The organism is Stutzerimonas sp. KH-1 (genome assembly GCF_054483855.1).
Map to the genome: position 1 here is coordinate 1,770,001 of NZ_CM137011.1, position 55,190 is coordinate 1,825,190.

The window sequence follows — 55,190 nt, forward strand, 5'->3', positions numbered from 1 at the left end:
GCGGTGACCAGGAAAGTGATCAAGGCCGCCTCGCGATCGGCTGGCACTGCCATTGCCGCGCTCAATGCCCCGCCTATGGCCGCTAACAGCGCCAGCCCGGCCAGGGCGGCGATCAAGGCGGCCGGGAATGCAGTGAAGATCGAGACCAGCGTCGCCCCGAAGATGCCCAGCAGCAGATAGAAGACACCGCCGGAAACACCCGCGACGTAACGCTTGGACGGATCTTCATGGGATTCCCGGCCGGTACAGATCGCCGCCGTGATCGCCGCGAGGTTCAATCCGTGACAGCCGAACGGCGCCAGCAGCAGCGAACCCAGTGCGCTGCTGCTGATCAGCGGACTGGCTGGCGTGCCATAGCCATCGTTGCGCAGTACCGCCATGCCAGGAACGAACTGTCCGGTCAGCGCCACCATCACCAGCGGAAAGGCGATATTGAGGATGACCTGCCAGCTGAACTCCGGGGTGATCCATACCGGCGTCGCCAGCCCGATGACCAGTGCGTCACTGCGCAACTCACCCGAGGCGATGGTGATCGTCACACCGACGACCAGCACTGCGAGCACCGCGTAACGGGGCAAGGCACGCTTGAACAGCAGATAGGTGCCGAACATCGCCAGCACCAGCCAGGGCTGTTCCTTGACCGAGACGAACAGCCCGGTACCAAAACGGAACAGGATGCCAGCCAGCATGCCCGCGGCGATGGCGGCCGGCAGACGATTGATGATCCGGTCGAACGCGCCGGACAGCCCTACCAGCAGCACCACCACACTGCTGACGATATAGGCGCCGACCGCCTCGTTAAGCGTGATATCCGGCAACATGCTTACCAGCAGCGCCGAGCCCGGTGCCGACCAGGCGATGATGATGGGAACCCGGTAGCGCACGCTGAGCAGAATGCCGAGCACGCCGCTACCGATGGAGATGGTCCAGACCCAGGACGAGAGCACGTCCTGCGGCAAATTCCCGGCTTTGGCGGCTTGGAAGATGATCACCAACGGACCGGCGTAGGAAATCACGGTCGCGATGAAACCGGCGACCACGGCGGAGAGCGAGAAGTCTTTCATCAGAGCTTTCATGTCGCCTCGCAAGACAGGCCTGGCGATCCGTGGTCGATACCCGGATCACTCTTGTTATGAATGAAGCTGCTGCATTACCGGTGCAGCACCGCGGTGCCCGGCTAATACCGGGCACCGCGGCAACCATCAGGCTTGCTGCAGCGCGCGCGGGCGCTTGCTGCGCTGCTCGGCTTGCGGGGCCGGGGCCTTCTGCAGCTGGAAGTCGAAATCCACTTCGGCGAAACGACCCTGCGCGCCCCGTGCACGTGCGGCTTCGGCATCGTCGATGAAGCGGATGTCGCCGACCAGACCATCGCGCGTGGCGTAGGCGAAGTCGTCCCAGAGGTACTTGTCGCCCGCCAGGTTGATCTGCGTGGTCAGGTGACGATGACCGGGCGCGGAGATGAAGAAATGAATGTGCGCCGGCCGCTGGCCGTGACGACCGAGCATGTCGAGCACCTCCTGGGTCGGCCCGTCGGGCGAGCAGCCATAGCCGGACGGCACGATGCTGCGCGCGCGGTAATAGCCGTTCTCGTCGGTGACGATCCGCCGGCGCAGGTTGTACTCGGACTGGCTCTTGTCGAAGTAGGAATAGTTGCCCTTGGTGTTGGCGTGCCAGAGATCGACCACCGCGCCGGCCAGCGGCTCGCCGGTCGGATCGAGGACACGGCCTTGCAGGAACATCACGGTGGCGACATCGTCTTCGCTACCGTCATCCATGCGCGCGATGCCCTGAGCGATTGGCGCGCCGGCAACGTACAGCGGACCTTCGATGGTGCGTGGGGTGCCGCCGACCAGGCCCTCCTGTTCGTCCTTGGCGTCCTGCAGCAGATCGAGGTAATGCTCCAGCCCGAGACCGGCGACCAGCAGGCCGGCCTCGTGACGACCGCCGAGGCGATTGAGGTAGTCCACCGCCTTCCAGAACTCGTCCTGGGTGATTTCCAGGTCTTCGATGATCTTCGCGGTGTCCACCAGGATGCGGTTGATCACCGTCTTCATGCGGCTGCTGCCTTCGTCATTGTTGAAGCCGCTGGCTTCCTTGAAGAACTGCTGCACGTCGCTGGTGTGGGAGATTTTCACAGTCATGGCTCAGGCCTCGTCTTGTAATTGTCGTTACGCGGGTTAACCAGCCGGGCGGGGCCGGCTTCGAACGGGATCAGCGGTCGTCGTCATGGATCGAGGACGGGTGGCGGCACAGCGCGTTGACCTCGATCTCCATGTAGGGGAACAGCGGCAGCTGCATCAGGGTGTCGTGCAGTTCCTGCACGCTGGCGACGTCGAACACGCTGTAGTTGGCGTACTGGCCGGCGATGCGCCAGAGGTGGCGCCACTTGCCTTCACGCATCAGGCTCTGCGCCAGCTCCTTCTCGTCTGCCTTGAGCCTCGCAGCCTTGGCCGGGTCCATGTCGACCGGCAGTTTCACGATCATCTTCACGTGGAAGAGCATCTCGGGTTCTCCTCTTACTTGCGGGCGAAGAACGCGAGGCGCTCTTCATCCAGGGTCAGGCCAAGACCGGGTGTGCGCGGCACTTCCAGCTGGAAGTCGCGATAGACCGGCGCCTCGGTGACGATTTCTTCGGTGAGCAGCAGCGGGCCGAACAGCTCGGTGGCCCAGGTCAGCTTGTTGAGGGTGACGAAGGCATGCGCCGAGGCCAGGGTGCCGACGGAACCTTCGAGCATGGTGCCGCCGTACAGTGCGATACCCGCCGCCTCCGCGATCTGCGCAGTGCGCAGTACGGCTCGTGGACCGCCGTTCTTGGCGATCTTCAGGGCGAAGATGCTGGCCGCGCCGTCGGCTGCCAGGCTGAACGCATCCTCGACGCTCTCGATGGACTCATCGGCCATGATCGGTGCCGGGCTGCGCTGATTCAGGCGCACCTGCCCGCCGCGGTTGATCCGCGAGATCGGCTGTTCGATCAGGTCGATGCCGTTGTCGCCGAGGATGCGGCAGGCGCGCAGCGCCACCGATTCGTCCCAGGCCTGATTGACGTCGACGCGCACGCTGGCACGCTTGCCGAGGGCCTGCTTGATAGCGATGACGTGCTTGAGGTCGGCATTCACCTCGCCGGCGCCGATCTTCAGCTTGAAGATGCGATGGCGGCGGATATCGAGCATGCGCTCGGCTTCCTCGATGTCTTTCGCGGTGTCGCCGCTGGCCAGGGTCCAGGCCACTTCCAGACTGTCTCGTACCCGGCCGCCGAGCAGCTCGCTGACGGGTAGACCGAGGCGTTTGCCCTGGGCATCGAGCAATGCGCTCTCGATGCCGGACTTGGCGAAGGTATTGCCCTTGGCCGCCTTGTCCAGGCGCAGCATGGCGGCGTTGATGTTGGCGACCTCCTGGCCCACCAGCAGCGGGCCGAGGTGGCTGTCGATGTTCTGCTTGATGCTTTCCGGGCTCTCGTTGCCGTAGGCCAGGCCGCCGATGGTGGTGGCCTCGCCGATGCCTTCGATGCCGTCGCTGCACTGCACACGGACGATCACCAGCGTCTGCTGCTGCATGGTGTGCATCGCCAGCTTGTGCGGGCGGATGGTCGGCAGGTCGACGATGATCGTCTGGATGCGTTCGATCAGGATGGGGCTCATGGCGTTATCCGTGTTGAAGTTTTGTGATCAGGCCTTGGCCGCTGCTGCCATCACCACCGGCGCAGGAGTGCCGCTGCGCTTGCTGGAAATGGCGAAGGCGGTCATGGCCAGGGCGGCGATGACGCCCGGGACGGCGAAGGCGATGAAGTTCAGTTGCAGCGGCAGGTTGATGCCCAGCAACGCACCGCCGAGCAGCGGGCCGACGATGGCGCCGTTGCGGCCGATGCCCGAGGCCCAGCCGAGACCGGTGGAGCGGATCGACAGGCCGTAGAACTGCGCGGCGGTCGCATACAGCAGAATCTGCGTGCCGATCACGGTGGCACCGGCGATGAAGATCAGTGTGTAGAGGACCGGCATCGGCGTCTTGAAGCCCAGCAGGCTGATGGAGGCCACCGACACGGCGAAGAACACCACCACCACTTTCGACAGGTTGAAGCGATCACCCAGCCAGCCGCCGAGGATGGCGCCGGCCATACCGCCGAAGTTCAGCGCGAGCAGGAACGACAGGCTCGAACCCAGGCTGTAGCCGGCGTTGGCCATCAGCTTCGGCAACCAGGAGCCCAGCGCGTAGACCATCAGCAGACAGCAGAAGAATGCCAGCCACAGGGAGAAGGTGCGCACGCCACGGCCTTCGCGGAACAGCTCCAGCACCGAGGCACTCTTGCCCTTCACGTCGGTCATCACCAGCTCGTCGGCCGCGCTCAGCTGGCGGCTCGGGTCGACCTTGTTCAGCAGCCCCCGGGCCTGCTCGCCCCGGCCCTGGCGAACCAGGAAGCCAACCGATTCCGGCAGGTACCAGAGAATCACCGGCAACAACAGCAGCGGTACGGCGGCGGCGAAGAACATCGCTTCCCAGCCGAAGCGCGGCAGCATGTAGATCCCCAGTCCGGCCGACAGCATGCCGCCCAGCGAATAGCCGCTGAACATGATGGCTACCAGCGTGCTGCGCAGCCGCTTGGGCGCGTACTCGTTCATCAGCGCCACCACATTGGGCATCAACCCGCCGCAGCCGAGGCCGGCGAGAAAGCGAAAGATGCCGAACTCGGTGGGCGTGCTGGCGAAGCCGTTGAGCACCGTGGCGCCGCTGAACAGCACGAAGCAGATGGCGATGCCCTTCTTGCGGCCGATGCGGTCGGCCAGGGTGCCGAACACCAGCGCGCCGAACATCATGCCGAACAGCGCGTAGCTGCCCAGCGCACCGGCCTCCAGCGGGGTGAGCCCCCACTCCTTCATGATTACCGGCAGCACTACGCCGTAGATGAACAGGTCGTAGCCGTCGAAGATCAGCAGCAGTGCGCAGAGGCACACGACCAGCCAGTGAAAGCGGTTGAAGCGCGCGTTATCGATGATTTCGTGAACATCTACTTGTCGCATGGCAAGACTCTCTATTGTTTTTGTTAGTCGCGGATCGGCTGCAGCGATGGGTCACCGCGCCGCCGATGTGCCCTGGCGCTGACCGGTCGAGCCGGCCCGGGTACTGCTCAACCGAGATCGCCACCACCCACCGGCAGGGTCACGCCGGTGATGTAGGAGGCCTCGTCGGACGCGAGGAAAAGAATCGCGCCGGCCTGCTCGTCGATGGTTCCGTAGCGCTTCATCAATGAGGAATCGACGGTCTGATCGACGATCTGCTGGTACCAGGTCTTTTCCTGCTCGCTCTGCTCGGCAGCATTGCGCGGAATGCGCCGCGGCGGCGCCTCGGTGCCGCCGGGTGCGGTGGCGTTGACGCGGATGCCACGCTGGGCGTTCTCGAAGGCCAGGCACGCGGTCAGCGCATTGACGCCGCCCTTGGCCGCGCCGTAGGGCACGCGGTTGAGGCTGCGCGTGGCGATCGAGGAGACATTGACGATGGAGCCACCACCCTGCTCCAGCATGTGCGGCAAGGCCGCGTGGCAGCACCACAGGGTGGGGAACAGCGAGCGACGCACCTCGGCCTCGATCTCGTGCTCCAGGTAATGCTCGAAGGGCTTGGCCCAGATTGTCCCGCCGACGTTGTTGACGAGGATGTCGAGACGGCCGAAACGCTCTTTCGCGGCATCCATCACCCGATGGCAATCGGCGAACTGCTCCAGGTCGGCGGTCAGGGTCAAGACTTCGGCGTCCTGCCCCAGTTGATCGGCCAGTTCATGGACCAGTTCGGAACGGTCCACGGCCACCAGCCGGCCGCCTTCCTCGACGAATCGCTCGGCGACACGGCGACCGATGCCCTGGGCCGCGCCGGTGATCACCGCGACCTTGTTGTGAAATCGTGTGTTCATCTACCCAACCTCTGGAATGGCGAGGATTCGGTGGGCAATGCGGCGCAGTTGACCACCCTACGACCGGTGGATCAGGCGCTGGCGGCGAACTTCTCGTAATAGAAGTTGGCCGGTTGCAGGCCCTGCTCACGTATGAACTGGTTGACCGACTCGACCATGGGCGGCGGGCCGCACAGGTAGATGTCCACCTCGCCATCGTTGAGGTGTTTGGGTTCGATGTGCTGGGTAACGTAGCCCTTGTGCGGGTACTGGCTGTCGGAGCTGGACACGCAGGCGCTGTAGGTGAAGTTCGGAATGCGCGCGGCGAAGTCTTCGAGCCGGTCAATCTCCACCAGATCGAAATCGTTGGAGACGCCGTAGATCAGGTGCAGCGGATGCTCACTGCCCTGCTCGGCGATCTTCTCCAGCATCGCTGTGAACGGCGCCAAGCCCGTGCCGCCGGCCAGCAAAAGCAGCGGCCGCTTGATCTCGCGCAGGTAAAAGCTGCCCAGCGGGCCGGCCAGGGTGAGGCTGTCGCCGGCCTTGGCCATGCCGCTCAAGAAACTGCTCATCAGCCCGCCCGGCACGTTGCGGATCAGGAAGCTGACCTCACCGCCCTTCTGCAGCGAGCTGAACGAGTAGGCGCGGGTCTGATCGGTGCCCGGCACCTGCAGGTTGACGTACTGCCCGGGCAGGAAGGCCAGCTGGCTCAGCGACTCGCCCTTGATCGACAGCGCAATGGTGCTCTGCGACAGCTGACGCACATTGCTGATGGTCGCCTGGTAGCTGGCCTGCGTGGTCTTGCAGACATCCGAGGAGGCCGGCACGCGAATCACGCAGTCGCTTTCGGCGCGCATCTGGCAGGTCAGCACGAAGCCTTGGGCGGCTTCGTCCTCGCTCAGCGCATCCTCGATGTACTCCTCGCCGAGGTCGTAGCTGCCAGCTTCGGCGAAGCACTTGCAGGCCCCGCAGGCACCGTCGCGGCAGTCCAGCGGGATGTTGATGCCCTGGCGGTAGGCCGCGTCGGCGACGGTTTCGCCGAGGTTGGCTTCGATGAAGCGGGTCACCCCGTCTTCGAAATTCAATGCGATCTGGTGAGTCATGGCCTTGCCCTCACAGGTGGTAAACGTCGATCAACTGGCGGATGTAGTCGTTCTTCAGCACGACCTTCTTGTGCTTGATCAGCGGGCTCTCGCCGCGGGTGTCGAGCGTGTAGAAGCTGGTGCCGTAGAAGTGGTCGACGGTCTTGTAGCGGAAGCTCATCGTGTGCCAGTTGAAGCGCAGCTTGCAGAAGCCCTCGCCCTGCTCGATCAGCTCCAGGTTGCTGATGTTGTGCGAAGTGCGGGTATCCGGAATGGTGGCGCTGGAGCGCTCGGTGCGGATGCGGAACACCCGGTCTTCCAGGCCGCTGCGGTTGCCGTACCAGATCAGCGAGATTTCCTTTTGCGGGTCTTCGGTGAGCTTGTCCTCGTCGTCCCAAGCCGGCATCCAGAACGTCGCGTCGGCGGCATACAACTCCAGCCAGCTGTCCCAGTCCTTGTCGTCGAGGTAGCGTGCTTCGCGGTAGAGAAAGTCACGCGCGGTTTCATAGGCGATGCTCATTTACGCGCCCTCCACGTGGATCAGCTGGTCCTGCTCGGCCTTCACTGCCTTGATCATCTGCTGCTGCCAGTAGTGGTGCTGCAGCACGAAAAGGCCCTCGTCCTCGGTGCGCGCGCCGCTCATAAGCGGTTGCAGGTCGATCTCCTGCGCACCTTCGTCGGCGCCGTCGATCCAGTGCTTGGCGCCGCGGGACATGTCGTTCCACTCCATGGCGCGACCGGCAAAGCCTTGCTGGCAGGCGCGGAACTCTTCGAGGTCATCCGGGGTGGCCATGCCGCTGACATTGAAGAAGTCTTCGTACTGACGAATGCGGCGCGCGCGCGCTTCGGCACTCTCGCCCTTGGGCGCGATGCAGTAGATGGTGACTTCGGTCTTGTCCACCGACAGCGGCTTGGCGATGCGCAGCTGCGAGCCGAACTGATCCATCAGGTACAGGTTCGGATAGAGGCAGAGGTTGCGCGAGTTCTCGATCATCCAGTCGGTACGGGCCTGGCCGAACTCGGCGATCATCTCGTCGCGGCGGGCGTACAACGGACGGTCTTCCGGGTTGTCCCAGCGGGTCCAGAGCAGCAGGTGGCCATTCTCGAAGGAGTAGAAGCCACCGCCTTTCTTGCCCCAGCCGCCGGCGCTCATGGCGCGGATGTCGTCGCCGGCTTCCTTGAGCTTGCGCTGCTGCTGGGTGGCGGCGTAGTTCCAGTGCACGGCGGTGACGTGGTAGCCATCGGCGCCATTCTCGGCCTGCAGTTTCCAGTTGCCTTCATAGACATAGGTGGACGAGCCGCGCAGAACTTCGATGCCTTCCGGAGACTGGTCGACCACCATGTCGATGATCTTCTTCGACTCGCCGAGAAACTCCTCCAGCGGCGCGACATCCTCGCGCAGGCTGCCGAAGAGGAAGCCGCGATAGGACTCGAAGCGCGCGACCTTCTTCAGGTCATGCGAGCCGTCGCAGTTGAAGCTGTCGGGGTAGCCGGCTTCCTTGGGGTCCTTGACCTTGAGCAGCTTGCCCGAGTTGTTGAAGGTCCAGCCATGGAACGGACAGGTGTAGGTCGCCTTGTTGCCGCTCTTGAAGCGGCACAGCATGGCACCGCGATGGCTGCAGGCATTGATGAAGGCGTTGAGTTCACCATCCTTGTTGCGCGCGATGAAGATCGGCTGGCGCCCCATCTGGGTGGTGTAGTAGTCGTTCTTCTCGGGGATCTGGCTCTCGTGGGCGAGGTAAATCCAGTTGCCCTCGAAGATGTGCTTCATCTCCAGATCGAACAACCGAGGGTCGGTGAACATCTCGCGCTTGCAGCGAAAGATGCCCTTCTCTTTGTCTTCTTCGAGCAGCGAATCAAGGTAGTCGATTCCCAGGGACATGGCCGGGGCCTCCATTGTTATTGTTTCCACGTGATGAAGGCTAAGGCGCGGGCGGCGACATCAATATCCGTTTTCTGCAGGACCTCTATCCGTTTTCTGCAGAATGCAAGGCGACCGTTTGCCGCACAGACGCGCAGCCGACGACCGCCCGTTCGAGCACGGGAACCTGTGCAGATAAGGATGGGTTGGAAAAGGAGCCGCTGCCGTCGGACGGGCAGCGACTCAAGGGGACTCAGTGATGGCGGCGCAGGGTGTCCGAGGGCAGCTCGCCGAAGGTGCTCTTGTAGCTTTCCGAGAAACGCCCCAGGTGCATGAAGCCGTAGTCCATGGCGATCTCGGTGATGTTACGCACCCTGGCCGAAGGGTCGCTCAGCCGGCCGTGGATCTGCTCCAGCTTGCGCTGACGAATGTAGGACTTCGGCGTGGTGCCGACCTTGCGCTCGAACAGCAGGTACAGCGAGCGCAGGCTCATGTTGGCCAGTTCGGCCAGCTGCTCGACGGAGATATCCTTCTTCAGATGCTCGTCGATGTAGTCGGTCAGCCGACCGAACGAGGGACAGCTGTCACCGAAGGGGTCGCGCTGGATATTGCTGGCCAGGCTGCAGAGCAATTTGCTGGCGATGATCCGGCTGTACTGCTCCTGAATCTGCGGGATGCTCTGCTCGGAGCCCGCCTCACGGCAGACCAGCCCGAGCAGGCTGTCGAAGCCATCCAGCTCGCCAAGGGCATGGCGATTGGCGCTGAAGCGGATACCGGCGGACGGAGCGCGCCACTGGTTCTCGCGGCAGGCCTGTTCGAGGAAGGAGGCCGGCAACTTGACGATCAACTTCTCGCAATCGTCCGAGTAGGTCAGATCAACCGGATCGTCCGGGTTGATCAGCAGCAGCTCGCCGGGGGTGAAGTAGTGTTCCTGCCCCCGTCCGCGCCACAGGCAGTGCCCGCGCTGCAGCAGCTGTAGGTGATAGATGGTTTCCAGGGCTGGTGAGGTGACATGGACGCTGCCACCGTAGCTGATCTGGCAGAGATCGAGCTTGCCGAACTTGCAATGGCTGAGGCTGGCCTGCGGTGTGCCGGTGCGGGGCAGACGAATGCAGTGTGCGCCTACGTGCTGATTGACGTAGTCCGACACGGCATGCGGATCGGCATGCTCGAAGATCCTGCTTTTTTCATTCAGCAGTCTGTCCATCACAAGGCACTCTCATAATTTTTATAGTGGAGCTGACCAGCACGAGGCTCGGGAGCCCGCCGCAGCAAATCGAGGCAGGGCGAGAATATCGACTAATCGAACTGTATGTGATTCGACCAAGGGCAGCACCTCTGTCGGCCGGTAACCGAACGGTTTTTGTATTTCGATTGATGACGGCGACAGCGGCGGCGTCGCGCAACATCTGGCGTGTCCACTGTCTACTGCAGACGGTGCCTAAGCAGCCGCGACAGACTGACGTGACAACGGCACCGCACTACCGATAGCCAACCCAAGCGGACGTGCCCATGTGCCTGCCTGACGTGAGCGAACGAGACCTGTTGCTGATCATTGACGTGCAGAACGACTTCTGCGACGGCGGTGCCCTGGCGGTACCCGACGCCGACGCTGTAGTGCCGGTCATCAACCAGCTGTGCGAACACTTTGGCCATATTGCGGTAACCCTGGACTGGCATCCGGCTAATCATCTCAGCTTCGCCAGCAGCCATCCGGGACGCCGTCCTTTCGAGCAAATCAACGTGCCCTACGGCCTGCAGACGCTATGGCCAGAGCATTGCGTGCAAGGCACCGTCGGCGCAGAACTGCACCCACGCCTGATGGCGCAACGGGCCGAACTAGTACTGCGCAAGGGTTATCGTGCGGCGATCGATTCCTACTCGGCGTTCTACGAGAATGACCGGGCCACCCCCACCGGGCTGGGAGGCTACCTGCGCGAACGCGGCTTCGAACGGTTGTTCCTGTGCGGCCTGGCACTGGATTTCTGCGTGCTCTATAGCGCGCTGGACGCCCGCCGTGAGGGTTTTGCGGTAACGGTGCTGACCGACGCCTGTCGCGGCCTGGACGTTCAGGGTTCGCTGAGCGAGGCGCTGGCTCGAATGGGCGCTGCGGGCGTAGAGATTCGCTGGAGAATCTGAATCAGCGATGCAGCCGATCTGCCTGCGCGGCCAGTTCAAGCACTGATTCGGCGATCTCGACCGGATAGCCGACTCCGTTCGGCTCCAGCGCCGTGAGGGATGCCGGTAGCCGCTGCAGCTGTTCGTGTGCATAACGCCGGATCTGCTGGAGACTCGGAGCCACCGCGACACGACGCCCCCGGCGCATGACCGGCTGGATCAGCGCCCGCCCTTCATGCGCATCATCCTCCAGGGTCAGGATATCGCCGCAGCACCTGCCCGGCGGCGAGGTAATAGCTGCTCCCGCTCGGCAGGCCGCGACAAAAGAACTCGAAAGCGGCCATTGCATCCATGTGCTGGTCGAAATACGCCTGCAACATGGTCAGTTGATAAAGGCCTGTGAACAACGCGCCAGGCGAGGCAAGTCGCAACGGATCAACGGTCATGAGGCCTCCGGGTATCTCTACTATGTTTAGCAGGCTGTACCGCAACCAGCCGCTCAGCCTCTCTTGCCCGCCGCGGCATCTGCGAGGGATCGAACATGCTCACGAAGCTATTTTTCGCTGGAGACCTGATGTGCGGCCGCGGCATCGACCAGGTGTTACCGCAGCGCGGCGACCCAGCCATCCATGAGGCTTATGCGCAGCACGCCGGCGATTACGTGCGCCTTGCCGAGCAGAAAAACGGCAAGATCCCCACTACGGTCGATTATTCCTATCCCTGGGGCGTTGCCCTGGCGGCGCTTGCGGAGCGACGGCCACACGTCCGCCTGGTCAACCTGGAAACCTCACTGACCTGTCGCGGCGAGCCACGGCCGCATGGGCTGCATTATCGAATGAATCCGGCCAACATGGGCATCCTCAACGTGGCCGAAATCGATTGCTGCTCGCTGGCCAACAACCACGTCCTCGACTGGGGCGAAGCAGGGCTTCGCGACACGCTGGAGGTCCTGGACAAGCATGGCATCCATCGCAGCGGTGCAGGCTTGGATGCCGCTGAAGCCGAAGCACCGGCGATCCTGCCGTTGCCCAGTGGCAAACGCATGCTGGTGTTCGCCTATGCCACCACCGACAGCGGTGTGGATGCGGAATGCTCTGCCGGCCCCGGCAAGCCGGGTGTTGCCTGGCTGCCCGACCTATCGTCCACGTCCCTGCGTCACGTTGTGCAGCGCATCCGTGCCAGCAAGCGCCCCGGCGACCTGGTGGTCGTGTCGCTGCATTGGGGCGGCAACTGGGACTTCTCGCTATACGAAGCGCAGACTCGCTTCGCCCGTGATCTGATCGACGAAGCAGGCGTTGATCTAATCCACGGACACTCCTCGCACCACGTCAAAGCGCTCGAGGTCTACCGGGGGCGGCTGATCGCCTATGGCTGCGGCGACCTGTTGAATGACTATGAAGGCATCGACGGTTACGAAAGCTACCGAAGCGATCTGGGGCTGCTGTATTTCGCCAGCCTGAAACCAGACGGCAGCCTCGCCGCATTGGAGCTCTGCCCGATCAAACGCTCCAGGCTCCGCCTGAACCGCCCTTCGAGCGACGAGCGCGACTGGCTGTTGAACGTCGTCAACCGTGACTCGGAGCACTTCGGCTGCTATCTGGAACCGACCGCAAACGACGCCTTCAAACTGACCTGGCCAGCCATGCAGCATTGATGCGGTTCGGCAGGCGCGCCATTGGTACGGTGTATTTTCCTGTAGACTACGCGGCCCAGCGCGCCGCCCGATGGCCGCTTGATTTCCGGCGGCCCGCCGCGGCGTGCCGGACCACCGCGACTGAACTAACCTGATGCTTCCAGATTCCCAAACCACTGCTCACGCCGCTCTTTCCCGCCGCTTCTCGGTCGCGCCGATGATGGACTGGACGGATCGCCATTGTCGCTACTTCCTGCGCCAGCTTTCCAGGCACGCCCTGCTCTACACCGAGATGGTTACCACCGGTGCGCTGCTGCACGGCGATGCGGCACGGTTTCTGCGCCACGATGTGAGCGAGCATCCGCTGGCGCTGCAGCTGGGCGGCAGCGTGCCGGGCGATCTGGCAGCTTGCGCAAAGCTCGCCGAAGCCGCGGGTTATGACGAGGTGAATCTCAACGTTGGCTGCCCCAGCGATCGGGTGCAGAACAACATGATCGGCGCCTGCCTAATGGGCCATCCGCAACTGGTCGCCGATTGTGTGAAGGCCATGCGCGATGCGGTGGGCATCGAGGTCACCGTCAAGCACCGTATCGGCATCAACGGCCGCGACAGCTATGCCGAATTGTGCGATTTCGTCGGCCAGGTGCGCGACGCCGGCTGCCGCAGCTTCACCGTGCACGCGCGCATCGCCATCCTCGAAGGACTGTCACCGAAGCAGAATCGCGAGGTCCCGCCGCTACGCTACGACATCGCCGCGCAGCTCAAGCGGGATTTCCCGGGCCTCGAGATCATCCTCAACGGCGGCATCAAGACGCTGGAAGAATGCCGTGCGCATCTGCAGACGTTCGATGGTGTCATGCTCGGTCGCGAGGCCTACCACAACCCCTACCTGCTGGCGCAGGTCGATAGCAGCCTGTTCGGCAGCGACGCACCAGTCATCAGCCGTGCGCAGGCGTTACGCAACATGGGCCCATACATCGAACGGCATCTTGCCGAGGGCGGCGCCATGCATCACGTCACCCGCCATGTGCTCGGCCTGGGCCAGGGTTTCCCCGGCGCGCGGCGCTTCCGTCAGCTGCTTTCGGTGGACATTCACAAGACCGGCGAGCCGCTGGCGCTGCTCGATCAGGCGGTGGCGTTGCTCGAAGGCCACTAACGACTTCGCGGCCAAGGAACGCAGGCAGAGCAATCGGATCAAAGGCTGGCGCACCCGCGCCCATCCACTCGTTGAGCGGGTGAACCGGCTCGGGTAAGGTCGTGCCATTCACAGGACGGAGCCCCCTCTTACATGACTTCCAAGCTGGAACAACTCAAGCAGTTCACCACCGTCGTTGCCGATACCGGTGATATCGACGCCATTGCCCGCCTGAAGCCGGTGGACGCCACCACCAACCCATCACTGCTGCTCAAGGCGGCTGCGATGCCGCGCTATGCCGAGGACCTGGGCAACGCGATGAAGCAATGCCAGGGCGATATCGGCCTGGCCTGCGACCTGTTCGCGGTCGCTGTCGGCAAGCAGATCCTCGAACTCATCCCCGGACGCATTTCCACCGAGGTCGACGCGCGCCTTTCCTTCGACACCCAGGCCATGGTCCAGCGCGGCGAGCGGCTGATCGGGCTCTACGAGCAGGCCGGCATCAGCCGCGAGCGCGTGCTGATCAAGATCGCCTCCACCTGGGAAGGCATCCGCGCCGCCGAGCAGCTGGAAAAGGCCGGCATCCAGACCAACCTCACCCTGCTGTTCTCCTTCACCCAGGCGGTGGCCTGCGCCGAGGCGGGCGTGTTCCTGATCTCCCCGTTCGTTGGCCGCATTTACGACTGGTACAAGAAGCACGAAGGCCGCGATTACCAGGGCGCGGAAGACCCCGGTGTGCAATCGGTCAGCCGCATCTACGACTACTACAAGGCGCACGGCTACGAGACGGTGGTGATGGGCGCGAGCTTCCGCAACGTCGGTCAGATCGAGGCGCTGGCCGGCTGCGATCGCCTGACCATCAGCCCGGAGCTGCTCGGCCAACTCGCCGAAGCCAGCGGCACGCTAGAGCGCAAGCTGGAGCCGGGCCGCGCCTCCGAACCGCGCATCAGCCTGGATGAGAACAGCTTCCGCTGGGGGCTGAACGAAGACGCGATGGCGACCGAAAAACTCGCCGAAGGCATCCGTCAGTTCGCCAGGGATCAGGAAAAACTCGAAGCGCTACTGGCAGAACTGGCCTGAGTTCCGATCAGGAGCGCTCCAGGGCGGTGACGAGGTCATGGAAGGCCTCGCGGTTGGACTCGTTAAGGCTCATCAGGATGCGGTGAGCCTCCAGCACCTTGGCCTTCACCACCTCCTCCGACTGATCCTGCGAAGGCAGATCGGCCAGACACTCCGGACAAGGCAGCGGAGTATCGACGATGTTGAACACCTGATCGAAGCCCATCGACTGCAACAGTCGAGTGATATCCGGGTGGGTCGTGACCAGCGTCGGCAACATGCCGACCTTTTGCCGCGACAGAATCGACAGCTTGGCCAGCAGGCCGAGGGTGGTGCTGTCGATGCTACGGCTCTCGGTCAGATCGATGACGATGGATGAGAAATTGAGCGACGAGAAGATCTTCTCGATCGTTGCATCCAGCGCCGAACAGAGCGTCAGACGGATCTCACCAATGAACTTCAGAACAAAGGTGCCATCCATCTCGGCGAACTGGATTCTTCCAGTACTCATGCAAGGTTCCTGCTCAACACCAGCAAGGCGATATCGTCGGGCATGTCAGCCAGTTCGGCTAACCCGAAGACTCGGCGTAATCCATCCAGCGTGCCACCGGCCTCGGTAATCAGACCGGGCAACGCGGACTCTTTGTCTTTGAGTGTTTCTCCGGGCAAAAGGTCCAGAATGCCATCGGAGAGCAAGGTCAGGCTGAAGGTCTGCGGCAGCTCCAGTTCGAAATCCTGGTAGGTGGCTTCGGCGAACAACCCTACCGGAAGCCCACGCCCCTCCAGATAGCGAGAGCTCTGGCCATCGAACAGCACCGGCATCGGCAAATGCCCGCCGATGCTGTAGTGCAGTACATCGCGTTCCTGATCGATCACGCCACCGAGCATGGTGACGTGCTTGCCCAGTTTGCAGTTGATCAGCCCGCGGTTGATGTGGTCGAGCACTTCCGAAGGCTTGAACTCACGCAGTGTCCCGCCGCGGCGCGATTCGTACAGCAGGCGGGTAGTCATGAACTTGAGCAGCACGGTGACGAACGCCGAGGACGCCCCATGACCAGACACGTCCGCCAGGTAGAAGCCGATGCGTCGCTCATCCACGCGAAAGTAATCGACGAAGTCACCGGACAGATAAAGCGAGGGAATGATCTGGTGGGCGAAATCGAAATCGTCGGCGCTCCAAGGGGTCACCGGCAGCATGTTCATCTGCACCTGGCGCCCGGCGTCCTGATCCTCCTGCAACAGATGCAGGCTGGCCTGTAGGTCGCGGTTGGCGGTCTCCAGCTGCTCGCGATAGCGGCGGTTTTCCAGCCGCAGGCGAGAACGATCCAACGCGCGGCGAACCGAGTGTTCGAGCATCGCCAGATCTTCGAGAGGCTTGATCAGATAGTCGGCGGCGCCCAGGCGCAACGCCTCCACCGCATCGCTCATCACCCCGGCGCCCGATACCACGATCACTGGCAGGTCGAGCTGACGCTCGCTGATCTGACGGATCAGCTCCAGCCCATCCATCTGCGGCATGCGCAAATCGCAGATGACCAGATCGGGCTGCTCCGACTCGAAAAGCTCCATGCCTTGCGGACCATTGCCAGCCTGCAGGACACGAAAACCGCTGTCATCCAGATAGGCGGCCAGACTGGCCCGAACCACATCGTCGTCATCAATGATCAGCAGCGTCGCGCTTGGTTTATGCATGTTCCTACCAGGCGGTGTCGCCAGGATGATTGGCGAAAGCATTGGCCCCGCGCGAACGCTGGGCATGGGTTCGTTTCAAGGCGCAGACGGTACTCCCATACGATCGGGGTTTCAAGCCGACCGGCTGGCGGCTTTACAGGTCGAATTGAGGGGCGCTATAAGAACCAAGCGAGCCATATATAAAAGGTTGAAACCATGAGCCAGAAAGACCGTGACTACAGCGAAAAACGCGATTTCATCAGGATGCGGGTGGAAACCGCCGTCACGCTGGAACATGGCGATACAAAACTCGCCGGCACCTGTATCGACCTCTCGAGTACCGGCATGCAAGTCCTGGCCGGAACGCAGCTGCAGATGGGCGACAAGGTGCGCGTGCTGATCCCATCCGAACACAGCGAGCTGAAGGGCCTCGACGCACAGACAGAGGTGGTGCGCGTGATTCAGCTCGATGATGGCCGCCAGAGCCTGGGGCTGGCCATCCTTTCGATGAGCTGACGCCGCCCTGCCCCGTTGCTGGCCGCGCTGGCGCGGCCAGCGGTTGAACTCAGAAGTCGTCTTCGACCTCGCCATCCTTGACCCGGAATTCACGGTTCTGCAGATAGGCATTGCGCACGAAGATATAACGATCGCCACGAATCATCTTCTCGGCGGAAAGCAGGCCGGCGCGGGTGTCGATCAGATCGACGCCCCGTGTGATGTTCCGGGTCGGCACGTGATCCATGTGCGGATAGGGCTCGAGAAACGCATCCGGCACGCGACCTGCTGCATCACGCACAGTGCTCGGCCCCAGCAACGGCAGCACCACGTAGGGGCCGCTGCCCAATCCCCAGGCGCCCAGGGTCTGACCGAAATCCTCGTCGTTCTTGTGCAGCCCCATGGGGGTTGCGACGTCGAAGAAGCCGAGCACGCCAAAGGTGGTGTTGAACAGGATCCGACTGGTGTCGATGCCGGCGTCGCGGACCTTGCCCTGCAGCAGATCGTTGGCCAGCACGACCACGTCGCCGAGGTTGCTGAAGACATTGCCAATGCCGTCTTCGAGGAACTGCGGCGTAACCTTCTGATAGCCCTTGGCCAAGGGCTTGAGCGTGTAGGTGTCAACGGTATCGTTGAAGCGGAACACCGCGCGGTTGACGCCTTCCCACGGATCCTCTTCGGCAGCCAGTGCATGGCTCGCGCCAAGCATGGCGACGGTGACGAAACTGGCCTTGAGCACGGCGATCCAGGCCGTTGCGATCTTGGGCATTGCTGTTTTCTCCCTAGTTTTGGTGCACGCGGCGCACCGACGCAGACCGCGCAGTATAGAGCGAACATTCGATTTGCGGCAGTCAGCCGGACAGGCCGCCTGTCCGCCGTCAATCCAGCCGGTGCTCGCCCCGCAAAGGCACAGACAAGGCCAAGCGGCTGGTTTAACCTTCGGGTATCGAGAGCAACGCTCGTTGCCCGTAAATCCATGAGAGGGAAGCAAGATGCCGGAACATGATCTGCAGTCGCAGCTCGAAGAACTGCGTAATCAACTGGCCCAGGACACGCCGCTGACCGACGAGGAGCGCGCCTCGCTGCAGGCCATCGCCCAAGACATCGAAGCGCGCCTGGCGACCAAAGACAGCACCGAATACAACGACTCGCTGGTCGATGGCGTCAATCTGGCCGTCGAGCGCTTCGAAGTCAGCCATCCGAGCATGGCCATGACCCTGCGCAACATCATGCAGACCCTGGCCAACATGGGCATCAGAAGCAAGTCACGGGTCGCGGCATGCACGCGACCCGCCGCGTCACTGGCGTACCAGACGACGATTGTCCACCTCTAGCGTCTCGGTGCTGCGGTACGGATTGATGTCCAGGCCACCACGGCGCACGTAGCGCGCATAGACGGTGAGCTTCTCCGGCTGCAACAGGCGCTGCAGGTCGAGGAAGATGCGCTCCACACATTGCTCGTGGAAGTCGGCATGCTGGCGGAAGCTCACCAGATAGGCCAGCAGGCTCTCCGGCTGCAGCGCGGCACCACGATACTCCACCACCACACTGCCCCAGTCCGGCTGACCGGTGACCGGGCAGTTGGATTTGAGCAGGTGGCTGTGCAGCGATTCCTCGACCACCCGCTCGGCATCGCATGCCAGCAGCTCGGGGCGCGGATGGTCGTAGTGCTCGATGGCTACGTCCAGCTCGTCGATGCACCGCCCTGGCAGCGTGGCGACGCCTTCAGTGGCGACTTCGTCCAGCGTGCGCAGGCGCACCCTGACCGGCTTGCCGGCAGCGGCCGAAAGATCGGCACTCATCAGCTCCAGCAGCGCTTCCCGCGATTCGAACACCGATTGGTTCAACGAATTGAGGTAGAGCTTGAACGACTTGGACTCGATGATGTTCGGCGAGTCGGCCGGAATCTCGAATTCGCCGATCGCCACCACCGGCTTGCCCGACGGCAGCAGCCAGGACAGCTCGTAACAGTTCCACAGGTCCACGCCCTGATAGGGCAGCGTCTCGGCGGTCAACCCGAGTTCGGCCCACTTCGGTGCCCGTGGAATCGGGAACAGGAGGTGCGGGCTGTAGGTGGCAACGTAGTCACTGGACTTGCCCAGCGGGGAATGTTCGGCGGGATGCTGCATCGGAAGGGAACCTGAACGAAAAACGCCGCGAAGTTTAGCGCTTCGCGGCGTTCTTTTCAGCGCCATCGGCGCAGCAGACGGACGAAGCGCCGACTACTGGCGCATACCCCGCCCGCTTTTGAGCAAATGCACGGACACCAGATAGAGCGCCGCCACCGCCACCAGCATGAAGCTGATCGCCACACCGATGCGGATGTCCGAAACGCCGAGGATGCCGTAACGGAAGGCATTGACCATGTGCAGCACCGGGTTGGCCAGCGACAGCGTCTGCCAGAACGGCGACAGCAGATTGATCGAATAGAACACCCCGCCCAAGTAGGTCAGCGGCGTCAGCACGAAGGTCGGGATGATCGAGATATCGTCGAAGTTGCGCGCGAACACCGCGTTGATGAAGCCGCCCAGGGCGAAGATGCTCGCGGTCAGAGTGATGACCAGCACCGTCACGCCCAGGTGATGCACCTGCAGATCGGTGAAGAACATCGACAGCAGCGTCACGATCACCGCCACCGCCAGCCCGCGGGTGATGCCGCCCAGGGCGAAGCCTATGACGATGACGTGGGGCGACACCGGCGAGACCAGCAGCTCCTCGATGGAGCGCTGGAACTTGGTGCTGAAGAAGCTCGATACCACGTTGCTGTACGAGTTGGTGATCACCGACATCATGATCAGCCCCGGCACGATGTAGTCCATGTAGCTGAAGCCATCCATGTCGCCAATCCGCGCGCCGATCAGGCTGCCGAAGATGACGAAGTACAGCACCATGGTGATCGCCGGGGGCAGCAGGGTCTGCGGCCAGATGCGCGTGTAGCGACGGATCTCGCGCTGCACGATGGTCTGCAGCGCGACCAGGTTGGGACGCAGTTCGCCGCTCATGACTTCACCTTCAGATTGTTCTCCACCAGCGACACGAACAGCTCCTCCAGCCGGTTGGTCTTGTTGCGCAGGCTCAGCACCTCGATGCCCTGGGCGCCGAGCAGGCGGAACAGCTCGGTGACACCCTGGCTTTTCTCCACCTGCACCTCGAGGGTGTGATGGTCGATCAGCCGCGACGGATAGTTGCCCAGTTCAGGCGCCACCAGTTGCGACTCCTTGAGATCGAGCAGGAAGGTTTCCACGTGCAGCTGCTTGAGCAGCTCGCGCATGCTGGTGTTCTTGACGATCTGGCCGTGGTCGATGATGCCGATGTTGCGGCACAGCTGCTCGGCCTCTTCCAGGTAGTGGGTGGTGAGGATGATGGTGATCCCCTCGCGGTTGAGCTCGGTCAGGAACGACCACATCGACCGCCGCAGCTCGATATCCACGCCTGCGGTGGGTTCGTCGAGAATCAACAGGCGCGGCTGATGGATCAGCGCGCGGGCGATCATCAGCCGGCGCTTCATGCCGCCGGAGAGCATGCGCGATGACACGTCGCGCTTGTCCCACAGCCCCAGCTGGTTGAGGTAGCGCTCGGCGCGCTCCTTGGCGACCTTCGCCGGAATGCCGTAGTAACCGGCCTGGGTGACCAGGATGTCGAAGGCCTTCTCGAACTGGTTGAAGTTGAACTCCTGCGGCACCACGCCCAGGCAGCGCTTGAGGCCAGACGGGTCGCGATCCAGGTCATGGCCGAACACGTTGACCGTGCCGCCACTCTTGTTCACCAGGGTCGAGAGGATGCCGATGGTGGTGGACTTGCCGGCGCCGTTGGGCCCGAGCAAGGCGAAGAAGTCGCCTTCGGCGACATCGAGATCGATGCCCTTGAGGGCCTGGAAGCCGTTGCCGTAGGTCTTGGTCAACTGCCGAATGGACAGAGCAGTACTCATAAGAAGGTGCACACAACGCGAAGGGAATGGAGCTAGATATGGGCACCGCCAACCAATTGCAACCGCGCATGTCCGCAGTGAATGCCTCACTGCCCCGCTTCGGCTTGCTCCAACGGCACCACGATCAGCGCCGCACGCTGGCCTTCGGCGACGTCGGCCATGGGAAACAGGATGCGAGCACCCGGTTCGTCGACCACCCAGCGCTCGCCGTCATCCTCGGCCAGCAGACTGCCGAGCGGCAGAGGGGTGAAGTTCTCGATATCCGCTGGCAGGCACAGCCTGAACCGAGGGCTGCGCTTGATGATCTCGCGGGAAATCTGCAGCAGCTGTAGCTCGGCCCCGGTACTGACCGGCAATGCCCGTCCCTCGATCATCGCGATCAGCCCGTTCTCGAACTGCGAGACGGCAGCCGGTAGCGCTTCGCCCTCGCCTTCGGCCAGCTCCACCGTGAACGCCTCAGCGCCATGGCGCATGGCGGTCAGCGCGCTGAAGGTGTTCGTCGCCTGGCGTTGCACAAGCACGGCGTCGATGGCCAGCCCTTGCAGCCTGGCCAGCGCCTCGGCAGTTGCCTGCTCGTCCTCGTACCAGGGGCGGATGGCGAATTGGGCAAGGCGCGACGGACGCATCGCCGAATGCAGATCGTAGTGTCGACGCACGCGTCCCGTGTCGCCGAAGAAACCGCTGACCAACGCCTCCAGCTCTGCTGCCCGGATGGCTTCGCTGCACCAGACGTCGGCATGCGCGCCCCGGAACAGCCGATTGAGATCATGGTCGACCAGCCGCTGCGTCCGGCGCACCGCTGCCGGGTTGGCGAACAGCAACAACAGCCGCGCGCGCGGCATGACATCGCCACGGGCAAGCGCCCGGATCAGGCGGTCCAGCACATGGATGGGGATGAGTTCGTTGCCATGAACGCCTGCAGAGATCAGCAGGTCCAGGCCGAGATCGGCGCTGGCAGGTGGCGAAACGAGCAGAGCGCCCTCCGCCAGCCAGTGCAGCTTCACCCCATGCGGGGTGAGCTGGATCTTCTCGCAGGGTTCACGCCCGGCGAGGGTGAGCTCCAGCAGCTTGCCGAGGGCGAGCATGCCGGCCTGCGGTCAGTGGTTGCAGTCGGGGCCGTGGACGTGCTCGTCGTCATCGGCCTCGACCGGCTCCATTTCCAGCTGCAGGCTGACCAGGTTGGTCGCCAGCGGGCGCAGCACCAGATTGGCGTACTCGGTATCACCATCCTCGACATCCACGCCGATCATCAGCTGACCGTTGCCGACTTGCTGAATCCACACCTCGCGCCCCTGCCAGACCACGGCGAAACGGGTGCAGGAAGTTTCCAATTGGGTTCCATCGACGTCTTCCAGAACCAGTTGCAGGCTATCGCTCATTGAATTGCTCTCGTTTGGTAGAAGCGCGACGCCCCATGGCGCCGCGCGAAGATTGATCAGGCTTGGGTCAGCGTCGCGATGGCGCGCTCGAAACGATCCAGCCCCTCATTGATGTCAGCTTCGTCGATGACCAGGCTCGGCGCCAGGCGAACCACGTCCGGGCCTGCCTGCAGCACCATCAACGCTTCTTTCTCGGCGGCAGCGCAGAAGGCGCCGGCCTTGCCCTTCCAGGCGTCGGTCAGCACGCAGCCGATCAGCAGACCACGGCCGCGAACCTGGCTGAACACGCCGTAACGTTCTCCGATCTGCATGAGACGAGTCTTGAACTGCTCGTGGCGCGCCTTGACCCCTTCCAGCACCTCGGGCGTATTGATGATGTCCACCACCGTCTCGGCCACGGCACAGGCGAGCGGGTTGCCGCCGTAGGTGGTGCCGTGAGTGCCGACGCTCAGATGCGCGGCGATTTCATTGGTGGTCAGCATCGCGCCGATGGGGAAACCGCCGCCCAGGCTCTTGGCATTGGTCAGGATGTCCGGCTCGACGCCGTAATGCATGTAGGCGAACAGGTCGCCGGTGCGCCCCATGCCGGACTGCACTTCGTCGAAGATCAGCAGCGCGTTGTGCTCGTTGCACAGCTGGCGCGCGCCTTCCAGGTAGGCCTGTTCGCCTGGCAAGACACCGCTCTCGCCCTGGATCGGCTCGAGCACCACCGCACAAGTCTTGTCGGAGATCGCCGCCTTCAACGCCTCGAGGTCGTTGTAGGGCACATGGCTGATGCCTTCGATCTTTGGCCCGAAGCCATCGGAATACTTCGACTGCCCGCCCACCGTGACGGTGAACAGGGTGCGGCCGTGGAAGCTGTTGAGCGCCGAGATGATCTCGAATTTCTGCGGACCGTAGACGTCATGGGCGTAACGACGGGCCAGCTTGAACGCCGCCTCGTTGGCCTCCGCCCCGGAATTGCAGAAGAAGGCGCGGTCGGCGAAGGTTGCCGCCACCAGTTTCTTGGCCAGACGCAGCGCCGGCTCGTTGGTATAGATGTTGGAGATGTGCCAGAGCTTGCCGGCCTGCTCGGTCAGTGCCGCCACCATGGCCGGATGGGCATGACCCAGCGCGTTGACCGCGATGCCACCGGCGAAATCCACCAGTTCTCGACCGCTCTGATCCCAGACTCGCGAGCCCAGACCACGCACCGGCACGAAGGCCGCGGGGGCGAAGGTGGGAACAATGACCTGGTCGAAATCGGCGCGTTCTACCGGGGTGTGCGGGGCGGACATCGGGGCTCTCCTGCGAGGCGACACTGAATGAGAAATGAAAACGCCCCGCCATCGGCGGGGCGTCACTCGCGCAGTGTAAACGCAGGGCCGGCCCTCGTGCGCACTCGAGTAGAAATTCTCTTGTGCAGCCGACCGGACGATCAGCCGAAGTGCTGCTGGTCCAGTGCGATCGCCTGGTCGAGGGTCTCCAGCAGGGCCTTGCGCACTTTCAGCTTGGTGTTCTTGTGCGCCACCATGTTGATCTTCTTCAGCTGCTCGGCGGCAGCCTTGGCCACCGCCAGCAGTTCGCCCGTCGGCACCACCTTGTCGAGGAAGCCAGCGCTTACCGCGCCGGCTGGATCGAACATCTCGCCGTTGATCACCGAGCGCTGGAACGCTGCCTTGCCAAGGCGATCACGCGCCAGCTCGATGCCGGCGTGGTGCATGGTCATGCCGATCTGCACCTCGTTGAGGCCGATGTGGAAAGGCCCTTCGACGCCGATGCGGTAGTCCGACGACAACAGCAGGAAGGCGCCCTTGGCGATAGCGTGCCCCGGGCAGGCGACGATGATCGGGAATGGGTGCGCCAGCATGCGGCGGGAGAACGTCGAGCCGGTGGCGACTAGCGCCATGGCATTCTGCGGGCTGGCAGTCATGACCTTGAGGTCGTAGCCACCGGAAAGAATGCCGGGCTGGCCGGTGAGGATGACGATGGCGCGGTCCTGCTCGGCGCGATCCAACGCGGCATTGAGCGCCTCGAATACCGCAGGCGAGAGCGCGTTGACCTTGCCGTTGCACAGCGTCAGCGTGGCGATGCCGTCTTCGAATTGGTAGGAGACCAGCTCAGTCATGACGAGATTCCTTGTTCTTGAAGTGCGCAGACGTTACCCAGCACCCGGGTTCAGGTAAAGCACGATGACCGACCGGCCGGTCACGCTTTGCGTCTCGACATGCGCTCGGACTGGAGCGCTCAGGCATCCGGATCGAACTCGGCCAGCGCCTGCGGATGCAGGATCGACTGCAGCTCCGGATCGGCGATATGCAGGCCGAAGGAGCCATCCGGCAGCCCGCCGGAAATGCGATAGGGCGTGCCCTCCTCGTCCACGGTGATTCGCGCCAGATCCAGATAGCGGGGTGTGCAGCGCTCCTTCGCCGCGTTGCGCAACACCACGACCCGCGGACGCAGCTGCAGCCGCTCGTGCTTTTCGACCACCACGGCCACTTCGCCGGTATGCAGCTCCACCAGCGTGCCGACCGGGAAGGCACCGAGCCAGCGAATGAATTCGCGCACCAGCTCCTCGTCGAACTGCACACCACTGGCGCTGCGCAGGATCTCGAACGCCGACTGCACCGGCCGCGCGTAGTCGTAGGCGCGATGACTGGTGATGGCGTCGAACGCATCGACGATGGTGATGATGCGCGTCATGTACGAAATCTGCGCCGGCCCGGAGCCGAGCGGATAGCCCGTACCATCGAGCCGTTCGTGGTGACCATAGGCGGCCTGCAGCGCCACCTCAGGCACACCCGGCTGCGCACTTAGCGCCTCCAGCCCGAACGCCGGATGCCGCTTGATCAGCTCGAATTCTTCCGCGGTGAGCTTGCCCGGCTTGTTGAGAATCTCCGGATCGATGCGCATCTTGCCGACGTCATGCAGCAGCCCGGCCATGCCCAGCAGCTGCAGCTTGTCATCCGGCAAGCCGAGATGGTTGCCGAAGCCCATCGCCATGATCGAAACGGACAGGCAATGCAGGCTGGTATAGAGGTCCTTGCTCTTCAGGCGGATCAGCCAGAGCATCGCGCTTTCGTTGCGCAGCATGCTCGCCAGGTTGCGCTTGACCACGCCGTGGCAGGCGCGGGTGTCGATCACACGACCATGCTGCACATCGGCGAGTACCTGCTCGATCAGCCCGGCGCCATCCAGATAGGCCGCTCGGGCCTCTTCCACCTCACTGGCCAGCGCATGGCGCGATCGCTGCGGCGCCTTGTGCTGCCGTGGCGCCACGGCGGCGGCCGCTGCACCATGCTGCAGCCGCACCCGCCGCGTGTCGTCGACATAGACGTACAAGCAGCGCTCGCGCACGGCACGCACTTCGTCGGGCGTGAGCAACGGAAAACCCTGGAAGGCGAACGTCGTTTCGCTCCATGGACGATCCAGCTCGCAGACGAACATGCCCAACTCAAGATTGGCCACGGCCACCCGGCGTCGGGTAGGTACCAACAAGGTATCGGGATGATTGCCTGACTCACCTGTCAGTCTCATGGGACAGCTTCGCTCCACTCGCTTTGCTTTCAACATAACCCAGGCGAGCGCCGAGGCTGCAGGTGAGTCTAGCGGAACGTGCAGCCCATCACCCGAGCGATGCGGTTTTGTTAAGCGCATGAATAAGTTAAAAAAGTTTTTGCCAAAGGGCATTCGTTCGATTACATTAGCGCGCCTCGACGGACATGAACCTCCGTCGATCCGGTGAGGTGTCCGAGCGGTTGAAGGAGCACGCCTGGAAAGTGTGTATACGAGAAATCGTATCGAGGGTTCGAATCCCTCCCTCACCGCCAGATTAGATTCAAGAAAAGCCCCCGACTTCGTACGAAGCCGGGGGCTTTTTCGTTGCGCCTTCTTTACTGCCCAACCTGGCTCGATGCCGTGAACTTCCTGCGCATCGAAGCCTGCTGCCGGACGTCCGATGGCCGTTGTCAGCGACATTGCCCTGTAGCAACGTAGCTGCACCAGTCATGAGCAGCGAAACGTTCCCATGAACGATCCCTTCGATCTGCAGCGGTTTGTCGATGCGCAGCAGGATGTGTACGAACAGGCTCTGCAGGAGCTGCGAGCCGGCCGCAAACGTACGCACTGGATGTGGTTCATCTTCCCGCAGCTGAGTGGGCTCGGCCGCAGTGCCATGGCGCAGCGCTATGCCATTTCCGGGCGCGACGAGGCCCTTGCCTATTTGCAACACGCGCTGCTGGGGCCTCGCTTGCAAGCCTGTACCGAAGCGATGCTCGCGCATGCGGGCGACAGCGCCCTGCAGATTCTTGGCCGCCCGGACGATCTGAAGTTTCATTCCTGCATGACATTGTTCGCCTGCATCGCACCGGACCCGGCGCTGTTCGACAAGGCGCTGGAGGTGTTCTTTCGAGGCCAGCCGGACCCGGCCAGCCTCGAGCAGCTGAAGGCCTGAACGTTATCGCCTGCCTTGGTCCTGCTAGCGCTGACCGGCAGCACCGCCGGTCGGGTTCCCGCTGGTCGCGCCGCCAGTGGCCGCTCCGCCGGTGCCGTTACCGTTACCTGTTCCGATTCCACCCGGCGGCGTGACGGCTCCCGGATTGGCGTTTCCATTGGCACCACTCGGCGTCACCGGCGCCCCGGTGGTTCCTTGAACCGGTGCGTTGCCAGTGCCGCCGGTCGACCGTCGCTCGTTGTCCTGGGCGCTCGGCAATCCGGTCCCCGCGGCCGAACCGGCATTGCCGGGTACGGCGGGACGCGGGTTATAGGCATCGCTCTGCACGCCACCACGGTTGAGGGTCGGTGCAGGGTCCCGCGTGGTTGCCGGTTCGCGGATACGGTTGATATCGCGGCCGATCTGTTGGCGATTTTCCTCCATCTGGGCGCCCATCCGGTCGCGCTCCTGCTCGAGGGTCATGTCTCGCTCTTGTGCGTTCGCGGCAGCCGCAGCTGCGGATAGCAACAGTAACGTGGTCAGTTTTACGGTGTGCATGGGTGGTCTCCTGGGCAGTTCACCCAATAGGTGACAACCGAAGGCCACGCGCTGCTCAACGAGCGGGGTGAGTTTCTGGTGTGAAACTTGCTGCGATTATTTCCCAGGGGTGAATGTCCGGCACGTCTCATTTCCGCAGCCGCAAAGAGGAAAACCGAGCGAGCCATTCCGTCACAACCTTCTGGTCGGGCGACAATCCGCTGCACACAAGAAGAAAAGGCCATGTCATGCTCAAGCAGAAGAAATTTCGGCAGGCGACTCTGATCGTCATCGCCACGGCAGTGATCCTGATACTGCCGAACCTGTCCCGTATATTCAGCTGAGCGCGCTACGGCGCGCCGCGAGGTAGCCAGATGCGCACGACCAGCCTCTTCGCCCTTCTCACCCTGAGCATGGCCGCTACCGCCGGCGGGATCGACCGCGACTCCGCGCTTCAGGCGCTGCAGCAGCCGGACGTCGTGTTGATCGACGTGCGTACGGCAGAGGAGTTTGCAGAGGGCGCCCTGCCCGGCGCCACCCGCATCGAAACCCCAGACCTGGCCCGCAATATCGAGGCCCTGGCACCCCGGAAGGACACGCCAGTGGTGCTCTACTGTCGCAGCGGCAGGCGCTCGTCCGCCGCCCAGGAAGTGCTCGAGAAGCTCGGTTACAGCCAGGTCATCAACGCCGGCGGTTATGACCAGCTCGCCAGTGCGCTGCAGCGGGACTGACGCAGAGCAGGCGCCGCAGGCCTCCGCCCGCCCACCGACCAGGGAACTTATGAGCAGCGAGGGCCACTGAAAAACGTGGCCTTCGCTGCATCATGCGCACCCTTATCGGAGGATATGGATGAACTGGGACGCCCTGCTCAACGAGACTCTCTGGATCAACCTGGCGATCGTGCTGGGCATCACCATCGTCAGCTTTCTGGTCCTGCGCGCCATCCTCGGGATCGTCACGCGGCGCCTCAACAAGCTGGCCACCGGGTCCAAGACCAAGTTCCTCGGCATCACCGCCGAACTGCTTTCACGCACCAGCAATCTGCTGATCCTGGCGTTCTCACTGCTGATCGCCCTGAAGACGGTCGAACTGTCGCCCCGCTGGGAATCGACGATGTCCCACGGCTGGTTCATCGCCCTGGCATTTCAGATCGCGCTGTGGATGGATACCGGCGTCCGCCTGTGGATGGAGAGCCTGACCCGCAACGGCAAGGCGCGCAATCCGGTGACCACCACCATCATCGGCATCATGATCCGCATCGTGGTCTGGACCATGATGCTGCTGTCGATCCTGGCCAACCTGGGTGTCGACATCACCGCCATGGTCGCCAGCCTCGGCGTCGGTGGTATCGCCATCGCCCTGGCAGTGCAGACGCTGCTCAGTGACATCTTCGCCTCGCTGTCCATTGGCGTGGACAAACCCTTCGAGATCGGTGACTTCGTGGTATTTGGCGAAGTGGCCGGCAACATCGAGCACATCGGCCTGAAAACCACGCGCATCCGCGCCCTCAGCGGTGAGCAGGTCGTCATTTCCAACGCCGACCTGTTGCGGCAGATCGTGCACAACTACAAGCGCATGAACACCCGCCGGATCGTCTTCAAGTTCGGCATCACCTACGACACGCCGACCGAAAAGGTTAAAGAGGTGGCGGCATTGGTGAAGCGCATCATCGAAGGCATCGAAATGGCCAAGTTCGACCGCGCGCACTTCCTCGGCTTCGACGATAGCCAGCTGACGTTCGAGGTCGTCTACATCATGCAAGTCTCGGACTACAACAAGTACATGGACACCCAGCAGGAGATCAACCTCGCCTTGCTGCAGGGCATTCGTGACATGGACGTGCAGTTCGCCTTCCCCACCCGCAGCATCGAGTTCATCGGTGGGCAACTGCCGGAAATCAATGTTGCCGGCGTGCCGCAGCAAAAGCCGGCGGCCAACCAGAACGCCGCCGACACCGACACGCACATGCCTGGCGCTCGGCCGACCTGAGCCATGCCCATCGCCGCCGGTTGGCCGGCGGCGGCACCTCGTCCCTTCGCTGCAGCGGCGCAAGCGCCTATGCTGAAGACGGAAGCTGTTCGAACCCAAAAGGATAAGACTCATGACGCTGCTCTGGTTGCTGGTTCTACTGCTCGGTATTGCCGTTCTCGCCCACCTGCGCGTAGCGCCCCGTCTGGCGCTGGCGGTCGTCGCCACCTACCTGGTCTTCATGACCGCTGCCGACACCTCCGAGGTGGTGGTATTCCTGCTCTGGATCGCCCTGATCGCCATCGCGGTGCCACTGCTGGTCGCAGACGTGCGCCGCAAGTACTTCAGCGGGCCGATGTTCGACTGGTTCAAGAAGGCGCTGCCGCCGATTTCCGCCACCGAGCGCGACGCCATCGATGCCGGCACCGTCTGGTGGGACGGCGAGCTGTTCAGCGGCCGCCCGGACTGGGACACCCTGCTCGGCTATCCGAAGGCGCGCCTGACGGATGAAGAACAGGCCTTCCTCGACGGCCCTACCGAAACCCTCTGCGAACTGGTCAGCGAATGGGATATCGCCCAGCGCATGGACCTGCCGCCCGCCGCCTGGGACTACATCAAGGCCGAAGGCTTCTTTGCCCTGATCATCCCCAAGGAGTACGGCGGCAAAGGCTTCTCCGCCTACGCCCACTCGCAGATCGTGATGAAGCTGGCGACCCGCAGCGGTGACCTGGCCAGCACCGTGATGGTGCCCAACTCCCTCGGCCCGGCCGAGCTGCTGATGCACTACGGCACCGAGGAGCAACGCAACCACTACCTGCCACGCCTGGCCAACGGTACCGACATTCCCTGCTTTGCCCTGACCGGCCCCTACGCGGGCAGCGATGCCGGTGCGATGAACGACAGCGGCGTGATCTGCCGCGGCCAATGGCAGGGCGAAGAAGTGCTCGGTCTGCGCCTGAACTGGGAGAAGCGCTACATCACCCTCGGGCCGGTCGCGACCCTGCTCGGCGTGGCCTTCAAGACCTACGACCCGGACCACTTGCTGGGCGATGAGGAAGAACTCGGCATCAGTCTGGCGCTGATCCCCACCGACACGCCCGGCGTCGAGATCGGCCGTCGCCACCTGCCGCTGGGCGCTGCCTTCATGAACGGGCCGAACTGGGGCAAGGACGTCTTCGTACCGCTGGAAGCCATCATCGGCGGCCGCGACATGATCGGCAAAGGCTGGATGATGCTGATGAACTGCCTCTCGGTCGGCCGCTCGATCTCGCTGCCGGCGACCGGCACCAGCGCGGCCAAGGTCTGCAGCTATGTGAGCGGCCGCTACGCGCAGGTCCGCGAGCAGTTCAATGTGCCGCTGGCCGCCTTCGAAGGGATCCAGGAACCGCTGGCGCGCATCGGCGGCAACGCCTGGCTGATGGACGCGGCGCGTATTCTCACCGCCCATGCCGTCGACCTGGGCGAGAAGCCCTCGGTGCTGTCGGCCATTCTCAAGTACCACCTCACCGAGCGCGGCCGCGCCTGCATCACCGACGCCATGGATATCCACGGCGGCAAGGGCATCATCCTCGGCCCGAACAACTACCTCGGCCGGATGTGGCTGTCGGCGCCGATCTCGATCACCGTGGAGGGCGCGAACATCCTCTCGCGCAACCTGATGATCTTCGGCCAGGGCGCGATCCGCTGCCATCCGTTCGTGCTGCGTGAAATGGAGCTGGTCCACGAGCCGGATCGCGAAGCCGCTGTTGTGAAATTCGATGACCTGCTCATGCAACACATCGGCTTCGCCGTCAGCAACACCGCCAGCACTCTGCTGCTGGGTCTGAGCTTCGGTCTGATGGGGCGCGTCCCGGGGACCAGCGTCACGCAACCCTACTTCCGCGCCCTCAACCGCATCGCCGCAGCCTTCGCCATGCTGGCTGACCTGTCGATGATGCTGCTGGGCGGCGAGCTCAAGCGCCGCGAACGGCTGTCGGCGCGCCTGGGCGACGTGCTCAGCCATCTCTACCTCGCCTCGGCGGCGCTCAAACAGTTCCACGACCTCGGCCATCCAACCGAACAGGAGCCGCTGCTGCGCTGGGCGCTGGAGGATTGTCTGGAGAAGGCCGAATCAGCCCTGCAGGACGTGCTGGCCAACTTCCCCAACCGCATCCTCGGGCACCTGCTGCATGCGCTGGTGTTCCCCTTCGGTGCGCGGCACAAGGGGCCATCGGACACGCTCGACGCCGAAGTCGCCGCCCTGCTCGGCCGCCCCGAAGGCGATCCGGCTTTTGAGCGCATCCTCGACGGCATGCACCGCCCGCAGGACCCCGAGCAGCCGCTGGGCGCGCTGAAGCATGCCTTCGAGGCGCTGGCCGCCAGCCAGAACGCGGCGAAGAAGCTGGCCAAGGCGGTGAAAGGCGGCACGCTCCAGCCGATGCCTGGCGAGCCCCCCATCGATGCAGCGCTGACGGCTGGCGCGCTCGATCCCGCCGAAGCCGAACAGCTGCGCATGGCTGAACTGGCGCGGCGCAAGGTGATCGACGTGGATGACTTCGCCAAGGAAGAGCTGGCGCTGGAAGAGGGCCGGATTCGTTGATGGAGATGGGACCCGGGCGCTACGTAGCATTCGCGTAGGGTGGGCTTTAGCCCACCAGCCCTCGCCCTCGCCACCGCTGCTGGTGGGCTGAAGCCCACCCGAGGCCATCCAGACGCATGCAAGCGTTACATCAAGGCGGTCTCAAGTCGTCGTAGGGCGGGCTTTAGCCCGCCACTGCCCCCCACACCACGGCCGAAGGTGGGCTGAAGCCCACCCTACAGGCAACCGCCCCTCACCCTAATCCGCGTGCCGCCTTGGCCAGACCAGGCTGAAACGCGCCCCACCCAATGCGCTGTCGCCGACCTGCGAACGGCCGCCATGCCAGTAGACGATGCGCCGCACGATGGACAGGCCCAGCCCGTGTCCGCCTGACGCGCGGGTGCGACTGTCGTCCAGACGCAGGAATGGCGTGAAGACCTTCTCCCAATCCGCCTCCGGCACACCAGGACCGTCGTCGTCCACCTCCAGCCGTGCCGTTTCCCCATCGATGGCGAAGCTGACCCGCACCTGGCTTTCGGCATGGCGCATGGCATTGGTGATGAGGTTGCTCAGGGCACGGCGCAGGTACTGCGGCTCGGCGTCGGCCCAACCACTACCGTCCTCCGCCAGCACACACTCGCCACGCGCGACGCCAACAACCGGGCGCAACGGCGCCAGCTCGCCGATCACCTGATCGACCAGCGCACCCAGCTCCACGCGCTGGAAACGCAGGTTCGGCGAACCGCGTTCCAGCCGCGAATACACCAGCATCTCGTCCACCAGCGCATCGAGGTCGTCAATATCGCCATCCATGCCTTTCAGGTACTTGTCCCGGGCCTCGTCGGTCGGCGCCTCGGCGGTCATCTCCAGGCCGAAACGCAGCCGTGCCACCGGCGTACGCAGCTCATGGGCAACGGCGCTGACCATCTCCCGCTGCACCGCCAGCAAGCGCTGCAGGTGCTTGGCCATGCCATTGAAGGCAGCCGCCAGCCGTCCTACCGAGTCGGTGCCGACATCCGGCACGCGGGTTTCCAGATTGCCCGCGGCGATGCGCGTGGCCGCGCTTTCCAGCACGCTCAGGCGTTGCTCCAGCTGGCGCACCAGCAGGTAGACCGTCAGGCCGATCAACGACAGCCCGAGCACGCCGATCAGCACCAGCAGCTGCGGCGGATAGGGGTTCATCTGATGCAGCGGGCCGAGCTGCATGATCCAGCGTGTACCGGCAACGGCGGCGAACACGCGCACCGCATCACCGCCGCGGGCGAGCGCCATCACCGTATCGCCCTCGTCCAGTCGCCGACGCTGGTCGTCATCGAGGTTGGCGCTGTCGCGGGTCAGCAGCTCCAGATTGAAGCCGAAGCCGCGCGCCCGCTTCAGCTCGGCAAGGCGCTGTGGCTGTTCGGCTTCGGGATAACGAATCAGCTCGTCGATCAGCAGATAGATGGTGGCGCGCGCCAGCTGCTCGCTGAGCTGCTCCACCTCGCCGGTAAGCACCAGCCGATCCTGCGCGCTGACCAGGCTGAACACCGTGGTGCTCTGCGGGCGGATCTGCTCGACCAGCACCTGTCCGCGCAGCAGGCGCGCCTCCAGGCTGCTTTCCAGGCTGACATCATCCAGCGTCCGCACCCGCAGCGGGATACCCAGCAGCCGCCCCCAGAGGTTCGCCGCCTGGCGCCGCTCGATGGGCGTCATGCTGCTCATGTTGTGCGCCATCAGGCGGAAGGTGCCGCTGGCCAGGCGCTCGCGGTGATCGTCCGCGCGGTACTGGTTGAGCAGGTGCAGGCCGCCGGCGCCGAGCAGCGCCACCAGCACCAGCACCCCCAGCATGCCGCCATAGATGCGCAGGAAGATCGAATTCATGGGCGGCGGCGCTACACCATCGCCACGGCAGCTTCGGAAACGAACAGATAGCCCTTGCCGCGCACCGTCTTGATCAGCCGCGGATGATCGGGATCGTCACCGATCTTGGGGCGGATACGCGAAATACGCACATCGATGGAGCGGTCCTGACCGTCGTATTCGATGCCGCGCAGCTCGGCGAAGATTTCTTCACGGGAAAGAATGCGTCCGGGGTTGGAGGTCAGCAGCCAGAGCAGGTCGAACTCGGCGCCGGTCAGTTCGATCTGCTGTTCACGCAACCAGGCTTCGCGCAGGGCGCTGTCGATCACCAACGGGCCGAACTGCAGGCGCTTGGCATTGGCCGGCGTTTCCGGCGGCTGACGGCGCAGCAAGGCGCGGATGCGCGCCAGCAACAGACGCGGACGCACCGGCTTGCAGACGTAATCGTCGGCGCCGGTTTCCAGCCCTAGCACCTGGTCGAGATCATCGGCCCGCGCGGTGAGCATGAGGATCGGGCCATCATAGCGGTCACGCACCCGCCGGCAGATCGACAGGCCATCCTCGCCGGGTAGCATCAGATCGAGCACCACCAGGTCCGGACGCTCCTCGATGATGCGCTCGACCGCGCAGGCGCCGTCCGACTCGATCGACACCTCGAAGCCGCCGTTGCTGTGCAGGTACTCCTGCGTCAACTCGGCCAGCCGTCGATCGTCCTCAACGATGAGAATCCGCCACGTCTCTTGTTCCATCCCCGCCCCCTGTCTACGCGTCAGGCCACAAACCGAACAGCGCGCATTGTACCCAACGCCCGGACGCGAACGATGCACAAAAAGCGGGCATCGGCAAACACAACATGTTGTGTCATTGACCATCATCAAAATATGCCCGGCGGCGCGTATTTCGTCGGCATTCAGCCAAGCGCCGGAGCCATGCGGGTTGCGGCCGGACGCCCAGCTTTCACCCACAAACCGCACACACCTTATCCACAGGTTATCCCGGCAGACTGCCTTGCATTGGCCTCAAGCCAGCATTATCTTGTCGCCCTTGCGCGCCGCAGGCCCTAGATGTTGGGCCTGGACGGGCCAAGTGACACAATTGAGACTTTTTCGAGCGCTAGGCTATCGCCACGCGTCTCACTGCTCTGCAACACCGTCGGCAGCCTCAGGTCAAGCATTAATGCAAGCCTTCGACAGTCGTCTCCCTGACTTCAGGCGCAGAACCAGTAGCTGTGCTCTGACCCATAACAAAACACAACATATTGTGTTGACAGTTTTTCCAGCCTGACTATCCTTCCGGCAACGACTTAGCTCGTGAGCGGCCGAGTCAGGACTATTTTCCTTGCGATACCACCATGCGCCGCGATGCGGGGCAGGTTCATGCAATAACGACGCGAGGGCCCGACCAGGCCTGCGCAGACAGACTCAGAACGCGATCAAAAAATAGAATCCGGAGCCCCCATGCAAAACCAATCCACTCGCGAGAACCCGCTGTCAGCCGATGCACCGGATCTGGCGGCTACCGCCCCGGGCCAGCTGCGCGTGATCAAGCGCAACGGTACCGTCGTCCCCTACACCGACGACAAGATCACCGTCGCCATCACCAAGGCCTTTCTCGCAGTGGAAGGCGGTAACGCTGCCGCTTCCTCGCGTATTCACGACACCGTTGCGCGCCTGACCGAGCAGGTCACCGCCACCTTCCGCCGTCGCATGCCCTCCGGCGGCACCATCCATATCGAAGAAATCCAGGACCAGGTCGAACTGGCCCTGATGCGTGCCGGCGAGCAGAAGGTCGCCCGTGACTACGTGATCTACCGCGAAGCCCAGGCCGTCAAGCGCAAGAGCGCCAGCGGCAGCAGCGACATCGCCCAGCCGCACCCGAGCATCCGCGTCACCCGCGCCGATGGCAGCCAGCAGCCGCTGGACATGGGCCGCCTGCAGACCATCATCACCGAGGCCTGTGAAGGCCTGGCCGAAGTCGACGGTGCGCTGATCGAGCGTGAAACCCTGAAGAACCTCTACGACGGCGTGGCCGAGAAGGACGTCAACACCGCGCTGGTGATGACCGCTCGCACCCTGGTCGAGCGCGAGCCGAACTACAGCCAGGTCACCGCGCGCCTGCTGATGGACACCCTGCGTGCCGAAGCCCTGGGCTTCCTCGGCGTAGCCGAAAGCGCCACCCATCACGAGATGGCCGACCTCTACGCCAAGGCCCTGCCGGCCTACATCGAGAAAGGCGTCGAGTTCGAGCTGCTCGATTCCAAGCTCAAGAGCTACGACCTGGCCAAGCTGGGCGCCGCACTGAACCACGAGCGCGACCAGCAGTTCACCTACCTCGGCCTGCAGACCCTGTACGACCGCTACTTCATCCACAAGAACGACATTCGCTTCGAACTGCCGCAGATCTTCTTCATGCGCGTGGCCATGGGCCTGGCCATCGAGGAAGAGCAGAAGGAAGCGCGCGCCATCGAGTTCTACAACCTGCTGTCGTCCTTCGACTACATGGCTTCGACGCCGACCCTGTTCAACGCCGGCACCCTGCGTCCGCAGCTGTCCTCCTGCTACCTGACCACCGTGCCGGACGACCTGGGCGGCATCTACGACGCCATCCGCGATAACGCCCTGCTGTCCAAGTTCGCCGGCGGCCTGGGCAACGACTGGACCCCGGTGCGCGCGCTGGGTGCCTACATCAAGGGCACCAACGGCAAGAGCCAGGGCGTCGTGCCCTTCCTGAAAGTGGTCAACGACACCGCCGTTGCGGTCAACCAGGGCGGCAAGCGCAAGGGCGCGGTCTGCGCCTATCTGGAAACCTGGCACCTGGACATCGAGGAATTCCTCGAGCTGCGCAAGAACACCGGTGACGACCGTCGTCGTACCCACGACATGAACACCGCGAACTGGATTCCGGACCTGTTCATGAAGCGCGTCTTCGACGACGGCCAGTGGACCCTGTTCTCCCCGTCCGACGTCCCCGACCTGCACGACCTCACCGGCCGCGCCTTCGAGGAGCGTTACGAGTACTACGAGGAGCTGACCAAGTACGGCAAGATCAAGCTGTTCAAGACCCTGCCGGCCAAGGACCTGTGGCGCAAGATGCTCTCGATGCTGTTCGAGACCGGCCACCCGTGGCTGACCTTCAAGGACCCGTGCAACCTGCGCAGCCCGCAGCAGCACGTCGGCGTGGTGCACAGCTCCAACCTGTGCACCGAGATCACCCTGAACACCAACAAGGACGAGATCGCCGTCTGCAACCTGGGCTCGATCAACCTGGTCAACCACATCGTCGACGGCAAGCTGGATTCAGCCAAGCTGGAGCGCACCGTGCGCACCGCCGTGCGCATGCTCGATAACGTCATCGACATCAACTACTACAGCGTGCCGCAGGCGCAGAACGCCAACTTCAAGCACCGCCCGGTGGGCCTGGGCATCATGGGTTTCCAGGACGCCCTGTACCTGCAGCACATCGCCTACGGCTCCGATGCCGCCATCGACTTCGCCGACAAGTCCATGGAAGCCATCAGCTACTACGCCATCCAGGCCTCCTGTGACCTGGCCGACGAGCGTGGCGCCTACTCCAGCTTCGACGGCTCGCTGTGGTCCAAGGGCATCCTGCCGCTGGATTCGCAGCAGATCCTCATCGAGGCCCGTGGCCAGAAGTACATCGACGTCGACCTGACCGAATCCCTGGACTGGGCGCCGATCCGCGAGCGCGTGAAGAAAGGCATTCGCAACTCCAACATCATGGCCATCGCGCCGACCGCGACCATCTCCAACATCGTTGGCGTGTCGCAGTCCATCGAGCCGACGTACCAGAACCTGTACGTCAAATCGAACCTGTCCGGCGAGTTCACCGTGATCAACCCGTACCTGGTCCACGACCTCAAGGCCCGCGGCCTGTGGGACCCGGTCATGGTCAACGACCTCAAGTACTACGACGGCTCCGTACAGCAGATCGAGCGCATCCCGCAGGACCTGAAGGACCTGTACGCCACCGCCTTCGAAGTGGAAACCCGCTGGATCGTCGACGCCGCCAGCCGCCGCCAGAAGTGGATCGACCAGGCCCAGTCGCTGAACCTGTACATCGCCGGCGCCTCGGGCAAGAAGCTCGACGTGACCTACCGCATGGCCTGGTACCGTGGTCTGAAGACCACCTACTACCTCCGTGCCCTGGCCGCGACCAGCACCGAGAAGTCCACCATCAACACCGGCAAGCTGAATGCCGTGTCCAGTGGTGGCAGCGAGGCGGCGAACTCCGCCAGCGCCGCGCCGGCTGCAGAGCCGAAGCCGGCTCCGGTGCCGCTGGCGTGCAGTATTGATAACCCCGACTGCGAAGCCTGCCAGTAATAGAAGTCGCGCGTAGCTGAGCGGCGTCTGCGGCGTTGGCCGCCAAACCGGACCCCATCACGTACAGCTGTACGCTCAGGGGTTCCGGCTCGGCAGCCGCCTAGCAGCCACTCGCTCAGCTCCACGCTCGCACCGAGTGGCCTGATTCGTAGGGTGGATGTCGCTTTCCACATCCACCGTTACCACTCGATGGCACGCAGCACCAAACCAGATTCCGCGCTTTTGCGTGCACAACCAAAAGCCACCCATACATCCGACCGGCCAAGCCCCGGTCCCCAATCAGGAGCAATTGCACATGCTGAGCTGGGACGAATTCGACGAAGAAGAAAACACCACCGCCGCGCCGGCCACCGCTGCCGCACAGCCGGCGAGCCAGGCCACCGCCAAGCTGGACAACGAAGCCGCCGGCTCCGTGGAAGAAGCCCGCGCCGTTGCCGCTGACGACTCCGACGCCATCGCCCGCGCCAAGCGCGCGCTGGACGAACTGGACGTGCGCGAAGGCCTCAACGAACTGGAAGGCGAAGCCGCCCGTGTGCGCGTCGACGAGAAGCGCATGATCAACGCCCGCGCCGACCTCAACCAGCTCGTCCCCTTCAAGTACGACTGGGCCTGGCAGAAGTATCTGGATGGTTGCGCCAACCACTGGATGCCGCAGGAAGTGAACATGAACGCCGACATTGCCCTGTGGAAGAGCAAGGACGGCCTCAGCGAAGACGAGCGCCGCATCGTCAAGCGCAACCTCGGCTTCTTCTCCACCGCCGACAGCCTGGTCGCCAACAACCTCGTGCTGGCCACCTACCGCCTGATCACCAACCCCGAGTGCCGCCAGTACATCCTGCGCCAGGCCTTCGAAGAGGCTATCCACACCCACGCCTACCAGTACTGCATCGAATCGCTGGGCATGGATGAAGGCGAGATCTTCAACATGTACCACGAGATCCCGAGCGTCGCGAAAAAGGCCAGCTGGGGCCTCAAGTACACCCGCTCCATCTCCGACCCGACCTTCCAGACCGGCACCCCGGAGACCGACAAGCAGTTCCTGAAGAACCTCATCGCCTACTACTGCGTACTCGAAGGCATCTTCTTCTACTGCGGCTTCACCCAGATCCTCTCCATGGGCCGCCGCAACAAGATGACCGGCACCGCCGAGCAGTTCCAGTACATCCTGCGCGATGAATCCATGCACCTGAACTTCGGCATCGACATGATCAACCAGATCAAGATCGAGAACCCGCACCTGTGGGACGCCGAAATGAAGGACGAAGCGACCCAGATGATCCTCCAGGGCACCCAGCTGGAAATCGAATACGCCCGTGACACCATGCCCCGTGGCGTACTCGGCATGAACGCCGCGATGATGGAGGACTACCTCAAGTTCATCGCCAACCGTCGCCTGACGCAGATTGGCTTGAAGGAAGAGTATCCAGGCACTACCAACCCGTTCCCGTGGATGAGCGAGATCATGGACCTGAAGAAGGAGAAGAACTTCTTCGAGACGCGGGTTATTGAGTATCAGACTGGTGGGGCGTTGAGCTGGGATTGATTCGCCGGCGACGCACTACAAAGGTTAAGAGCGCTTTACCTGAAATGGATGTTTGGGGTAGCGAGAAACCAAAGCCCCGCCTTGTGCGGGGCTTTATTTTCGTTGCCACTACAAATTAGCGGGGAACAGATACATGGCGTGGGCAAAGCCGGAGTTTAAGCCAGAACAAATCAATGCTGCTGCCAGAAAACTCGCTACCATGGAGTTTCCGGTGACAAACGAGGAAGATCTAGAGTACCTATCGATCATTAACAATTGGCGCTCGTCCCACGCATACCCTCTTAATACTTTCCAGATCACCCTAAGAAAAAAAGCAAGAAAAATTGAGCGCGAAGCGATCGTTGCCCAACGATCGAAGCGATTAGAGTCCATTCACAAGAAGCTTGTCAGCAAGTCGACAATGCGCATGACCCAGATGCAAGATATTGCAGGCTGCCGCGCAATATTCTCTAAGCTAAAAGACGTTTATACACTCGCCAACGAATACAAAACCAGCAGATTTGACCATAAATTCAGAAACGAAAAGGATTATATCTCAAACCCGAAACCCGATGGGTATCGCTGCTATCATCTTGTTTATGAATATCGAGGGACCAGAGAAGAAACCTCCGTATATTCCGGCTTGAGAGTTGAAGTGCAAATTCGCTCCAAAATGCAACACGCTTGGGCAACAGCTGTAGAGGCTGTCGGAATTTTTACCAAGCAAGCCCTTAAATCCAATCAAGGCAGCCAAGATTGGCTCCGTTTTTTCTCATTAATGGGCACCGCTATTGCAGCGATAGAGCGTACGCCTTCCGTTCCAGAAACGCCCATATCCAAAGACGAACTAGTCAGCGAAATTAGCAGGCTCGCAAACCAACTTCACGTCAAGGAAATGTTGCAAGCCTATAACGCAACGATCACCACACTAGGATCAGCAAAAGACGAAAAATACTTCATCGGAAAAAAAGGGGACAGATTTATTTTTTGATCTGCCGGCTCGCCGCTCGGTATCCCTCGCCCCGCTTTCCTCGGCCCCACCGATAGGTTTCGCCTTGCACGGCGAGTCACTTTCACTTGTCTGGCCAAGAGAAAGTAACCAAAGAGAAGGCCACCCCGGCATCCGGGTCTGGCCTGCGGCCAGACTTCCCTCGCTCCGGCGCTGCTCCGGGGGCCGGCTTACAAGGGCCATCCATGGCCCTTTAAGCCTCTCGCCGCATCCATGCGGTTCGTCCCCCTACGCAGCACCTCCACTCGGCCTCCTGAAGGGGATCGGAGTCCGAGTCGCCCGAGAGTCCTTTGGATTATCTATTTCTTCTGTACGGACCGGCAGGCGACACGAACCGCCCCTTCAGGAGGGTGAGCGGAATCGCCGTGGAAGGGGTTGAGCGGCATGGATGCCGCGAGAGCCGCGATGGGCCAGGGATGGCCCTTCGCGGCGTGCCCCTGGAATGGCGATGGAGCGAACGCACCCGGAGCGAAGCGCAGGGCCGCATGCAGGGGCAAGACCTTTTGGTTCCTTTTGGGGCGACTGCCAAAAGGGACCCGCCCAGCGGGGCGGAACAAATGCCTGAAGCAACTCGGAAACGATCCGAGCAGGTAGAAGTAACGCGTGGAAAAGGCTTCGCCGTTTTCCACCCTATGTAGTGGTCTAATTTCCCCGGACACCTCGATAGGTGGAAAATGCATCTATCGAGGAGTTTTTCATGACCACCAAACGCAGGACATTCGACGACAGCTTCAAGCTGCAAGTCGTGAAGATGATCAAGGACCAGGGGCTGACCGCTCCGCAGGTCTGTCGCGATCTGAATATTGGTGAGACAGCCGTCCGGCGCTGGGTTCAGCAGTACGAGGCTGAGCAATTGGGTCAGCCCGGGATCGGTAAACCACTAACATCCGAACAGCAGCGAATCCGGCAGCTGGAGCAGGAAAACCGCCAGCTCAAGATGGATAACGATGTATTAAAAAAAGCCACCGCCTTCTTTGCCCGCGAGCTGAAGTAACGTATCGCCTGGTTCGGCAGCTGCAACAGAAGGCTTATTCGGTGGCGTATGTCTGTCGGCTGCTGGGGGTCAGCCGATCGGGGTTCTACGAGGCAAACAGGCGTGCCGACACGCCAGCATCGGTTTGCCCCGTGACCGTGCAGCTCAAAGCGTCGTTTGATGCGAGTGGCGGCTGCTATGGGAGCCGTCCGTTACGTAAAGCGTTGCGCGCCAAGGGTATGGAAATCGGCGTTTATAAAATTCGTCGCTTGATGCGTGCCAACGGCCTGCGTTCGGCTTGGAAGCGTAAGTTTGTGCACACGACCGATAGCAAGCACGACCTGCCAGTTGCCGACAATGTACTGAATCGTCAATTCGAGCCTGAGGCGGTAAACAAGGCCTGGGTAGCGGACATTACCTACATCCGGACCCGCAGCGGCTGGCTGTACCTGGCTGTGGTATTGGATTTGTTCTCACGCAAGATCGTGGGTTGGTCCATGGCCCCGAACATGCCTGCCGAGCTGGTGTGTAGTGCAATGCAGCTGGCAATTGCTCAGCGTCAACCGCCACCTGGCCTGATCGCCCACTCGGATCGCGGTAGCCAGTACGCCAGCGCAAGCTACAGAGCGTTGCTGGCGCGAAATGACATGCAGCAAAGCATGAGCCGTAAAGGTAACTGCTGGGACAACTCAGTGATGGAACGCTTTTTTCTGAGTTTGAAAATGGAGCGGGTATGGCGCCGCGACTACGCCAATCACGCAGAAGCGATACGTGACATCGTGGAATACATCGTTGGGTTTTACAACAACGAGCGGCTGCACTCGAAACTGGGATATCTGCCACCGACCGTTTACGAGCGGGCGATGGCGTCGAAACCACCTATCGAGGTGTCCGGAATTAGTTGACCACTACACTACGCTTCGGCGAATCAGCCAGTCAGCTCACACAACCCACCCGGCACGGCCATTACCCACTCCCTCACTGCCCGAACCGTCGGGTCATCCCTTCGGCTCTCCGGATACACGAGATGAAACGGCTTGCCCTCCATCTCCGGCCCGAACGGTTGCACCAGCCGCCCTTCCCTCAGTTCATCCTCGATCAGCTGCCGACTCATCAGCGCCACACCCTGCGCGCCGATGGCGGCGGAGATGGCGTGGGTCTCGTCGGAGAAGACCAGCCCGGCACTCACATCCAGCCCCGGCACGTTGGCGAGTTTCTGCCACGACGCCCAATGAATCGGCGCGGACAAGGCGGCTTGCGCGCGGAAGTGGATCAACGGGTGTTGGGGCAGCTCGGCTACATTGCGCAAGCCGAGGTGCGGGCTGCAGACCGGGACGAAGGTATTGTCGAACAGCTTCTCCGCCACCAGCCCGGGCCAGCGGCCATCGCCGTAGCGGATGGCGATATCCGCCGTGACGCCATCCAGCGCAACCGGTTCATGGGAGGTGTGGAAACGCAGGTCGATATCCGGATGGGAATCGCGTAGCAGGCAGACCCAGGGCACCAGCCAGCGCACCGCGATGGCCGGTGTGGTGCTGAGGGTGATCGCCTGGCGGCAGGGCTTCGCGCTCAGGCGTTCGACCGTGGCGCTGATGCTGTCGAACGCGGCTTCCAGCGTCTGTTGCAGCTCGCGTCCCTGATCGGTCAGTTCCAGCTTGCGCGGTTTGCGCAGAAACAGCGCGACGCCGAGCGACTCCTCCAGCGAACGAATCTGGTGGCTGATCGCCGTGGCAGTGACGGACAGCTCCTCCGCGGCCTGCTTGGCGCTCTCGTGCCGGGCGGCCGCTTCGAAGGCGCGCAAGGCGGAAAGCGAGGGTAACCAACGGTGCGCCATGGCTGAGTTTTCCTCATCTGTATCTCGAAGAAATCGTCGTTTGTCGCCCGTAGAGCCTAGCCCTAGGCTAACTCTGCCGCGAATGACAGATGAATTCTTTTACAGAGGAGATTCGCCATGACGCACCTTCTGCACCTCGATGCCAGCGCCCGCCCCGGCCTTGCCGGCAAGGACGAACACGGTTCCCACAGCCGCAACCTCAGCCAGCACTTCGTCAGCCAATGGCTGGCCCGTCGCCCGCAGGATGTCGTGACCTACCGGGACATCGGGCAGAACCCGCCCTCCTTCGTCAGCCATGACTGGATTGCCTCGGCCTTTACCCCGGAGGAGCGCCGGGAGCCGTGGATGAACGACGCGCTGGCCGAAAGCGACAGGCTGGTGGACGAACTGCTGGCCGCCGATGTGCTGGTCATCGGCACGCCGCTCTACAACTTCGGCATGCCGGCGGCGCTCAAGGCCTGGATCGATCAGGTGGTGCGCCTGAACCGCACGGTCGGCATGGACGAGAGCAACCCGCTCGATCCCTACGTGCCCATGCTGGCGGATCGGGAGCGGCACGCGGTCATCCTCAACGCCCGGGGCGGCGTAGGCTTCGGCCCCGGCGGCGCGATGGCGCACATGAACCATCTGGAGCCGAACCTGGCGACCGCGCTGGGTTTCATCGGCATCACCCGCATCCATCAGATCGCCATCGAAGGGCAGGAAATCGGTGGCGAGCTGCTGGCCAGTTCGGTGGCCGAGGCGCTGCATCAGGTCGATACGCTGGTCAGCAGACTCCAGGCAACGGTCGAGGCCCCCTTGCCTGACGCTCACCGGCGGGCGGAGTGCGCTGCGATGTAGCGGGCCATGCGTGGAAAGCATTCCGTTTTCCACGCTACGCTCTACGGCCGACACGGGTGGAGACAGCGGAGCACGCATGGCGACCGATACCAGCTTCATGCAATACGTGGCCGAACAGATCGACCTGGGCGGCAGGCTGAGTTACCGGAAGATGTTCGGCGAGTACGCCGTCTACCTGGATGAAAAGGTCGTCGCGCTGGTCTGCGACAACAGCCTGTTCATCAAACCCACCCCGGCGGCTGCAGCGCTTGCGCCGCAGCTGCCGCAGCGGCCGCCTTACCCTGGCGCAAAGCTGTATCCGGTAGCCGACGAGCTACTGGACGATGCCGACGTGCTGCGCCGCCTGGTGATCGAGACGGCGCAGCACTTGCCGGTGCCCTCACCGCGCAAGCCGAGGAAGAAAAAGCCAGATACGGCTACCCCATAGCGGCAGACTGCATCGTTCGTAGCATCGATCGCCCTGCGGCTTCACCTGGCCAGTCGCATACCGCCCGGTACAATGCGCCATTTTTCGTACCGCCCCGGAGCACCGCCATGTTCACCCTCACCCACCTCGACACCCCGCCGCCGGAATCGCTGAAAAGCCAGGTGCTGCAGATGGTGGTGGATTATCTCGGTGACATCAGCCCGGTTTCGCTGCAGCCCAGCAACCCGCTGTATCAGCTGTACCAGTACGTGGTGGGTTTCGAGGTGCACCGCTACCTGGACAGCATGGACGGTGCGCAAGCCGGCAAGCCCGAATTGATCATGGCGCTGGATGCGGACGACCCGGCTATCCTGCTCAGTTTCGCGCTGTACCTGCCCTATCTGGATGATCCCGACGCCTGTGCGCTGGTTTATCTGGCGGTGCAGGCCAAGCATCGCCGGCGGGGCATCGGTCGGGCCATGGTCGACGCGATGGTGGCGCGCTATCCCCATGCCGAAGTGGCCTGCGTAGCGAGCAAGGTGCCCTATTTCCAGAAGCTCGGCTTTCAGCCACTGGCGGCGCGCGGCCCGCAGGTGGTGATGAATACGCGAAACGAGGCTTCGAACGGTGCGGTGGCGGTGCAGGATCTGGAGCCGATCTTCCAGTCCAAGGAAGTCCGGCAGATCTACAGCTACCTGGTGCAGCAGAACGGCCGCAAGGCGATGAGCGAGGCGGAGAAACAGCGCGACCGGCTGCTCGATCAGTTGGCACAGCAGGCCAGTCATCTGATCGATGCCCACACCTCGGCCAAGCGCCTGCATTGACTGCCCCGCCAAACTCGCCGCGGGCGCGATCTGCTGATCAGCGCTTCACACAGACGAATATCGCGTTCCCGGATGCCTGGTCCCAGGGCACGATCTTTTCGTAGTCGTGCTCGAGCACATGCACCTCGAAGTACTGCTCCAGCAGCGCGCGCAACTCGGCAAAACTCACCGCCACCATCCTGTGTTCGTCGATCCATACCTGGCTTTGATCCGCCGCGGTTCTGCCGATGCGCAACTTCAGCAGTTGCTGCTCCCCTTCACCCGAGTAGTGCCAACCGGAACTGAAGGTGAACAGGCCGTCCGCATGCCGGGCCGTGTGCGAGACGAATGACGCGTTGTCGATCCGGCGCTTGTCCACGGCGTTGAAGCAGAACAGCCCGCCGGGGGCCAACGCGGCATGCGCGCTGGCGATGCACGACTCGAGTCTGGTCAGCCCGGCGCTGTAGTGGATGGAGTAAAGAAAGCAGGTGATCAGATCGGCCGGCTGCTCGACTGCAAAGCCACACATGTCCTGCAGGGAAAATTGCGCTTCCGGACAGCGTGCGGCGGCTCTGTCCAGCATCGGCTGGTTGATGTCGAGCCCGCCGCTGGTATAGCCGGCATCGATGAAATGGCGGACGTGCGGGCCAGTGCCGCAGGCCAGGTCCAGATGCCTCGTCCCGCCGTTGCCGAACAGCTGCTGCAATCGCTGGACACAGTGGCTTTGCGCCCGGTAGTCGATGTCCGCGCACATGAGGTCGTAATAACCCGACAAGTCGGTATAGAGGGCGTCGCCGGGCATGATGACCTAAAGTGCGGGGTCGATGGGGCGCGCATATTATCCCGGTCGGCTGCGATTCGCCCGGCATTTGCGCTTGAGCCGAGGCGTCCATACGGGTTGCTCAGCTTTACGGGTCTAAAGCTCACCGCCTTTTTGAGCGGGCTGGACTCGCCCGATCACGCTCAGGCAGGGGCGACCGGCCCCGCGAGCCTGTCCAGGCACAGCTGTTCCATGCAGTTGGCCCAATCGATCATGCGATCCGCTTCGAGCTGCACCAGCATGGCGTAGCGGCGGCCGCCCCATACAGAAAGATGCAGCGCTTCCAAGGTCGCTGGCGAGGGACGCACCGGAAGGTCAGGCGCCGCATCGATGACCCGGTGCCAGGCGCCCAACAGATCCTCGTAGGCCCGACGCTGATGCTTGGGCTCGGCCACCAGCGTTTCCAGTTCGAGCATATCCGGGTGGAACCAGGGCAGCCGTGACTCGACCCCGGCAAGGGTGCGGACCAGTCGCCGGATGCGCTCGGGCCAGGCAAGCGCGGTCGGCGCTACCGCTTGCGCTTCGATGGCGTCCAGCAACTGTTCGACGCAATAGCGCACGTAGCCCGAGTGCAGCGCATGCTTGTTGGGGAAGTAGTCGTACAGCGTGCCGATGGCCACGCCGGCCTCCAGGGCAACCGCTCGGGTCGTCAATCGAGACCAGCCGTCGCGCTGCCATATCCGAACATAGGTGTCGAAAATCGCCTGAACGGTGGCCTTGGCGCGCTGCTGAGTCGGCCGTTTGAGCGGCTTGGCGCTCGGCAATCGTGTGCTCATGAAATCCGAACCCGGCGGTGAAACGAAAGGGATAGAGTCGAAGCCGTCCATTTACGAACCCAAGGTGCCATCGATGAGCGTCATCCGCCAGTTGCAGAACAACAAGAAAGACATGCAGCAGACCCGCATTCAGACCCGACCGATGCCGGAGCTGAAACCCGGCGAAGCCCTGCTGCGTATCAGCCGGCTGGCACTGACCACGAACAACGTCACCTACGCCGCATTCGGTGAGACGCCTCACCTGCGCTATTGGGACTTCTACCCCACCGGCGATGGCGATTGGTTCCACATGCCGGCGTGGGGCTTCGCCGAAGTCGTGGAGAGCACCGTCGATGGCCTGGCCAAGGGCGAACGCTTCTACGGCTTCTGGCCGATTGCCAGCCATGTCGTGATGCAGCCGGTACGCGTCTCCGAGCGCGGTTTCTATGACGGTGCCGAGCATCGACTGGAACTCACCTCGGCCTACAACCAGTACCAACGCATCAGCAGCGACGCCGCCTATCGCGCAGAGAGCGAAAACTACCAGATGCTGCTGCGACCACTGTTCATCACCTCGTTCATGCTGGCCGATTTCCTCGACGACAACGCCTTCTTCGGCGCGCGCCAGATCCTGATGTCGAGCGCCTCGAGCAAGACCGCGTACGGCACGGCGTTCTGCCTGCAGAACAACCCGGCGGTGCAGCTGATCGGGCTGACTTCCGCCAGCAACACGGACTTCGTGCAAGGCCTGGGTTGCTACCATCAGGCCTTGGGCTACGACCAGCTCGCTTCGCTGGACCCGAGCGTGCCCACGCTCTACGTCGACTTTTCCGGCAGCGCCGATCTACGCCGGCAGATCCACAGCCATTTCAAGGATGCGCTGGTGTACGACTGCTTCGCCGGGTCAGCCCAGAACCACGAATACAGAAAGACGGACGCAACGCTGGCCGGTCCGCAGCCACAGCCCTACTTCGCGCCCTATCAGATCAAGAAACGCAACGCCGACTGGGGTCCCGCCGAGGTAACCCGCCGCTTCAACGAGGCGCAGCTGGCCTTTATCGCTCAGGTTAGCGATGCGCAGCAGCCCTGGATGCAGGTGAACGAACACGCTGGCCTAGAGGCCGCACAGGCGCTGGCCGAATCCCTGATCAAAGGCGACATCAATCCGCTGGAGGGTCACGCCGTGGTGCTCGACTGACCAGGTAATCGGATAACCACAGCGAGCGCGACCGTTAGATGCGACTGGCGTATATCGAGCCAATCGCTAGCCTGACTATCGGGCTTTCTTTGCGGGGAACGATCATGACTGGCGACGAGATGGCTGATTGCTACCGGGGCTACATCGCCTGTCTGAACGGCAGGCGCTGGGCGGAGCTGGAGCGCTTCGTCGATGACGAGGTGCACTACAACGGCCAGTTCGTCGGGCTGGATAGCTATTGCCAGATGCTTGAGGCCGACGTTCGGGCGATCCCCGACCTGCAGTTCAATATCGGGCTGCTCATCATCGAGCCGCCCCATGTGGCGGCACAGCTGCGGTTCGATTGCACCCCCACAGGCGAGCTGTTTGGCTTTGCGGTGAATGGCAGGCGAGTCGTCTTTACCGAAAACGTCTTCTACGAGTTCCTCGAGGGAAAGATCCGCAACGTGTGGTCGGTAATCGACAAGAAGGCAGTTGGCGATCAGCTCAGCTCTGAGGGCTAGGACGGCCCACATCACATGTGGGGCGAAGACCAACGCGTGGTAGTCGCACCCTTTCATGCTTCCGCTTCGGCACGCACCGCGTCGGTTCCACGGCTTTCGCTGACGCGACTCGGAAGTCGCTCAAGCGCCCGCACGCTTCGCCGATATCGGAAGCACAACTAGATCGATTGGATGCCCTGCATGTTTAGTAGCCGCTTGAAAAAGGATTTGGAAGCCAAGGAGGCCGAGCTGGCAATCCTGCGCCAGCTCATGGGCAAGATGAACAGTGACATGCTCTCGCTCACGCTGGATGCAGATTCCAGGATCTGCGCGTTCAATGATCGATTCGCCCGAACCTTGGGTTACTCGCACGGGCACCTCCAAGGCCGCCCTCTGGCCGAAATCGTTCCGCCCTATGTGAAGAACCTGCCCTGCTTTCACAACTTTCGCGCCGCCGTGGCCAAGCTCGAGCCGATCAGCGATGACTACCGCTACCTGCGAGCCGATGGCAGCCTCGCCTGGTTGAAGATCCATTGGTATCCCATCGCAACCGCCGACGGAAAGCTTTCGCATATTCAGGGTTTCGGCAGCGACATCAGCGAGGCCGTATACCGGGCGAAGGAGAACGAGGCATTCATCAGCGCGCTGCTGCGCTCGACCGCGGTTATCCAGTTCAATCTGGACGGAACGGTGGTCACGGCCAACGAGCAGTTCCTCCAGACCATGGGCTATTCGCTCGCGGAGCTAAAAGGCAAGCACCACAGCCTGTTCTGCATGCCGGAAGATGCCGCTTCGGCGGATTACAAGGCGTTCTGGCAGAAGCTCAATCGCGGCGAGTACATCGCCGACCGTTTCAGGCGTGTCGACCGCAATGGCCGTGAGGTCTGGCTGGAGGCGACCTACAACCCGGTGCACGACACCGAAGGCAACCTCTACAAGGTGGTCAAGTTCGCCAATGTGGTGACCGATCAGGTCATGCGTGAGGCCGAGGTGCGACAAGCCGCGGGCGTCGCCTACGACATCTCGCTGCAGACCGACGTCAGTGCCGAGCGCGGCGCCAGTGTGGTGAAGGACACCCTGGTGACGATGCAGAAGATCACCGACCAGGTGCAGTCCGCCACCGATGGCATCGAGGCGCTCGGCAAGCAGTCGCTGCTGATCAGCTCCATCGTCCAGACCATTGGCGGCATCGCCGCACAGACCAACCTGCTGGCGTTGAACGCGGCCATCGAGGCGGCCAGGGCTGGCGACCAGGGTCGCGGCTTCGCGGTAGTGGCCGACGAGGTTCGACAGCTGGCCGCGCGCACAAGCACCGCTACCGACGAGATCGTCAATGTGGTGCAACAGAACCAGGCGCTGGCCGACGAGGCGGTGCGCAACATGTTCGCCAGCCGCGAACAGGCGGTGCAGGGCCTGGGGCTGGCCAACCAGGCCGGTGCGGTGATCGTCGAGATTCAGGACGCCGCCAAGCAGGTGGTCAGCGCGGTCGAACGGTTCGCCAAGGAACTCTGACGACGTTACGGCTGTTCGACATGCGCGGCAAAGCCGACCTGCCCTGGCGCCACCTCGGCCCTGAGCGTCAGCGCCGGAATGTCATAGTCGCCGCCGTTCTGTTTGCGATAGGCGATGGGCTCAGTGCGCCAGAGTTCGTCCAGGCGCTTGCCCAGCTCGTCGCGGAGTGTGTCGAATCGGGCCCGGTCGACACGGCTGGTGCGGTGCACGAGGAACGGTGGCAGCACATCGAAGCCCGGGTAATGCAGGATGCCGTGATGGATGGGGAACAGCAGGTCCTCGATGGGCCCGTTGATTCCCCGCGGGCTGTAGTGTGATTCCCAGCCGCCGGTAGTCACCATCAGCATCGCCCGTTTGCCGACCATCGAGCCCTCGCCGTAGCGATCGCCCCAGCGGGCATCCGAGTGCTCTCCGACGCCATAGGCGAAACCGTAGGCATATACCCGGTCGACCCAGCCCTTGAGGATCGCCGGCATCGAAAACCACCAGAGCGGGAATTGCAGGATCAGCGCATCCGCCCAGCGCAGCTTGTCCTGCTCGGCAGCGATATCGGGACTCTGCCGGCCACTGGCTAACGCGCGTCGGGAATCCTCGGAAGCATCGAAACGCGCTTCGGGGTCGCGATCCAGATTGTCGCTGGCGTCGATCGCGGCCTTCCAGCCCATGGCATAGAGGTCGGAAAGCTGGACCTGATGGCCAGCCGCCTGCAGACGTTGGATGGCGAATTCCTTCAGCGCGCCATTCAGCGAGCGCGGTTCGGGATGGGCATAAACAAGCAGAACATTCATGGGAAACCTCCGTAGCGGGACTGCTGCAGAATGTCGCTTGCCCATGTATGTTTGAAATGAATAAGCCATATCTCAGGTATTGCCGTGAATAATCTCAGACGCCTCGATCTGAATCTGCTGGTGACCCTGGACGTGTTGCTGGCCGAGCACAATGTCACCCGCGCCGCAGAGCGCCTGAATTTTTCCCAGCCCTCGGTGAGCGTGCACCTGGCCAAGCTGCGGGACATCTTCGACGATCCTCTGCTGATACCTGGGCCACGAGGCATGCGGCCGACCGCACGGGCTGAAGCCTTGCGCGAGCCCTTGCGCCTGGCGCTGGAGGCACTGGAGCAAGCCGTCGCCCCAGCCAGCCCGTTCGACCCTGGCGCGGCGCAGAACCTCTGGCGCATCGCGGCAAGCGACTATGGCGAGTCCGCCATTGTGCTGCCCGCTCTGGCCGGCCTGCGGACCGCCGCACCGGGCACCCGCCTCGCCGTGGTCGAGATGCAGCCTTCGCGCATCGCCCGCCAGGCGGAACAGGGTGATATCGACCTCGCCTTGCACACCGTCGATGGTTCGCCGTCCAACCTGCGCCGCCGCGTCCTGTTCACCGAGCGTTACGTGCTGGCCGGCCGTACCGGGCATCCGCGTCTGCGGCGACGGCCGACGCTAGAACAGTTCTGCGCGCTGGATCAGGTGATCGTCTCGCCGGATGGCGGCGGCTTTCACGGTGCTACGGACGATGCACTGGCCACGCATGGCCTGCAACGGCGCGTGGTGCTGTCGGTGCCGCATTTCCTGTTCCTGCGCTCGGTGCTGGAAAGCACCGACCTGGTGGCCATGCTGCCCGAACGGCTGGTTGAAGGCGCTGCACTGCAGGTCGTCGAAGCGCCGCTGAAGATTCCAGGCTACGAAATGGCCATGCTCTGGCATGAACGCGCCCATCGCGACCCGGCCCATCAATGGCTGCGCGAGCAGATCGCTAGTGCGGTATAGCCGCCGCTTCACCAGGTAACTGCCGGCCGGGATGCGGCGGCGTGAAAACCGATGCGGCGCTGCGGCGGCGCCCTGAGACGCCGCCGCCCTTCTTACGCCGAGAGCTTCTGGCTGAAGTTGTCGGCCGGCTTGCCGACGTCGAGCCGGTCGGCGTTCATCACCTTGTCCCAGGCCTTGACGAAGTCGTGGACGAACTTCTCGTTACCATCGGCCATGCCGTACACCTCGGCCTGGGCACGCAGTTCCGACTGCGAGCCGAAGATGAGATCGACGCGGGTGGCCGTCCAGGTGGGCTGGCGAGTCTTGCGGTCCAGGCCCTGGAAGCGGTTCTTGTGCTCGGTGGCGGTCCACTCGTTCTTCATGTCCAGCAGGTTGACGAAGAAGTCGTTGGACAGCACGCCGACGCGCTGGGTGAACACGCCATCCTGGCTACCACCGGCGTTGGTGCCCAGCACGCGCATGCCGCCAACCAGCACGGTCATCTCCGGTGCGCTCAGGCGCAGCAGGTGCGCCTTGTCCACCAGCGCTTCCTCCGGCGCCATGAAGCTGGACTCGTGGTAGTAGTTGCGGAAGCCATCGGCGGCCGGGCGCAGCGCTTCGAAGGACTGCGCGTCGGTCCACTCCTCCTCGGCATCCATCCGACCTGGCGTGAACGGCACGCTGATGTCCACGCCGCCGTCCTTCGCCGCCTTCTCGACCGCCGCGCAACCGGCTAGCACGATCAGGTCGGCCATGGAGACTTTCTTGCCGCCGGTGGCCGAAGCGTTGAACGCGCTCTGGATCTCGCCGAGCTTCTCCAACACCTTGGCCAGCAGTGGCGGGTTGTTGATTTCCCAGTCCTTCTGCGGGGCGAAGCGGATGCGTGCACCGTTGGCGCCGCCGCGCTTGTCGGAACCCCGGTAGGTCGAGGCCGAAGCCCAGGCCACCGACACCAGTTCGGAGACGGAAAAGCCCATGCCCAACAGCTTTTGCTTCAGTGCGGCGATGTCGCCCTCGTCGATCAGCGGATGGTCGCACTCGGGGATCGGGTCTTGCCAGATCAGCGGCTCCTTCGGCACCAACGGGCCGAGGTAGCGGCCGATGGGGCCCATGTCGCGGTGCGTCAGCTTGAACCAGGCCTTGGCGAAGGCGTCGGCAAACTCGTCCGGGTTTTCCAGGAAGTGCCGGGAGATCTTCTCGTACTCAGGATCGAAGCGCAGCGACAGGTCCGTGGTCAGCATGGTTGGCTTGCGCTTCTTGTTCGGGTCGAAGGGGTCCGGAATGATTTCCGGCGCGTCCTTGGCTTCCCACTGATGCGCGCCGGCCGGGCTCTTGGTCAGCTCCCACTCGAAGTTGAACAGGTTCTCGAAGAAGTAGTTGGACCAGCGCGTCGGGGTCTGGCTCCAGATCACTTCCAGGCCGGAGGTGATCGCATCGGCGCCGATGCCGGTCTTGAAGCGGCTGCGCCAGCCCAGGCCCTGGTCCTCGATCACCGCGCCTTCCGGTTCCGGCCCCATCAGCGAGGGATCGCCGGCGCCATGAGTCTTGCCGAAGGTATGGCCGCCAGCGATCAGGGCCACGGTCTCGTAATCGTTCATGGCCATGCGGGCGAAGGTTTCACGGATGTCGATGGCCGCGGCCTTCGGGTCCGGGTTGCCGTTGGGGCCTTCCGGATTCACGTAGATCAGCCCCATCTGCACCGCACCCAGGCCGGGGTGTAGCTGGCGTTCACCGCTGTAGCGCTCGTCGCCTAGCCAGGTGCCTTCCGGCCCCCAGTAGAGCTCTTCCGGCTCCCAGGTATCGGCACGCCCGCCGCCGAAGCCGAACGTCTTGAAGCCCATGGATTCCAGCGCGACGTTGCCGGTGAGCACGAACAGGTCGGCCCAGGACAGCTTGCGGCCGTATTTCTGCTTGATCGGCCAGAGCAGGCGCCGCGCCTTGTCCAGCGAGGCGTTGTCCGGCCAGCTGTTGAGCGGGGCGAAGCGTTGCTGGCCGCCGCCGGCGCCGCCGCGGCCGTCGGTGATCCGGTAGGTTCCGGCGCTGTGCCAGGCCATGCGGATGAACAGGCCGCCGTAGTGGCCGAAATCGGCTGGCCACCAGTCCTGCGAATCTGTCATCACCTCGTGCAGGTCGGCGATCACCGCATCGAGATCGAGCGAATTGAAGGCGGCGGCGTAGTCGAAATCGCCGCCGTAAGGATTGGAGCGTGGGGAATGCTGGTTGAGCGACGTCAGGCTGAGCGCCTCGGGCCACCAGTCCCGGTTGGTGATGCGCTTGCGTGGCGTCCCGGCACCATGACCGAAGGGGCAACCACCACTCGCATTGTTTTCTCCAGACTCGGCGTTCATCTTCTGTTCCTCACGGCTGGTTATGGTCCAGGTGCGCCCAGGCACCACTCAGGAAAACGTAGCACCGGGATCAAAGGGCGGATGCGAGCGGAACGCCAGCTGACCGTGTTCCGGTGCGGCCGGATGCCGACGCACATGCGCCAAAGCCCCGATGTAGACGCGTTACGTAGTCCGACAACGTCCCTGTAGCGACGACCATGAAACTTCCCTATCGAGGTGATAGAAGGTCTTTCACCCTGAGCAGGGCCGCATGCGTGGACAACGCTTCGCTTGTTGCTGGAAGATGTCCGCCGATCGAGCCAGCTGCCGCCAGCCAGGCCCTTGCATGAAGGGCGGCGACTTCAGCCACCGTGAATTGAACGAGCACAGCATGAAGACACTTTCGACTCTGGGCATTGCCCTCGCCCTTGCCGCACCTGCGGCACATGCGCAGCAATTGCAGGTCACGCTCAACGGGCTGCAGCATGATCGGGGCCAGGCGGCCGTGGCGGTGTATTCCGATGCCAAGAGCTTCCGCAAGGACAACCAGGCCTTCACCGCACGGAAGGCCAAGGCCGAAGCCGGTACCGTGACCGTTACATTCGACGACGTGCCGCCCGGCCGCTACGCCGTACTGGCCTATCACGACGAGAACGACAACGGTCGGCTGGACCTGCGCTTCGGCATGTTCCCCACCGAAGGCTACGGACTATCGAACAACCCAAAGGTGATGGGCCCACCGTCCTACGAGGACAGCGCCTTCGCGGTGACCGCCGACGATCCCGCACAGATTGAGCTGAAGATGCGCTACTAGCGACCGTCGACTCGGCCCCGACTCGCCGCCAACGGCTCGCGGTCAAACGCGGCGATGGCTCAGCGACAATTACCGGCACAACCGCCGCGGGCACAGGCCGGGGCTTCCGGGTTCTTCAGCACCCGGCTGTTCACCACCCCGGCGGCGGTCATCAGCCGGGTCACCGGCGCATCGTCTGGAATCGACACATCCTCGGCCAGCGCACAGGCGGCGCGCAGCTCGCCCCAGGTCTTCGGACGCAGGGCCATGGGATGGCGGACTTCAT

Annotated in this window: 54 protein-coding genes, 1 tRNA gene and 1 pseudogene (2 of these 56 only partly in view); 24 read left to right on the forward strand and 32 right to left on the reverse strand. The window is 63.0% G+C overall.

Annotation, left to right across the window (positions count from 1 at the left end; all coding sequences use genetic code 11):
* The 10 genes from ACX1DW_RS08380 to ACX1DW_RS08425 form a co-directional block, all read right to left on the reverse strand.
* A protein-coding gene (locus tag ACX1DW_RS08380; protein WP_458993201.1) for a benzoate/H(+) symporter BenE family transporter crosses the window boundary here: on the reverse strand, positions 1-1,076 show its 5' portion. The gene continues 136 nt to the left of window position 1, outside the view; the window shows 1,076 of its 1,212 coding nt (coding positions 1-1,076); it begins with the start codon at positions 1,074-1,076; its stop codon lies off the left edge, out of view.
* 126 nt (positions 1,077-1,202) lie between these two features.
* Positions 1,203-2,141 carry a catechol 1,2-dioxygenase gene (gene catA / locus ACX1DW_RS08385; protein WP_458993202.1) on the reverse strand — a complete coding sequence of 313 codons (939 nt, stop codon included), beginning with the start codon at positions 2,139-2,141 and terminating at the stop codon, positions 1,203-1,205.
* A 70-nt stretch (positions 2,142-2,211) separates the two neighbouring features.
* Positions 2,212-2,502 carry a muconolactone Delta-isomerase gene (catC, locus tag ACX1DW_RS08390; RefSeq protein ID WP_063543998.1) on the reverse strand — a complete coding sequence of 97 codons (291 nt, stop codon included), beginning with the start codon at positions 2,500-2,502 and terminating at the stop codon, positions 2,212-2,214.
* A 14-nt stretch (positions 2,503-2,516) separates the two neighbouring features.
* Positions 2,517-3,638, reverse strand: coding sequence for a muconate cycloisomerase family protein (locus ACX1DW_RS08395; protein ID WP_458993203.1), 1,122 nt, complete (start codon positions 3,636-3,638; stop codon positions 2,517-2,519).
* A gap of 27 nt (positions 3,639-3,665) precedes the next feature.
* Positions 3,666-5,012 (reverse strand): MFS transporter, encoded by a 1,347-nt coding sequence (locus ACX1DW_RS08400; protein ID WP_458993204.1) that lies wholly within the window; start codon positions 5,010-5,012, stop codon positions 3,666-3,668.
* A 107-nt stretch (positions 5,013-5,119) separates the two neighbouring features.
* Positions 5,120-5,896 carry a 1,6-dihydroxycyclohexa-2,4-diene-1-carboxylate dehydrogenase gene (locus ACX1DW_RS08405; protein ID WP_458993205.1) on the reverse strand — a complete coding sequence of 259 codons (777 nt, stop codon included), beginning with the start codon at positions 5,894-5,896 and terminating at the stop codon, positions 5,120-5,122.
* A 71-nt stretch (positions 5,897-5,967) separates the two neighbouring features.
* Positions 5,968-6,978, reverse strand: a complete 1,011-nt coding sequence (benC, locus tag ACX1DW_RS08410; protein ID WP_458993206.1) for a benzoate 1,2-dioxygenase electron transfer component BenC — start codon at positions 6,976-6,978, stop codon at positions 5,968-5,970.
* 10 nt (positions 6,979-6,988) lie between these two features.
* Complete coding sequence (gene benB / locus ACX1DW_RS08415) at positions 6,989-7,477, reverse strand: benzoate 1,2-dioxygenase small subunit (RefSeq protein ID WP_063543988.1); 489 nt, start codon at positions 7,475-7,477, stop codon at positions 6,989-6,991.
* Positions 7,478-8,839 carry a benzoate 1,2-dioxygenase large subunit gene (gene benA, locus ACX1DW_RS08420; RefSeq protein WP_133455786.1) on the reverse strand — a complete coding sequence of 454 codons (1,362 nt, stop codon included), beginning with the start codon at positions 8,837-8,839 and terminating at the stop codon, positions 7,478-7,480.
* Positions 8,840-9,071: 232 nt separating this feature from the next.
* Positions 9,072-10,025: an AraC family transcriptional regulator gene (locus tag ACX1DW_RS08425; RefSeq protein ID WP_063543986.1), complete on the reverse strand. Its 954-nt coding sequence runs from the start codon at positions 10,023-10,025 to the stop codon at positions 9,072-9,074.
* A gap of 305 nt (positions 10,026-10,330) precedes the next feature.
* Between ACX1DW_RS08425 and pncA the strand changes: the two genes are divergently transcribed.
* Positions 10,331-10,957, forward strand: a complete 627-nt coding sequence (gene pncA, locus ACX1DW_RS08430; protein WP_458993207.1) for a bifunctional nicotinamidase/pyrazinamidase — start codon at positions 10,331-10,333, stop codon at positions 10,955-10,957.
* A 1-nt stretch (position 10,958) separates the two neighbouring features.
* On the opposite strand, the gene ACX1DW_RS08435 is transcribed toward pncA, so the two are convergent.
* Positions 10,959-11,120, reverse strand: coding sequence for a hypothetical protein (locus ACX1DW_RS08435; RefSeq protein WP_267932571.1), 162 nt, complete (start codon positions 11,118-11,120; stop codon positions 10,959-10,961).
* Positions 11,121-11,178: 58 nt separating this feature from the next.
* Positions 11,179-11,382 (reverse strand): hypothetical protein, encoded by a 204-nt coding sequence (locus tag ACX1DW_RS08440; protein ID WP_458993208.1) that lies wholly within the window; start codon positions 11,380-11,382, stop codon positions 11,179-11,181.
* 95 nt (positions 11,383-11,477) lie between these two features.
* On the opposite strand from ACX1DW_RS08440, the gene ACX1DW_RS08445 reads away from it, so the two are divergent.
* The 3 genes from ACX1DW_RS08445 (at position 11,478) to tal (ending at position 14,784) form a co-directional block, all read left to right on the forward strand.
* Positions 11,478-12,590 carry a CapA family protein gene (locus ACX1DW_RS08445; protein ID WP_458993209.1) on the forward strand — a complete coding sequence of 371 codons (1,113 nt, stop codon included), beginning with the start codon at positions 11,478-11,480 and terminating at the stop codon, positions 12,588-12,590.
* Between the two features lie 133 nt (positions 12,591-12,723).
* Complete coding sequence (gene dusA, locus ACX1DW_RS08450) at positions 12,724-13,725, forward strand: tRNA dihydrouridine(20/20a) synthase DusA (protein ID WP_133455791.1); 1,002 nt, start codon at positions 12,724-12,726, stop codon at positions 13,723-13,725.
* Between the two features lie 132 nt (positions 13,726-13,857).
* Positions 13,858-14,784 carry a transaldolase gene (tal, locus tag ACX1DW_RS08455; protein ID WP_063543980.1) on the forward strand — a complete coding sequence of 309 codons (927 nt, stop codon included), beginning with the start codon at positions 13,858-13,860 and terminating at the stop codon, positions 14,782-14,784.
* 7 nt (positions 14,785-14,791) lie between these two features.
* On the opposite strand, the gene rssC is transcribed toward tal, so the two are convergent.
* Both rssC and rssB read right to left on the reverse strand, forming a co-directional pair.
* Complete coding sequence (gene rssC / locus ACX1DW_RS08460) at positions 14,792-15,274, reverse strand: anti-sigma factor antagonist RssC (RefSeq protein ID WP_015277472.1); 483 nt, start codon at positions 15,272-15,274, stop codon at positions 14,792-14,794.
* Positions 15,271-16,455, reverse strand: a complete 1,185-nt coding sequence (gene rssB / locus ACX1DW_RS08465; protein WP_102840925.1) for a two-component system response regulator RssB — start codon at positions 16,453-16,455, stop codon at positions 15,271-15,273. Before rssB ends, rssC begins: the two co-directional genes overlap by 4 nt.
* 195 nt (positions 16,456-16,650) lie before the next feature.
* Between rssB and ACX1DW_RS08470 the strand changes: the two genes are divergently transcribed.
* Entirely contained in the window at positions 16,651-16,950 is a 300-nt protein-coding gene (locus ACX1DW_RS08470; RefSeq protein WP_063543976.1) for a PilZ domain-containing protein, read from the forward strand.
* Between the two features lie 49 nt (positions 16,951-16,999).
* Here ACX1DW_RS08470 and ACX1DW_RS08475 read toward each other — a convergent pair whose 3' ends face one another.
* Complete coding sequence (locus ACX1DW_RS08475; RefSeq protein ID WP_102840924.1) at positions 17,000-17,698, reverse strand: MlaA family lipoprotein; 699 nt, start codon at positions 17,696-17,698, stop codon at positions 17,000-17,002.
* A gap of 223 nt (positions 17,699-17,921) precedes the next feature.
* On the opposite strand from ACX1DW_RS08475, the pseudogene ACX1DW_RS08480 reads away from it, so the two are divergent.
* Positions 17,922-18,185: pseudogene (locus ACX1DW_RS08480) on the forward strand (DUF4404 family protein); the annotation flags it as partial.
* A gap of 42 nt (positions 18,186-18,227) precedes the next feature.
* Here the strand turns inward: ACX1DW_RS08480 and queF are convergent.
* From queF to ACX1DW_RS08520, 8 genes are all read right to left on the reverse strand, one after another.
* Complete coding sequence (queF, locus tag ACX1DW_RS08485; protein ID WP_458993210.1) at positions 18,228-19,058, reverse strand: NADPH-dependent 7-cyano-7-deazaguanine reductase QueF; 831 nt, start codon at positions 19,056-19,058, stop codon at positions 18,228-18,230.
* Positions 19,059-19,151: 93 nt separating this feature from the next.
* Entirely contained in the window at positions 19,152-19,931 is a 780-nt protein-coding gene (locus ACX1DW_RS08490; protein WP_104097836.1) for an ABC transporter permease, read from the reverse strand.
* Positions 19,928-20,857, reverse strand: a complete 930-nt coding sequence (locus tag ACX1DW_RS08495) for an ABC transporter ATP-binding protein (protein ID WP_063544017.1) — start codon at positions 20,855-20,857, stop codon at positions 19,928-19,930. The genes ACX1DW_RS08490 and ACX1DW_RS08495 overlap by 4 nt, the downstream gene beginning before the upstream one ends.
* A gap of 86 nt (positions 20,858-20,943) precedes the next feature.
* Complete coding sequence (locus tag ACX1DW_RS08500) at positions 20,944-21,942, reverse strand: succinylglutamate desuccinylase (protein ID WP_458993211.1); 999 nt, start codon at positions 21,940-21,942, stop codon at positions 20,944-20,946.
* 12 nt (positions 21,943-21,954) lie between these two features.
* Positions 21,955-22,236: a hypothetical protein gene (locus ACX1DW_RS08505; protein WP_011912811.1), complete on the reverse strand. Its 282-nt coding sequence runs from the start codon at positions 22,234-22,236 to the stop codon at positions 21,955-21,957.
* A 56-nt stretch (positions 22,237-22,292) separates the two neighbouring features.
* The gene (locus ACX1DW_RS08510) at positions 22,293-23,513 is read right to left on the reverse strand and encodes an aspartate aminotransferase family protein (RefSeq protein WP_156244498.1); all 1,221 of its coding nucleotides are present in this window, start codon (positions 23,511-23,513) and stop codon (positions 22,293-22,295) included.
* A gap of 140 nt (positions 23,514-23,653) precedes the next feature.
* On the reverse strand, positions 23,654-24,343 hold the full coding sequence (locus ACX1DW_RS08515) for a crotonase/enoyl-CoA hydratase family protein (RefSeq protein WP_458993212.1): 690 nt from the start codon (positions 24,341-24,343) through the stop codon (positions 23,654-23,656).
* Between the two features lie 119 nt (positions 24,344-24,462).
* Positions 24,463-25,752: an HD-GYP domain-containing protein gene (locus ACX1DW_RS08520; RefSeq protein WP_458993213.1), complete on the reverse strand. Its 1,290-nt coding sequence runs from the start codon at positions 25,750-25,752 to the stop codon at positions 24,463-24,465.
* A gap of 203 nt (positions 25,753-25,955) precedes the next feature.
* Here ACX1DW_RS08520 and ACX1DW_RS08525 point away from each other — a divergent pair.
* Together ACX1DW_RS08525 and ACX1DW_RS08530 are read left to right on the forward strand one after the other, a co-directional pair.
* A tRNA-Ser gene (locus tag ACX1DW_RS08525) sits at positions 25,956-26,045 on the forward strand.
* A gap of 197 nt (positions 26,046-26,242) precedes the next feature.
* On the forward strand, positions 26,243-26,668 hold the full coding sequence (locus tag ACX1DW_RS08530) for a DUF1810 domain-containing protein (protein ID WP_125872080.1): 426 nt from the start codon (positions 26,243-26,245) through the stop codon (positions 26,666-26,668).
* Positions 26,669-26,692: 24 nt separating this feature from the next.
* Here ACX1DW_RS08530 and ACX1DW_RS08535 read toward each other — a convergent pair whose 3' ends face one another.
* The gene (locus tag ACX1DW_RS08535) at positions 26,693-27,205 is read right to left on the reverse strand and encodes a hypothetical protein (protein WP_200595182.1); all 513 of its coding nucleotides are present in this window, start codon (positions 27,203-27,205) and stop codon (positions 26,693-26,695) included.
* Positions 27,206-27,318: 113 nt separating this feature from the next.
* Between ACX1DW_RS08535 and ACX1DW_RS08540 the strand changes: the two genes are divergently transcribed.
* From ACX1DW_RS08540 to ACX1DW_RS08555, 4 genes are all read left to right on the forward strand, one after another.
* The gene (locus tag ACX1DW_RS08540; RefSeq protein WP_125872082.1) at positions 27,319-27,528 is read left to right on the forward strand and encodes a hypothetical protein; all 210 of its coding nucleotides are present in this window, start codon (positions 27,319-27,321) and stop codon (positions 27,526-27,528) included.
* 30 nt (positions 27,529-27,558) lie between these two features.
* Positions 27,559-27,915 (forward strand): rhodanese-like domain-containing protein, encoded by a 357-nt coding sequence (locus tag ACX1DW_RS08545; protein WP_152481102.1) that lies wholly within the window; start codon positions 27,559-27,561, stop codon positions 27,913-27,915.
* A 118-nt stretch (positions 27,916-28,033) separates the two neighbouring features.
* Positions 28,034-29,173: a mechanosensitive ion channel family protein gene (locus ACX1DW_RS08550; protein WP_458993214.1), complete on the forward strand. Its 1,140-nt coding sequence runs from the start codon at positions 28,034-28,036 to the stop codon at positions 29,171-29,173.
* 112 nt (positions 29,174-29,285) lie between these two features.
* Positions 29,286-31,730: an acyl-CoA dehydrogenase gene (locus ACX1DW_RS08555; protein ID WP_458993215.1), complete on the forward strand. Its 2,445-nt coding sequence runs from the start codon at positions 29,286-29,288 to the stop codon at positions 31,728-31,730.
* Between the two features lie 237 nt (positions 31,731-31,967).
* Here the strand turns inward: ACX1DW_RS08555 and ACX1DW_RS08560 are convergent, their stop codons facing one another.
* Together ACX1DW_RS08560 and ACX1DW_RS08565 are read right to left on the reverse strand one after the other, a co-directional pair.
* Positions 31,968-33,569 (reverse strand): ATP-binding protein, encoded by a 1,602-nt coding sequence (locus tag ACX1DW_RS08560; RefSeq protein ID WP_458993216.1) that lies wholly within the window; start codon positions 33,567-33,569, stop codon positions 31,968-31,970.
* Between the two features lie 11 nt (positions 33,570-33,580).
* Positions 33,581-34,297, reverse strand: coding sequence for a winged helix-turn-helix domain-containing protein (locus tag ACX1DW_RS08565; protein WP_458993217.1), 717 nt, complete (start codon positions 34,295-34,297; stop codon positions 33,581-33,583).
* 708 nt (positions 34,298-35,005) lie between these two features.
* Between ACX1DW_RS08565 and ACX1DW_RS08570 the strand changes: the two genes are divergently transcribed.
* The 4 genes from ACX1DW_RS08570 (at position 35,006) to ACX1DW_RS08585 (ending at position 42,297) form a co-directional block, all read left to right on the forward strand.
* Positions 35,006-37,888 carry a ribonucleoside-diphosphate reductase subunit alpha gene (locus ACX1DW_RS08570; protein WP_230486024.1) on the forward strand — a complete coding sequence of 961 codons (2,883 nt, stop codon included), beginning with the start codon at positions 35,006-35,008 and terminating at the stop codon, positions 37,886-37,888.
* 295 nt (positions 37,889-38,183) lie between these two features.
* Positions 38,184-39,431, forward strand: coding sequence for a ribonucleotide-diphosphate reductase subunit beta (locus ACX1DW_RS08575; protein WP_458993218.1), 1,248 nt, complete (start codon positions 38,184-38,186; stop codon positions 39,429-39,431).
* 133 nt (positions 39,432-39,564) lie between these two features.
* Positions 39,565-40,401, forward strand: a complete 837-nt coding sequence (locus ACX1DW_RS08580) for a RelA/SpoT domain-containing protein (RefSeq protein WP_458993219.1) — start codon at positions 39,565-39,567, stop codon at positions 40,399-40,401.
* Between the two features lie 715 nt (positions 40,402-41,116).
* Positions 41,117-42,297 (forward strand): IS3 family transposase gene (locus ACX1DW_RS08585; RefSeq protein ID WP_197674156.1). Its coding sequence is split into 2 segments (ribosomal slippage): positions 41,117-41,372 and positions 41,372-42,297, totalling 1,182 coding nucleotides; the frame shifts between segments, so codons are not numbered across the junction.
* Between the two features lie 23 nt (positions 42,298-42,320).
* Here the strand turns inward: ACX1DW_RS08585 and gcvA are convergent.
* Positions 42,321-43,226, reverse strand: a complete 906-nt coding sequence (gene gcvA, locus ACX1DW_RS08590) for a transcriptional regulator GcvA (RefSeq protein WP_458993220.1) — start codon at positions 43,224-43,226, stop codon at positions 42,321-42,323.
* Positions 43,227-43,343: 117 nt separating this feature from the next.
* On the opposite strand from gcvA, the gene ACX1DW_RS08595 reads away from it, so the two are divergent.
* The 3 genes from ACX1DW_RS08595 to ACX1DW_RS08605 all read left to right on the forward strand — a co-directional run bounded on the left by ACX1DW_RS08595 (position 43,344) and on the right by ACX1DW_RS08605 (position 45,296).
* Complete coding sequence (locus ACX1DW_RS08595) at positions 43,344-44,066, forward strand: FMN-dependent NADH-azoreductase (RefSeq protein WP_458993221.1); 723 nt, start codon at positions 43,344-43,346, stop codon at positions 44,064-44,066.
* A 76-nt stretch (positions 44,067-44,142) separates the two neighbouring features.
* The gene (locus tag ACX1DW_RS08600; RefSeq protein WP_458993222.1) at positions 44,143-44,493 is read left to right on the forward strand and encodes a TfoX/Sxy family protein; all 351 of its coding nucleotides are present in this window, start codon (positions 44,143-44,145) and stop codon (positions 44,491-44,493) included.
* 107 nt (positions 44,494-44,600) lie between these two features.
* Positions 44,601-45,296, forward strand: coding sequence for a GNAT family N-acetyltransferase (locus ACX1DW_RS08605; RefSeq protein ID WP_458993223.1), 696 nt, complete (start codon positions 44,601-44,603; stop codon positions 45,294-45,296).
* 37 nt (positions 45,297-45,333) lie between these two features.
* Here the strand turns inward: ACX1DW_RS08605 and ACX1DW_RS08610 are convergent, their stop codons facing one another.
* Complete coding sequence (locus ACX1DW_RS08610) at positions 45,334-46,077, reverse strand: class I SAM-dependent DNA methyltransferase (RefSeq protein ID WP_458993224.1); 744 nt, start codon at positions 46,075-46,077, stop codon at positions 45,334-45,336.
* A 161-nt stretch (positions 46,078-46,238) separates the two neighbouring features.
* The gene (locus ACX1DW_RS08615) at positions 46,239-46,871 is read right to left on the reverse strand and encodes a TetR/AcrR family transcriptional regulator (RefSeq protein ID WP_458993225.1); all 633 of its coding nucleotides are present in this window, start codon (positions 46,869-46,871) and stop codon (positions 46,239-46,241) included.
* Positions 46,872-46,944: 73 nt separating this feature from the next.
* Between ACX1DW_RS08615 and ACX1DW_RS08620 the strand changes: the two genes are divergently transcribed.
* The 3 genes from ACX1DW_RS08620 to ACX1DW_RS08630 all read left to right on the forward strand — a co-directional run bounded on the left by ACX1DW_RS08620 (position 46,945) and on the right by ACX1DW_RS08630 (position 50,042).
* Positions 46,945-48,048: a DUF2855 family protein gene (locus ACX1DW_RS08620; RefSeq protein WP_458993226.1), complete on the forward strand. Its 1,104-nt coding sequence runs from the start codon at positions 46,945-46,947 to the stop codon at positions 48,046-48,048.
* A 104-nt stretch (positions 48,049-48,152) separates the two neighbouring features.
* Positions 48,153-48,551, forward strand: coding sequence for an ester cyclase (locus ACX1DW_RS08625; RefSeq protein WP_458993227.1), 399 nt, complete (start codon positions 48,153-48,155; stop codon positions 48,549-48,551).
* A 180-nt stretch (positions 48,552-48,731) separates the two neighbouring features.
* The gene (locus ACX1DW_RS08630; RefSeq protein ID WP_110777560.1) at positions 48,732-50,042 is read left to right on the forward strand and encodes a methyl-accepting chemotaxis protein; all 1,311 of its coding nucleotides are present in this window, start codon (positions 48,732-48,734) and stop codon (positions 50,040-50,042) included.
* Positions 50,043-50,047: 5 nt separating this feature from the next.
* On the opposite strand, the gene ACX1DW_RS08635 is transcribed toward ACX1DW_RS08630, so the two are convergent.
* Positions 50,048-50,830 (reverse strand): NAD(P)H-dependent oxidoreductase, encoded by a 783-nt coding sequence (locus ACX1DW_RS08635; protein WP_458993228.1) that lies wholly within the window; start codon positions 50,828-50,830, stop codon positions 50,048-50,050.
* An 84-nt stretch (positions 50,831-50,914) separates the two neighbouring features.
* Between ACX1DW_RS08635 and ACX1DW_RS08640 the strand changes: the two genes are divergently transcribed.
* Positions 50,915-51,805 carry a LysR family transcriptional regulator gene (locus tag ACX1DW_RS08640; RefSeq protein WP_458993229.1) on the forward strand — a complete coding sequence of 297 codons (891 nt, stop codon included), beginning with the start codon at positions 50,915-50,917 and terminating at the stop codon, positions 51,803-51,805.
* A gap of 92 nt (positions 51,806-51,897) precedes the next feature.
* Here the strand turns inward: ACX1DW_RS08640 and katG are convergent, their stop codons facing one another.
* Entirely contained in the window at positions 51,898-54,132 is a 2,235-nt protein-coding gene (gene katG / locus ACX1DW_RS08645; protein ID WP_458993230.1) for a catalase/peroxidase HPI, read from the reverse strand.
* Positions 54,133-54,502: 370 nt separating this feature from the next.
* On the opposite strand from katG, the gene ACX1DW_RS08650 reads away from it, so the two are divergent.
* Positions 54,503-54,925 carry a DUF2141 domain-containing protein gene (locus tag ACX1DW_RS08650; RefSeq protein ID WP_458993231.1) on the forward strand — a complete coding sequence of 141 codons (423 nt, stop codon included), beginning with the start codon at positions 54,503-54,505 and terminating at the stop codon, positions 54,923-54,925.
* A 59-nt stretch (positions 54,926-54,984) separates the two neighbouring features.
* On the opposite strand, the gene ACX1DW_RS08655 is transcribed toward ACX1DW_RS08650, so the two are convergent.
* Positions 54,985-55,190, reverse strand: partial view of an FmdB family zinc ribbon protein gene (locus ACX1DW_RS08655; protein ID WP_063543918.1) — the 3' portion only. Its footprint extends 43 nt past the window's final position; only the last 206 of its 249 coding nucleotides appear in the window; its start codon lies off the right edge, out of view — the gene reads right to left on this strand; it ends in the stop codon at positions 54,985-54,987.

What these genes read in the sequence shown, in the direction of transcription:
- benA (WP_133455786.1), bottom strand. Translation starts at nt 8,839, where the DNA reads ATGTCCCTGGGAATCGACTACCTTGATTCGCTGCTCGAAGAAGACAAA.
- ACX1DW_RS08610 (WP_458993224.1), bottom strand. Translation starts at nt 46,077, where the DNA reads ATGCCCGGCGACGCCCTCTATACCGACTTGTCGGGTTATTACGACCTC.
- ACX1DW_RS08630 (WP_110777560.1), top strand. Translation starts at nt 48,732, where the DNA reads ATGTTTAGTAGCCGCTTGAAAAAGGATTTGGAAGCCAAGGAGGCCGAG.
- ACX1DW_RS08580 (WP_458993219.1), top strand. Translation starts at nt 39,565, where the DNA reads ATGGCGTGGGCAAAGCCGGAGTTTAAGCCAGAACAAATCAATGCTGCT.
- benB (WP_063543988.1), bottom strand. Translation starts at nt 7,477, where the DNA reads ATGAGCATCGCCTATGAAACCGCGCGTGACTTTCTCTACCGCGAAGCA.
- gcvA (WP_458993220.1), bottom strand. Translation starts at nt 43,226, where the DNA reads ATGGCGCACCGTTGGTTACCCTCGCTTTCCGCCTTGCGCGCCTTCGAA.
- ACX1DW_RS08540 (WP_125872082.1), top strand. Translation starts at nt 27,319, where the DNA reads ATGTCCGGCACGTCTCATTTCCGCAGCCGCAAAGAGGAAAACCGAGCG.
- ACX1DW_RS08545 (WP_152481102.1), top strand. Translation starts at nt 27,559, where the DNA reads ATGCGCACGACCAGCCTCTTCGCCCTTCTCACCCTGAGCATGGCCGCT.
- ACX1DW_RS08650 (WP_458993231.1), top strand. Translation starts at nt 54,503, where the DNA reads ATGAAGACACTTTCGACTCTGGGCATTGCCCTCGCCCTTGCCGCACCT.
- ACX1DW_RS08570 (WP_230486024.1), top strand. Translation starts at nt 35,006, where the DNA reads ATGCAAAACCAATCCACTCGCGAGAACCCGCTGTCAGCCGATGCACCG.
- queF (WP_458993210.1), bottom strand. Translation starts at nt 19,058, where the DNA reads ATGCAGCATCCCGCCGAACATTCCCCGCTGGGCAAGTCCAGTGACTAC.
- ACX1DW_RS08495 (WP_063544017.1), bottom strand. Translation starts at nt 20,857, where the DNA reads ATGAGTACTGCTCTGTCCATTCGGCAGTTGACCAAGACCTACGGCAAC.
- ACX1DW_RS08530 (WP_125872080.1), top strand. Translation starts at nt 26,243, where the DNA reads ATGAACGATCCCTTCGATCTGCAGCGGTTTGTCGATGCGCAGCAGGAT.
- katG (WP_458993230.1), bottom strand. Translation starts at nt 54,132, where the DNA reads ATGAACGCCGAGTCTGGAGAAAACAATGCGAGTGGTGGTTGCCCCTTC.
- ACX1DW_RS08560 (WP_458993216.1), bottom strand. Translation starts at nt 33,569, where the DNA reads ATGAATTCGATCTTCCTGCGCATCTATGGCGGCATGCTGGGGGTGCTG.
- rssC (WP_015277472.1), bottom strand. Translation starts at nt 15,274, where the DNA reads ATGAGTACTGGAAGAATCCAGTTCGCCGAGATGGATGGCACCTTTGTT.
- ACX1DW_RS08565 (WP_458993217.1), bottom strand. Translation starts at nt 34,297, where the DNA reads ATGGAACAAGAGACGTGGCGGATTCTCATCGTTGAGGACGATCGACGG.
- ACX1DW_RS08575 (WP_458993218.1), top strand. Translation starts at nt 38,184, where the DNA reads ATGCTGAGCTGGGACGAATTCGACGAAGAAGAAAACACCACCGCCGCG.
- ACX1DW_RS08400 (WP_458993204.1), bottom strand. Translation starts at nt 5,012, where the DNA reads ATGCGACAAGTAGATGTTCACGAAATCATCGATAACGCGCGCTTCAAC.
- ACX1DW_RS08625 (WP_458993227.1), top strand. Translation starts at nt 48,153, where the DNA reads ATGACTGGCGACGAGATGGCTGATTGCTACCGGGGCTACATCGCCTGT.
- ACX1DW_RS08440 (WP_458993208.1), bottom strand. Translation starts at nt 11,382, where the DNA reads ATGACCGTTGATCCGTTGCGACTTGCCTCGCCTGGCGCGTTGTTCACA.
- dusA (WP_133455791.1), top strand. Translation starts at nt 12,724, where the DNA reads ATGCTTCCAGATTCCCAAACCACTGCTCACGCCGCTCTTTCCCGCCGC.
- benC (WP_458993206.1), bottom strand. Translation starts at nt 6,978, where the DNA reads ATGACTCACCAGATCGCATTGAATTTCGAAGACGGGGTGACCCGCTTC.
- ACX1DW_RS08425 (WP_063543986.1), bottom strand. Translation starts at nt 10,025, where the DNA reads ATGGACAGACTGCTGAATGAAAAAAGCAGGATCTTCGAGCATGCCGAT.
- rssB (WP_102840925.1), bottom strand. Translation starts at nt 16,455, where the DNA reads ATGCATAAACCAAGCGCGACGCTGCTGATCATTGATGACGACGATGTG.
- ACX1DW_RS08445 (WP_458993209.1), top strand. Translation starts at nt 11,478, where the DNA reads ATGCTCACGAAGCTATTTTTCGCTGGAGACCTGATGTGCGGCCGCGGC.
- ACX1DW_RS08555 (WP_458993215.1), top strand. Translation starts at nt 29,286, where the DNA reads ATGACGCTGCTCTGGTTGCTGGTTCTACTGCTCGGTATTGCCGTTCTC.
- ACX1DW_RS08605 (WP_458993223.1), top strand. Translation starts at nt 44,601, where the DNA reads ATGTTCACCCTCACCCACCTCGACACCCCGCCGCCGGAATCGCTGAAA.
- ACX1DW_RS08520 (WP_458993213.1), bottom strand. Translation starts at nt 25,752, where the DNA reads ATGAGACTGACAGGTGAGTCAGGCAATCATCCCGATACCTTGTTGGTA.
- ACX1DW_RS08490 (WP_104097836.1), bottom strand. Translation starts at nt 19,931, where the DNA reads ATGAGCGGCGAACTGCGTCCCAACCTGGTCGCGCTGCAGACCATCGTG.
- ACX1DW_RS08535 (WP_200595182.1), bottom strand. Translation starts at nt 27,205, where the DNA reads ATGCACACCGTAAAACTGACCACGTTACTGTTGCTATCCGCAGCTGCG.
- ACX1DW_RS08635 (WP_458993228.1), bottom strand. Translation starts at nt 50,830, where the DNA reads ATGAATGTTCTGCTTGTTTATGCCCATCCCGAACCGCGCTCGCTGAAT.
- ACX1DW_RS08600 (WP_458993222.1), top strand. Translation starts at nt 44,143, where the DNA reads ATGGCGACCGATACCAGCTTCATGCAATACGTGGCCGAACAGATCGAC.
- ACX1DW_RS08475 (WP_102840924.1), bottom strand. Translation starts at nt 17,698, where the DNA reads ATGCCCAAGATCGCAACGGCCTGGATCGCCGTGCTCAAGGCCAGTTTC.
- ACX1DW_RS08470 (WP_063543976.1), top strand. Translation starts at nt 16,651, where the DNA reads ATGAGCCAGAAAGACCGTGACTACAGCGAAAAACGCGATTTCATCAGG.
- ACX1DW_RS08510 (WP_156244498.1), bottom strand. Translation starts at nt 23,513, where the DNA reads ATGTCCGCCCCGCACACCCCGGTAGAACGCGCCGATTTCGACCAGGTC.
- ACX1DW_RS08615 (WP_458993225.1), bottom strand. Translation starts at nt 46,871, where the DNA reads ATGAGCACACGATTGCCGAGCGCCAAGCCGCTCAAACGGCCGACTCAG.
- ACX1DW_RS08595 (WP_458993221.1), top strand. Translation starts at nt 43,344, where the DNA reads ATGACGCACCTTCTGCACCTCGATGCCAGCGCCCGCCCCGGCCTTGCC.
- ACX1DW_RS08515 (WP_458993212.1), bottom strand. Translation starts at nt 24,343, where the DNA reads ATGACTGAGCTGGTCTCCTACCAATTCGAAGACGGCATCGCCACGCTG.
- ACX1DW_RS08395 (WP_458993203.1), bottom strand. Translation starts at nt 3,638, where the DNA reads ATGAGCCCCATCCTGATCGAACGCATCCAGACGATCATCGTCGACCTG.
- ACX1DW_RS08500 (WP_458993211.1), bottom strand. Translation starts at nt 21,942, where the DNA reads ATGCTCGCCCTCGGCAAGCTGCTGGAGCTCACCCTCGCCGGGCGTGAA.
- catA (WP_458993202.1), bottom strand. Translation starts at nt 2,141, where the DNA reads ATGACTGTGAAAATCTCCCACACCAGCGACGTGCAGCAGTTCTTCAAG.
- catC (WP_063543998.1), bottom strand. Translation starts at nt 2,502, where the DNA reads ATGCTCTTCCACGTGAAGATGATCGTGAAACTGCCGGTCGACATGGAC.
- ACX1DW_RS08620 (WP_458993226.1), top strand. Translation starts at nt 46,945, where the DNA reads ATGAGCGTCATCCGCCAGTTGCAGAACAACAAGAAAGACATGCAGCAG.
- tal (WP_063543980.1), top strand. Translation starts at nt 13,858, where the DNA reads ATGACTTCCAAGCTGGAACAACTCAAGCAGTTCACCACCGTCGTTGCC.
- ACX1DW_RS08550 (WP_458993214.1), top strand. Translation starts at nt 28,034, where the DNA reads ATGAACTGGGACGCCCTGCTCAACGAGACTCTCTGGATCAACCTGGCG.
- pncA (WP_458993207.1), top strand. Translation starts at nt 10,331, where the DNA reads ATGTGCCTGCCTGACGTGAGCGAACGAGACCTGTTGCTGATCATTGAC.
- ACX1DW_RS08505 (WP_011912811.1), bottom strand. Translation starts at nt 22,236, where the DNA reads ATGAGCGATAGCCTGCAACTGGTTCTGGAAGACGTCGATGGAACCCAA.
- ACX1DW_RS08405 (WP_458993205.1), bottom strand. Translation starts at nt 5,896, where the DNA reads ATGAACACACGATTTCACAACAAGGTCGCGGTGATCACCGGCGCGGCC.